The organism is Pseudomonas sp. F8002, from assembly GCF_013385495.1.
Lineage (GTDB): Bacteria > Pseudomonadota > Gammaproteobacteria > Pseudomonadales > Pseudomonadaceae > Aquipseudomonas.
Genome location: NZ_JACAPW010000038.1, coordinates 57,672 through 98,062, shown reverse-complemented (window position 1 = coordinate 98,062; position 40,391 = coordinate 57,672). Strand labels below are relative to the sequence as shown.

The window sequence follows — 40,391 nt, the reverse complement described above, 5'->3', positions numbered from 1 at the left end:
CTGTAAGAGCGGAACCAATAGCAGCCCTGACCGAAATAACGGATATGCACACACCACAAGCGAGCAAAAAAAAGCCCCGCGACCGAATGACGGCACGGGGCTAAAAATTGGCTGGATGCGACCAACCAAAGGAGCTCTTTAAGTCAAATCACTTGGCACTGGCAATCGTGGTACTCGGCTGCCACCCACCGCCCAACGCCTTGTAGATCGCGACGATCCCACGATACAGATCCACCTCGGCCTGAGCCTGGGAGTCCTCGGCGGCCAAACGCTCACGCTGCGCGTCCAGCAACACCAGGAAGTCCACCGTCCCTTCGCGGTAACGAATCTCCGCCAGATCCGCAGCAGCCCGGCTCGACTCACTCTGACGAATCAGCGAGACCAACCGCTGCTGGCGTTTGCCGTAATCACTGAAGGCATTCTCCGATTCTTCCAGCGCCAACAGCACCTGCTGCTCATAAGTCGCCAGGGCGCCATCCGCTTCGGCATCCGCACCACGCAACCGAGCCCGCACGCTACCCAGGTCAAACGCCGCCCAGGTAATGCTCGGACCCAGCGACCAGGCATTCGCCGCCGCCGACCCAATCTGCGAACCCCGCCCAGCGGTAAACCCGAGGAACCCACTGAGGCTCACCCGCGGAAACAGATCAGCCTTGGCCACCCCAATCCGCGCCGTGGCGGCTGCCAACTTACGCTCGGCACTGAGAATGTCCGGACGACGTTGCAGCAGTTGCCCCGGATCACCAATCGGCAACGCCTTGGCAATCGCCGGCAAATCTTTCGGGCTCAAATCCACGCTCAACTTGTCCGGCCGCTCACCGAGCAGGGTAGCGATACGATTACGCTCGCGAACTTCCTCGGCCTGCAGTTGCGGCACACTGGCTTCTACAGCCGCCAGCCGCGCATCGGCCCGCACCACATCGAGCTGATCGCCCACACCGGCGTCCCGCAGGCTGACGGTGATACCGCGCGAATCCTCCTGGTTCTTCAGGTTGGCCACCGCGATTTTCTCGCGCAGTTGCGCGCCCCGCAGTTGACCGTAAGCGTCCACCAGCTCGGCAATCATCGTGACTTGCAGTTGATACAGGTCTGCCTCGGCAACCTGTTGGTCAGCGTCGCTGGCCTCCAGGTTGCGGCGGATGCGGCCGAACAAGTCCACTTCCCAGGCCATGTCCAGGCCCAGGTCATAACGCTCACTGTTGACGCGTTTGGTGGTCTGGCCCGGAATCTGGCCTTTGCCCACGTCGCTGCTGGCGCGGCTGGTGATCACCGGCATCACGTCATTGGCAGCGTCGTCACGAATCGCCCGGGCTGCCCGCAGGCGGGCAAATGCCACCCGCAGGTCACGGTTACCGTTCAGGGACTGAGTCACCAACTGGTTAAGGGTCGGGTCCTCGAACTGTTGCCACCAGATGCCTTCGAACTTCGCGTGGTCGTACTGCTTGGCGTCGGCGGCGGCCGTTACGTTGGCCGCCTCCAGTGGCTGGGTTTTATAGTCCGGGCCCACGGCACAGGCGCTCAGCGCCAGTACCAGCAAGCTCGGCAAAAATACTTTCACGCTCATTGCTGTGTCTCCAGCTTCAAGGCCTTGGCCGCTTTGCGCGCTTCACCGCGTTCAACAAACCGGCGGATCAGTACATAGAACACTGGCGTCAGCAGCAGACCGAAGAAGGTCACGCCGATCATCCCGGAGAACACCGCCACACCCATGGCATGGCGCATCTCGGCACCGGCACCGCTGGACATCACCAGAGGCACTACACCCATGATGAAGGCGAACGAGGTCATCAGGATCGGCCGCAGACGCAGACGGCAGGCTTCCAGTACCGCAGCGAGCGGATCGAGGCCTTCCTGCTGTTTATCCTTGGCGAACTCGACGATCAGAATCGCGTTCTTACAGGCCAGGCCCACCAGGACGATCAGGCCGATCTGGGTAAAGATGTTGTTGTCGCCGCCAGAGATAATCACCCCGGTGATGGCCGACAACAGGGTCATCGGTACGATCAGGATCACCGCCAGTGGCAGGCTCCAGCTTTCGTATTGGGCGGCCAGTACCAGGAACGCCAGCAGTACGCAGAGCGGGAACACGAACAGCGCAGTGTTGCCCGAGAGGATTTGCTGATAGGTCAGGTCGGTCCACTCGTAGGTCATGCCGTTGGGCAGTTCGTCTTTCAACAGTTTCTCGATCGCCGCCTGGGCCTGGCCGGAGCTGTAGCCCGGTGCGGCGTTGCCGTTGATCTCGGCGGTGATGAAGCCGTTGTAGTGCATCACGCGGTCCGGGCCCGAGGTGTCGCTGACCTTGATGAAGGTCGCCAGGGGAATCATCTCGCCTTTGTTGTTGCGCACTTTCAGTTGGCCGATCTGGTCTTCATCCTGGCGGAACTGTTGCTCAGCCTGCACGTTGACCTGATAGGTGCGCCCGAAGCGGTTGAAGTCGTTGGCATACAACGAGCCCAGGTAGATCTGCAGGGTGTCGAAGATGTCGCTGATCGCCACGCCGTGGGTCTTGGCCTTTTCGCGGTCGATGGCAGCATCGACCTGGGGCACGTTGACCGTGTAGCTGGTGAACAGGCCGAACAACTCAGGCACGCCACGGCTCTTGGTAATGATGTTCTGCACTTCTTTGTACAGCTCGTCGTAACCCAGGTTGCCACGGTCTTCGACCTGCAGGCGGAACCCGCCGATCGTACCCAGGCCCTGTACCGGCGGCGGTGGGAAGATCGCCATGTAGGCTTCCTGGATGCTGCTGTACTTGCCATTCAGTGCACCGGCAATCGCACCGGCAGACAGGCTCGGGTCTTTACGCTCATCGAACGGCTTCAAGGTCACGAACACGATGCCGTTGTTCGGGCTGTTGGTAAAACCGTTGATCGACAAGCCGGGGAAGGCGATCGCACTTTCCACGCCGGGCTGTTTCATGGCGATGTCGGACATGCGCTTGATCACGTCTTCGGTACGGTCCAGGCTCGCGGCGTCCGGCAATTGCGCGAAGGCCACCAGGTATTGCTTGTCCTGGGCCGGTACGAAACCGGTCGGCGTGTGGGCAAAGCCCATCCAGGTCAGGACCATCAGGCCGGCGTACAGGAACAGCGCGATACCACTGCCGCGGATCACCCGGCGTACCGTGCCGACGTAACCATGGCTGGCCTTGTCGAAGAAGCGGTTGAACGGTTTGAACAACCAGCCACCCAGCATCCTGTCGAGGAACCTGGAGAACCCGTCTTTCGGAGCGTTGTGGCCTTTGAGCAATACCGCTGCCAGTGCGGGCGACAGGGTCAGCGAGTTGAACGCCGAGATCACGGTCGAGATCGCAATGGTCAAGGCGAACTGCTTGTAGAACTGGCCGGTCAAGCCGCTGATAAATGCCGCTGGAATGAACACCGCACACAGTACCAGCGCGGTCGCGATGATCGGGCCGGTTACTTCGCTCATGGCCTTTTCAGTGGCCGGGAACGGTTCCAGGCCCAATTCGATGTTCCGTTCGACGTTCTCCACCACCACGATGGCGTCGTCCACCACGATACCGATCGCCAACACCAGCCCGAACAGCGACAGCGCGTTGAGCGAGAAGCCAAACAGGTGCATCACCGCAAAGGTACCGATCAACGATACCGGCACCGCCACCAATGGAATGATCGACGCACGCCAGGTCTGCAGGAACAGGATCACCACCAGCACCACCAGGATCAGTGCTTCGAACAGGGTGTGAACCACGGCCTCGATGGAGCCACGTACGAAGACGGTAGGGTCATAGGCGATGCGGTAATCCATGCCCTCGGGGAAGCTCTGTTTCAGCTCCGCCATCTTGGCGCGCACTTCATTGGAGATGTCGATTGCGTTGGAGCCCGGGCGCTGGAAGATCGGGATCGCCACGGCCGGCTGGTTGTCGATCAACGAGCGCAGGGCGTACTGGCTGGAACCCAGCTCAACCCGTGCAATGTCCTTCAAACGCGTGATTTCGCCGTTGGCGCCGGCACGGATGACGATATTCTCGAACTCTTCCTCAGTGACCAGTCGGCCCTGGGTGTTGACCGATAGCTGGAAGCTGGTGTCATTCGGCGCAGGTTGCGCGCCCAAGGCACCGGCCGCCACCTGGCGGTTCTGTTCGCGAATGGCCGTGACCACGTCGGTGGCGGTCAGGTTGCGCGAGGCGGTCTTGTTCGGGTCCAGCCACACACGCAGGGAGTAATCGCCCATGCCGAACAGCTGCACATCACCCACGCCGCCCAGCCGTGCCAGCTCATCCTTGATATTGAGGATCGCGTAGTTGGACAGGTACAGCATGTTGTAGCGCTGGTCGGGGGAGGTGATGTGCACCACCATGGTCAGGTCGGGAGAGGCCTTGTCCACGGTAATACCGATGCGCGTCACTTCCTCGGGCAGTTTGGGCTGAGTCCGGGTTACCCGGTTCTGCACCTGCACCTGCGCGTTGTCCAGGTCGGTGCCCAGGGCGAAGGTGATGGTCAGGGTCAGCTTGCCGTCGGCGGTCGACTGCGAGGACATGTACAGCATGTTCTCGACGCCGGTGATGGCTTGCTCCAGGGGCGCGGCCACGGTTTCACCGATGACCTTGGGGTTGGCGCCCGGGAAGTTGGCACGGACCACGACGGTCGGCGGCACCACTTCCGGGTATTCACTGATCGGTAGCTGGAACAGTGAAATCGCGCCGGCGATCAGGATCAACAGCGACAGCACCGCTGCGAAGATCGGCCGCGAAATGAAGAACTTGGAAAAATTCATCTTGAGTCGTATCCCTTAACCGCGTGGAGTCGCTGTACTTGCGAGCTTGGGCGCGGCTTTATCCGGCGCCACTTGCTCCAGGTTGCTGGCTTCAAGCGCTTGTCGTTGTTGTGCCAAGGCGGCGAGGGTTTCCTTGCTGGCCATCGGGATGGTTTCCGGTGCAACCGGCGATCCCGGGCGAACGCGCTGCAAACCCTTGACGATGATCGTGTCGTCCTTGGTCAGGCCGCTGCGCACGATGCGCAAACCTTCGATCTTCGGACCCAGCTCCACCGCGCGGTAGGCAGGCTTGTCGCCGTCCATCACCAGTACGAACTTCTTGCCCAGGTCGGTGCCCACGGCTTCGTCGCTGATCAGCACGGCGGAGTAGGTGCCACTGCCTACCAGTTTCAGGCGCGCATACAGGCCTGGGGTGTATTCGCCCTTGCTGTTATCAAACACGGCGCGACCACGAATGGTGCCGGTGGCCGGGTTGACCTGGTTGTCGACGAAGTTCATCTGGCCCAGGTGCGGGTTGCCGTCTTCATTGGACAGGCCCAGGTACACCGGGGTAGTCGCGCCACGGCGACCCTGGCGCGCGAGTTCGGTGTACTTGAGGTACACACGTTCATCGGCGTCGAAGTAGGCGTAGACCTTGTCGGTGGACACCACGCTGGTCAGCGCGGTGACATCGGCGGTCACCAGGTTGCCGGCGGTGATCTCGGCACGGCTGACGCGGCCGCTGATGGGCGAACTGACACGGGTGAAGCTCAGGTTCAGCTTGGCCAGGTCCAACTGCGCCTGGATGCCGGCGACAGTCGCATGGGCTTCCTGGGCGGCGGTGGTGCGCGAGTCGGCCAGCTCGGCGGAGATCGCATTGCTCTGGCGCAGGCGTTCGCCGCGCTGGGCTTCGTTATCGCTGCGGGTGGCGGCGGCCTTGGTTTGTGCGAGTTGTGCTTCGAGGCGGCGCACTTCGGCCTGGAATGGGCGTGGGTCGATCTGGAACAACAGGTCGCCTTTCTTGACCAAGGCACCTTCGGTGAAGGCGACCTGATCGATCTGGCCCGACACGCGCGGACGGATCTGCACGGTTTCCGGCGCTTCGAGCCGGCCGGTGAATTCGTCCCACTCATTGACCGGTTGTTCCAGCACCTTGGCCACGCTGACGTGGCTTGGTGGCATGGCGGCTGCCTGTTCGGGCGCTTTGCCGCAGGCGCTCATCACCATCACGGCCAAAATGGCCAAGGGATAGCGCAAATGTTTGAGTGACTGTTCCATGAGGTGCATCCGCCAATGTATTTAAGATGGGCGGATCATGCTCGGCAGGGTGCTATCTCACGAATCGAATGAAACAAAGGTAACTATCATTCGGAATGATATAAGCGTAAAGCGAGCCCTCTAGCATGGGGCTTTCGTTAGGGAGCTATCAATGCTGTTGATGACAAAGGACTGTTGCGCAAGATGCAAGGAACAGCGCGCCGCATAAATTGTCGGGCGTGTCTGCTATTCAAATGTACAGAGTGCCGGGTTGGTTGCCGTGCATTCGTTGCCTGACCATGCGCTGCCCAGAGGCCTGGCATTGACCTGGTTTTTCAGGGTCATGCTTACCGGTTCATGGTTCTGATCCAGGTAGTGGCATGCCACAGACGACTGGCCCTGGCTGCTTTGGATCACCGCCTTTTCAAAGTGGACCTGGTGCAGGTCCTTCTGCTCTGTCATCGGGTTTTGCCCGGTCCATTGCCGACCGTCCGGGCCGGACGCGGTGTAGGCGACCACTTCCCCGGTCGGCGTCTTTTTGAACGCGTCTTTAAGGGCATGGGTGGGCGGGCAGGCGCCAGTGCCAGCGTAGACGTTGCCCATCAACGCCATCAGGGTAATCACGAGGGCTGAGGTTTTCCTGAGCTGCCTGTTCATCACGCGTGCTCCTGGTCTGGAGTAACTGTGAGGTAAAGACTAGCCCAAACAGGCAACGCCGGAAGGTGCTAAATCCACACGTCGTTGATTGCCGTGCGCTCGCCACCCTCGCTGCCGGTGTTCAGCACGCCGCAGGGTTCGATCAACAGCAACTTCACCTCACCCAATGCGTGCGGCTTGTGCTCGACGCCCTTGGGCACCACGTACATTTCCCCTTGGCCGATGGTCACTGCGCCGTCGCGGAAGTCGATGCGCAGGGTGCCTTCGAGGACGATAAAGGTTTCATCGGTGTCGGCATGGTCGTGCCAGATGAAGTCACCTTCGATCTTCACCACCTTGAACTGGTAGTCGTTCATCTGCGCGACGACCTTGGGCGCCCATTGCTCGCTGAACAGGGCGTATTTCTGGGCGAAGTTGATCGAGGCGTAATTCGTCGAAGCGTGGGAGGCGGGCATTGTAGGTTCCAGGGTTGCAGGACATTGGAGCCTTAAGTTAGGCCCAACGGCCGGCCGGATATTGAATGATCGTGCAGTGACAGCTCATCCACTATCCGCTCGATCAACACCCTGACACGGCGCGGTTGAACCCGTGTCGGCGGATAGACGATGTTCAGCGCGGTACTGCCCAAGTCATAGTCAGCCAGCAGCTCGACCAATCGCCCGGCCTCAAGGTCGGCGCGCACGTCCCACACCGATTTCAGGCAAATGCCATGGCCCGCCAGGCACCACTGGCGTACCAGCGCACCGTCGTTCGCCACCCGCCGGCCCTGGACCAGCACCCGATGGACGTGCCCGTGCCGCTTGAAGGTCCATTCCCGCGAAATATTGATGCCAAAGCGCATCACCAGGCACTCGTGGCGCGCCAGATCCTCGGGGTGTCCGGGCGTACCATTGAGCGCCAGGTAGTGGGGGGACGCACACAGCACGCGACGGTTTTCGCCAATCGGCCTGGCATGCAGGGTGCTGTCCGCCAGCTCGCCGTAGCGCACCGCGAAATCGATGCCCTGGCTCACCGGATCGGCGTAGCCGTCGCTCAGGTTCAGGTCAATGCTGATCTCGGGATGCTCCAGCATGAATGCGGCGAGGATCGGTTCGATGTATTGGCGCCCGAGGTCTTCCGGGGCGCTGAGGCGAATCGGCCCGGACAGGGTGTGGGTGCCATGGCGAATGCTGCTGTGCAGCTCGTTGGCCTCTGCCAGCAAGCGGCGGGCGCCTTCCACCAGCAAGCGGCCTTCGTCCGTCAGGTTGATCGCCCGGGTGGTGCGGTTGAGCAGGCTGGCGCCATAGAAACCCTCCAACTGCGCGAGCCTTTCCGAGACAGAGGCGGGTGACAGTCCCAGCTCTCTACCCGCTGCCGACAGCCCGCCTTTTTCCACAATCAGCAAAAACAACTCAAGGTTCTTCAGCAGCATTGTTCGGGATTTCCGAAAGTGGTTTTTGATTTCGACTCAATTATCAAATTAAGCCAAAAGAACTAGTTTTGCATCCATCGTTAACCATCGGAGTGACTGACATGTCATCCAATTCTTCAAAAATGCCCCTCCAGGTCTGGGTGCTGACCCTGGCGGCTTTCGCCATCGGCACCGCCGAGTTCGTGATTGCCGGATTACTGACCCAGGTCTCCCACAGCTTGAACATCAGCGAAGGGCAGGCTGGCAGCCTGATTACCGCCTACGCGCTGGCCATCGTGATCGGAGGCCCGGTGCTGACCATCTGGCTCTCGCGCTACGAAAAACGCACGGTGCTGTGGTTGTTGATGGCGGTGTTCGTCGGCGCCAACGTAATGACTGCTCTCAGCAGCGACTACAGCGTGTTGCTGGTCAGCCGGGCGATTGCCGGGCTGACCCAGGGGCCGTTCTACGGGATCGGCGCGGTGGTCGCGACGCGCCTGGTGGCCAGCGGCATGGAAGGCCGCGCCGTCGGCCAGATGTTTGCCGGGCTGACGTTGGCCAACGTGCTGGGCGTACCCGCCGGCTCGTGGATTGGCAATCAATATGGCTGGAGCACCGCATTCCTGATAGTCGCCGCGTTGGGCGTGCTCGCGTTGCTGGCAATCATTGTGTCGATCAAGCGCCAGGGCACCGAGCAGTCAGTGTCGTTGATCAACCAGTTGGCGGTGTTCCGTAACCGCAACCTGCTGGCCAGTCTGATGTTCACGGTGCTCGGCTGGGCCGGGTTCATGGCCTTTTATGGCTATATCGCGCCGATCGCCGAACAGGTGGCCGGGTTTGATTCGACGATGCTGACCGCTGTGCTGGTCGTGGTCGGCATTGGCCTGGTAGTCGGCAACAGTCTCGGGGCGCGTACCGCAGACGCCAACTTGCGCTTTTCGCTGATGTTCTGGCCGGCGGCGATGATCGTGACACTGATCGCCGCCGGCCTTGTGGCGCCCTACAAGTGGCCGTTCCTGGTGACCGTGTTCCTCTTCGGTATCGCCTCGTTCGCCAACGTGCCATCCATGCAAATGCGCGTGATGAAGCACGGCGGCAAGGCCCCGGAGCTGGCTGCCACGGCGAATATCTCGGCCTTCAACCTGGCCAACGCCCTGGGCGGCATCATCGGCGGCATCGTGGTGGACAGCCACTGGGGCGCGGCGGCGATTCCGTTTGCGGCTGCGGCGATTCCATTGCTCGGTGTGCTGTTCATTGTTTCCCAGGAAGGCGCGGGTAAAGCCACCCGGCCTGCCGCGATTGCCTGACCCCCTGAATTCAGTATGAGGTGAACCAACATGGACAAAACCGATAACCCGCATCGTCGTACTTTCCTCGCCCAGGCCGGCGCAGGTGCTGCTGTTCTGGCCGCAGGATCGCTGCTCGGCCCGGCCGCTGCCAAAGCTGCGGTGACAGGGCCGGGCAACGCTGCCCCCGCGGCGACTGCCGGCAAGGCAATCGGGCGTTTCTGGCCAGGGGACACCCGGCTGGTAGTGTCCATTTCCATGCAATTCGAGGCAGGCGGCCAACCGCTCAAGGGCACTGACAGTCCGTTTCCCCACGTGGATTTTCCCGACAGTGTTCCAGAGGATGTGGCCACCAATACCTGGTTTGCCTATGGCTACCGTGAAGGTATTCCGCGGATGCTTGATCTCTGGGACCGGCATGGGGTGAAAGTCACCTGCCACATGATCGGCGACGCCGTAAAGCGCAACCCGGCGCTGGCCCGGGAGATCGTCGCCCGTGGGCACGAAGCCTCGGGGCATGGCCCGCACTGGAGCTCGCAATTTGCCATGAGCCGCGATGAAGAGCGCACTTTCCTGCGCCAGGCCGCGAGCATGTTGCAGGACGTCACCGGCCAGCCGGTCACCGGCTACAACTGCAACTGGCTGCGGCGCGGGCCCAATACCTTGTCGTTGTTGCAGGAGCTGGCCTACGTCTATCACATTGATGATGTGAGTCGCGATGAGCCGTTTATCGAGCAGGTCAATGGCAAGGACTTTGTCGTGGTCCCGTATACCCTGCGCAACAACGACATCGTGTTGATTGAGGGGCGCAATTACTCGCCCTCGAAATTCCTCCAACAGGTCAAGCTGGAGTTCGACCAGCTCTACCTGGAAGCCGGAAGCCGACGCCGCATGATGGCGATCAGTGCCCACGACCGCATCAGCGGTACGCCGCAAATGGTCAGGGTCTGGGACGAGTTTCTGCGGTACGCCAACAGCCATCCCGGCGTGGCGTTCATGCGCAAGGACGCCATCGCTCAATACACCTTGAAAAGCCCCCTCAGCCTCAGGGAAAGCGAAACCATCTGAGTTCGTTCTCTTCGCCTTTAAAGGATGTGCCCTTATGCAACGTTCCATTCCCCTTATCGCCGCCGGATTCCTGGCCCTGACCCTCTCCGGCGTGGCGTTTGCCACCACCGAACTGGTGACGCCGGGTGTCTTGGTGGTGGACAAGAGCCTGACCGCCGCGCAACTGAAGATCATGGAAACTGTCGCCCGGCGTTACGACACTTTCTGGAATACCGGTGACGAGAGCCTGGCCCGTGAAGCGCTGGCGCTCAACTTCATCGATAAAACACCGCCCGCCGGGCGCAAACAAGGGCCGGAGGGACCGCTGCTGGCCTCCCGTGCGTTTCGCGGCGCGGTGCCGGACCTGAGCTGTGAAGTAGAGCAAATGATCATTGCCGGCGACCGCGTGGTGGCACATTTGCATTTTCGCGGGCACTTCACCGGTTCCTTTGGTCAGATCAAGGGCACTGGGCAGGTCGTAGACTTTATTGCCACCGACATTTACCAGATCGGCAAGGGCAAGATCGTCGCCAACTGGCACATCGAAGACAACCTGACGCTGATGAAGCAGTTGGGTGCGCTCTGACGGGAGGGCTCTGCACATGACCGTTCACTACCTTGATCACTTCACGCTCCGCACGGAGCATGTCGACGCGACGGTGAGTTTCTATCGTGACGCCCTCGGCCTGGAGGAGGGCTGGCGCCCGGCGTTTCCTTTTCCGGGCAGTTGGCTTTATTCAGCAGGTCGCCCGCTGCTGCATATCGCCAGCCTGCAGGGCAGCGCCGCGCAGCTTGAAACGTATCTTGGGGTGCGTGCTGCCGGCGACGGGTCAGGTGCGCTCGATCACATTGCATTGCGCTGCAATGACCTTGAAAGTCACCGGCAACGCCTGCACACGCTAGGGGTGCCTTTTACCGAGCGGGTGGTGCCGGAGCTGTTCGAGCACCAATTGTTTGTCGAAGACCCCAACGGGATCAGGGTCGAGCTGATCTTTGCTTACCCGGCGGCCTGAGGTGGCTGGCCGGATTTCCCGGCCAACTGTTGGCTGGGCAACAGCAGTCGGACAGTTGTGGTTTGGGCGGGACAGCGCAACGTCATCCAATGTTTACATCTAGTTGATTTTATTCGAAATAATTTATGGCATGGGCTCTGCAATGCACACAGGTGACCCCTTTCACCCGTTGCTCAGCGGAGCCCTGTATGCCTTGCACCTTTTTCTTGCGTTCACGTTACATCTTGCTCGGCGCAGCGTTGTTGCTGGGCCACGCCGCCGTGTCCCAGGCCGCCGAGGGCGATGACGCGGTGCCGTCCCTGGCCGGCAAGCGCATTGCCGTGAGCATGACCGGCACCAGTCACTACTTCGATATCAAGGCCTTCCAGGCCCAGGTCGACGAGATCAAGCGCCTCGGCGGCACGCCGATCACCCTGGATGCAGGGCGCAACGACAAGAACCTGGTGACCCAACTGCAAACCGTGGTCACCCAGAAACCCGATGCGGTGATCCAGACCCTCGGCACCCTGAGCGTGATCGACCCGTGGCTCAAGCGCATCAGCAAGGCCGGCATCCCGCTGTTCACCATCGACGCGCCGTCGCAGTACAGCCTTAACAACACCACCTCGGATAATGTCGCCACCGGCAAGGCCCTGGCCGATCAGTTGATCAAGGATGCCGGCGGCAAGGGCAAGATCCTGGTGTTCAACGGCTTCTACGGCGTGCCGGTGTGCGCGATTCGCTACGACCAGTTGAAGCTGGCGCTCAAGGATCACCCGCAACTGGAAATCATCGAGCCGCAGCTGCGGGATGTGATCCCCAACACCGTGCAGGATGCCTATTCCCAGGTGTCCGCGTTGCTCAACAAGTACCCGGCCGGCAGTGTCTCGGCGATCTGGGCGGCGTGGGACATTCCGCAACTGGGGGCAAGCAAGGCGTTGATCGACGCCAAGCGCACCGAGATCAAGACCTACGGCGTGGACGGTACGCCGGAGGTACTGGAGCTGCTCGGCCAGGCCAATTCGCCGGTGGGCGCGGTAGTCGCCCAGCAACCGGCGCTGATCGGCAAGACTGCTGTGCAGAACGTGGCCCGCTACCTGGCCGGGCAGCGTGACCTGCCCAAGGAAACCCATGTGCCGACGCTGCTGACCACCGCCGCCAACCTGGCGCAGGTCCAGCAACTGCGGGGTGATTGATGGCCGCGTTGCACTTGCAGCACCTACGCAAACGCTTCGGCGCCACCCTGGCGCTGGAGGATGCGAGCCTGAAAGTCGAGCGCGGCACCATTCACGGCCTAGTGGGCGAGAACGGTGCCGGCAAGTCGACCTTGATCAAGGTCCTGGCGGGGATCCACAAAGCGGACTCGGGGCAGGTGAGCATTGACGGCCAGCCGTATGCCGCACTGTCGCCGCGCCAGGTGGATGCGCTGGGCGTGCAGTTCATCCATCAGGAGCGGCTGTTGCCGGCGAGTTTTACCGTGGGCGAGGCGTTGTTTTTCGGCCATGAATTACGCCGTGGTCCGTTTGTCGACCGGCGCCGGCAGCAGCGCGAGGCAGAACGTTTGCTGGCGGAATATTTTGAGCTGCAACTGCCGGCCGGGGCACTGGTGGGCGAGTTGAACAGCGCCGAGCGCCAGGTGCTGCAAATCACCCGGGCGTTGATTCGCCAGCCGAAGATCCTGGTGTTCGACGAGCCCAGCGTGGCGCTGGTCAAGCGCGAAGTCGACCAGCTGCTGCGGATCGTCAAGCGCCTGCGGGACCAGGGTTTGTCGATCCTCTACATCTCCCATTACCTGCAGGAAATCGACAGCCTGTGCGATGAAGTGACGGTGTTGCGCAATGGTCGAGATGTGGCCGTGGTTGAGCCACGGCACACCTCCAGCGCGCAGATTGCGCGGTTGATGGTCAACCGCGAGGTCCAGGAGATGTACCCCAAGGCGCAGGTCGAGCGCGGCGAACCATTGCTGCAGGTGCGTGGGCTGAACCTGGCCCGGCGCTACCGGCAGATCGACCTGGAATTGCGTCGGGGCGAGATCGTCGGCCTCACCGGGCTGGTCGGCTCGGGCGCCAAGGACCTGCTCAAGACCCTGTTCGGTGTGGTGCGCGCCGACAGCGGCAGCATTCATCTGGAGGGGCGTTTGTTGCGCCTGCGTTCACCCGGAGAAGCCATTGCCCAAGGGATTGCACTGGTGCCGGAAGAACGCCGCAGCCAGGGGATTTCACCGCTGCTGTCGGTGCTGGAAAACCTCACGCTCGCCGGGCTTGGGCGTTTCAGTCGCTGGGGGTTACTGAGCCAGCGTAAGGAGCAGGCCGAAAGCCTGCGGCTGATCGACGAGTTGGCGATCAAGACGCCGGGCCCGCAGGCTGCCGTCAGCCAGCTCAGCGGCGGCAACCAGCAGAAAGTCGCCCTGGGCAAATGGCTGAGTCGCCGTTCGGCGGTGTACTTGTTGGACGAGCCGTGCGTAGGTGTGGACGTCGGCGCCAAGGTCGAGATTTATCGCGTGATCGGGCGGCTGGTGGAAGAGGGCGCAGCGGTGCTGGTGCTGTCTTCGGATTTGCCCGAGCTGTTGGGGATCTGCGACCGCATCCTGGTGTTGCATCGAGGCGAAATAGCCGGGGAGTTCCATGCCGGTGAGGCGGACAGTGATCAACTGTTGGCGTGTGCCACGGGTGCGGTGCAGTCCACAGTGGCTGTGCAGGTGAAACAGGAGGTGGTGCATGTCCCTGCTTGAAGCTGCTACTCCTGGCTTGTCCCAACGGTTATGGGTACTGCTGTTGCGGCGCGGCTCGGTGGGCGTATTCCTCGCGATTTTGCTGGGCTTTGCCGTCGCCGCGCCGAACTTCTTTTCAGTCGGCAATATCGCGAATGTGTTCAGCCAGTCGGCGATCCTCGGCGTACTTGCCTTCGGCCTGACCTGCGTGATTATCGGCGGCGGCTCCAACGTGGTGGCGGGCGGGCTTGATCTGTCGCTGGCGGCCAATTTGGGCTTGTGCGCGGCGGTGTTCAGTCGACTCAACAACGCAGGCCTCGACCTGTGGGCAAGCCTGCTGCTGACCTTGGGTTGCGGCCTGGCGGTGGGCCTGCTCAATGGCCTGGCCGTGGTGGTGCTGCGCTTGCCACCGTTGCTCGCAACGCTGGCAAGCATGAATGTACTGGCCGGGCTGGAGCTGGTCCTCACCGAAAACACCGTGGTCTCGACTGACTCACCGTTGCTCGACCTGCTCAGCGGCGGCGCATGGCTGGGCGTGCCGGCACTCGCCTGGGTGTTGCTGGTGACGGCCTTTGTGTTGACGCTGCTGATCCAGCACACCGCCTATGGGCTGCGCCTGCATGCCGTCGGCGAGTACCCGCACGCCGCCGAGGCCGCCGGGATTCGAGTGCCGGCCTACGTACTCTCCAGTTATTTGCTCTCTGGGCTGTGTGCCGCGGTGGCGGCGTTGTGTTCAGCGGCATTTTTCAGCGGCAGCACCACCGGCTCCGGCGACATGCTGTTGTCGGTGGTCGCCATAGCCTTTCTTGGCGTGGTGTTTTCCCGGCGACTGGTGGCAAGCATCCCCGGCACCTTGCTCGCGACGCTGTTGATCGGCTTTTTGATCAACGGGTTTCAGTTGCTCAACGTATCGAGCTTCTGGGTCAACGGTGTCCAGGGCGTGCTGATTCTGCTGGTGGTCGCTGCATCCAGCGCATTGAACCGGGGAGAGCAGTCATGAGTCGCGTATCAACCCTGCAACAGCAGGATGGCGCTTGGCGTTCGCTTTTGCCACTGACGTTACCGCTGGTATTTGTGGCGATTGTCGTAGTGTTTGCCTGGCAGGCGCCGGGGTTTCTCAGTGGCGGCAACCTGAAAAGCCTGGTGCTGAATAACTTCGTGCTGCTGGCGATTGTTGCGATCGGCATGACCTATGCGGTGGCGGCCGGTGGCATCGATCTGTCGGTAGGCACCGCGCTGGATTTCGCCAGCTTCAGCTTCGTGGTGCTGCTTAACGCCGGGCACGGGCTGGGTGTGGCGATTGCCGGTGCGTTGGCCGCCGGGCTGCTGGTAGGACTGTTCAATGCCGGCTTGATCGCGGGGCTGCGGATCAGCCCGTTCCTGGCCACCCTCGGCACCTTGTTTATCGGCACCAGTGCCCAGCAACTGCTCTCGGACGGCGGCCAGCCAATTTATATCGCCCAGAGTTTCAAGCCGGAACTGGCGAGCTTCAGCCCGTTGGACGTGCCCTTGCCGCTGTTGATCGTGCTGGTATTGGCCGTGGTCTACGGCCTGTTGCTGGCCCGTGGACGCCTGGGGCGCGAACTGCTGGCCCAGGGTACCCAGCCGCTGCTGGCGTATTACTCGGGGTTGTCGGTGCGGCGCATCGTCACCACCACGGTGCTGGCGGCGGCGCTGGCGTGCGCGGTGGCGGGGATCCTGCTCAGTTCGACGGTGAGCGCCTACGTGCCGCTGTCGGGCAATGCGTTCCTGCTGAATGCGATTGGTGCGGTGTTTATCGGCACCACATTGAACCGCCAGGGCCGGGCGAATATTCCGGGCACGTTGCTGGGGGTGCTGTTCATCAACGTCATCGCCAATGGCTTGCTGTTGATCGGCTGGAACTTCTACTGGCAGCAGGTGGCAACCGGCGTGCTGATTTTTATCGTGCTGGCCTTCAGTTTTGTCAGCCGCAGGATTGCGCAGAACACCTGAGGCGCGGCGCCCCAGGTGTGGGCCTCCCCTTTACTTTTCCCAGTCGGCCTTGGCAATCAACAGGCCATGGTTACCGTTATAGGCGGCGCGCTCGGGTTGTTTCCAGCCCTCCAGCAGCGCGTCGTCGAGGCGGTAGATTTCCACCCCCAGCGGACGGCAGACCTTCAACGGGTCTTCCGCATCCGGGCCCCACATCGGCAGCGACAGGTCGCCACCGGGGCAGGTGGAGAGGGCACACAGCAGGTCGATTTCGGCGAAGAACTCCAGATAGTCGCCCTGCTTGGCCGGGCAGGCTTTCATGAAGTACATGTCGTCGTGATTGAGGCCGGTGCACTGGAAAATGTTCAGCACGTCGTGCACGTCGAACTCGGTCAGGCCATGGGGCAGCACGGCGCGGGTCAGGTTGGAGTGGCAGTGGTGGTGGAAGTCTTCGCCCGTGAGCATCTTGTTCACGTAAGGGTCGCAGCGCGTGCCCAGCAAGTCATGCAGGCGCCCGCCGTGTTCGTCGATGCCATAGTCGGCCAGGCTGTCGTCGGTGATGGTGACCATCGGCCGCAAAAACGGCAGGTTCGACCACAGGCGGTCGTAGGTGGTGACGTGCGCGCCTTGCAGCTGGCGGGTGCGTGCCGCCCACATGCGTTCGCGGGGGTCGTTGGCGCTCCACACGTTGAAGTCGCCGACCTGCGGGCCAACCGGCGTGGTCACGCGGAACACATGGCCTGCCGGTACTTTCCAGGCGCGGCCGGTGCGGATCGGCACTTCGAATTGCTCGATCAGGGTGCGCCCGTCCCGGGACTCGCGTACGCGGTCATAAAAAGCTTTGTCGACCTGCAAGGCAGCGCCTTTGCTGACTTGGTAGGCCGCTGGGTAGTCCTTGTACATGGTGGGTCCTCGCTTCAGGGTTTTGGAATGCTGCTCAGGATGTCCAGCAGCAACGATTCGGAGTCATTGAGGTAGCTGGCCAGGGCTTCGCCGGCGGCTTGCTTGTGGCCGTCAACCAGCAAGTCGTGAATCTGCCGGTCGCGCTCCAGCCAGGGCTTCTGGAAGGTTTCCTCGCTGGGCGCGTTGGAAAACACCAGGCGCATCTGGGCTGCAATATGGGTAAAAAACTCGTCCAGCAACGGGCTGCGCATCAGCCCGACAATATGTTGGTGAAAGCGCAGGCTGTGGGTGCCGAAGGCTTGCCAGTTCTCGCGGTCCTGGGCCAGCTGCGCGGCCTCGATGGACTCCAGCATCAGGTCGGACTGGTATTCGCGCAGCGGCTTGCTGGCGGCGATGGCCTGCAGTTCCAGGGTGCGTCGCACCTTGAAGATGTCACGCACTTCCTCCACCCCCAGGCGGCGCACGATCACGCCTTTGTTGCGCACGTAGCTGGTCAGGCCTTCGCGGCCCAGGTGGTGCAAGGCTTCACGCACCGTGTTGCGCGAGGCGTTGTAGGCGTTCACCAGTTCGCTTTCCACCAGCGGCATGCCGGGCAGCAGGCGGCCGCCGATGATGTCTTCGCGCAGTTCGATGGCAACCTGGTCGGCCAGCGACAGGCTGGGTTCCTTGGCTTGGCTCACGTTGGGGCTCCTTGGGCTCACGCCAGTTGGACGTCTTTGAGGAACTTGGTCATGCGTTCACTGCGTTGCTCGAGCATGTCACGCGGTGCGGCGTCCTGGATAATCTCGCCGCCTTCCATGAACACCACACGATCGGAGAGCTTGAACGCGAAGTTCATTTCATGGGTGACGATGACCATGGTCATGCCCTCGCGAGCCAATTCCTCGATTACCGCCAGTACGTCGCCCACCAGTTCCGGGTCGAGGGCCGAGGTGGGTTCATCGAACAGCATCACCGAAGGCCGCATCGCCAGGGCGCGGGCAATCGCCACCCGTTGCTGTTGCCCGCCGGATAGCTGGTGCGGGTATTTGCCGGCGTGCTCCAGCATGCCGACCTTGCGCAACAGGGCCAGGCTCAACAGGCGCAGTTCTTCGGCGCCACCATGGGCATGGTAGACGGGCGCGAGCATCACGTTCTCAAGGGCAGTTTTATGGGGGAACAGGTTGAAACCCTGGAACACCATGCCTACATGGACGATACCGCGCATATGCACCTTGTGCCCCAGCGCGCCTTGTGGCTCCTGGCTGCCACGCAGGAACGGCTGGCCTTGCAGGGTGATTTCGCCACGGTCGAGGCTTTCGAGGCCGTTCATGGTACGAATCAGCGTGGTCTTGCCAGAGCCTGACGGGCCGATGATCGACACCACCTCGCCCCAGCGCACATTCAGTTCGACGCCCTTGAGCACTTCCAGCTCGCCATAGGCCTTGCGCACCCCGCGGGCCTGCAAGGCAAACTCGCCGGGCTCGGCCTGGCCGGGGGCACGACGCGTGGCCACCTGGTCGAGCACGGCGGGGGCGATGGCCTTGGGTTTGCGCCGGGTCACGTCCAGGTGATTCTCCAGCACCCGCAACAGCCAACTGAACACCGTCACGATGAACACGTAATAGAACGCCACGGCCAGCATGGTCTCCATCACCAGGAAGTTCTGGGTGTAGAGTTGTTGGCCCACCAGCAGAATTTCCGAAAGCGAAATCACCGACACCAGCGAGGTGAGCTTGACGATGGTGATGTATTCGTTGGCCAGTGTCGGCAACGCAACCCGCAGCGCCTGCGGCACCACAATCAACCGCTGCACGCCGCGATAACCCACGCCCAGCGCCTTGCCGGCTTCGCGCTGCCCCTTGACCACCGCCAGCAGGCCGCCCCGATGGATCTCGGCGATGTAGGCCGCCTCACTCAGCACCAGGGCGATCAGGCCCGCGGAGTAGGGGTTGGACAACACCACGCTGGTGGACGGAAACACCTGCGGCAGGTTGTAGACGAAGATCAACAGCACCAGCAACGGCAGGCTGCGGAAGAACCAGATGTAGACGCCGGCGGAGTCCCGCAGCCAGCGGCGCTCCGACTGCCGCGCCAGGGCCAGGAAAAACCCCAGCACAATGCCCAGCAGCCAGGTTTCCAGGCTCAGTTCGACCACGGTGCCGACGGCTCGCCAGAAGTCGCCGTTCCATAACAAGCCCAGGGTGTAGTGCCAATCGAATTGCATAAAGGTGCTCCGCGTTTCAGTTACCCAGTGCCGCACTGATCTCGGCGGCGTTCGGCTCGGCCAGGTTGTAGCGCGCCAGCAGCTTGCCGTAGCTGCCGTCCTGCCTGATCTGGCTCAGGGCGCCGGTCAGCGCCTGGAGCAGTGCCGGGTTTTCCTTGCGCACGGCCAGGCCGACCACCACCGGGTAGATCAACTCGCTGGAGCTGATCACGGTTTTGCCTTGCAGTTTTTCCACGGTGATCTTGGCGACCGCCGCGTCTTCCATCTGCACGTCCACCGCCTGGGCGAGCAGGGCCTGGGCGGCCTCCGGGGACGTCGGGAACTCACGCGACTCGATCGCCGGCTTGCCCGCAGGGAGGCAGTAGTCCGCCGAAACCTTGTTCAGCTTTGGCACCCACGACGCGCCCTTGATCGACCCGACGCGCTTGCCGCACAGGTCTTCCGGGCGCTGGGGCTTGAAGTCGCCGGTGCTGAGCACCATCAGCGAAGAACCGGTCTTCAGGTAGCTGAGGAAATCCACCTGTTTGGCGCGCTCGGGGGTGACGTACAGCGCCGAGGCCACCACGTCGAAACGCCGGGCGTTGACGCCGAGGATCAGGTTGGCGAAACGGGTGTCGAGAAAACGTGGTTTGAGCCCCAGTTGCTTGCCCATCAGTTGCATGAACTCCGGGTCGAAACCGGCCGGGGTCTTTTGCTCAAGGTAGGTGTAAGGCGGGTAGGTGAGGTCGGAGCCGATGGACAGCTCGCCCGGTTTCAGGGTGCCCTTGATTTCGGCAGCCGACAGCAGCGGCGTCACGCACGCCAGGGTGATCGCTAGCGCCAATGTGCGCAGGGTGTTCTTGCCCGTCAGACCTTTTTGCATGTTCGTCGCCTCGGTTGCTGGATTCAGGGGGTAGTCATGATTGTTCAACAATCCTGTATTAGTGGGTAAGCGTTAATCGTGCCAAGTAGTTTGATTAAGGGTTTTTTGATGAGTTTTGATGGGAGGTGAGGGCTTTTTTGTAGGCGCGCACACCAAATCGGGGCGATTCGTTACCAGGCGCTACGTTGTGGGGCGGGAATATTGCGGGGCATCACACGCGCACTTATTGATAAAGTGCCGCTACGAAACCCTGAGTGAACAGCAATGACGTCGATCTCCCAACGCCGCTCAACCTTGATTGCCTTGCTGGTCGCCGTCACCTTTTTCATGGAAAACCTGGACGCCACGGTGATCGCTACGGCGTTGCCGGACATCGCCAAAACCTTCGGCGTGGGCGCGGTGGACGTGAACATCGGTATGAGCGCCTACATGCTCGCCGTCGCGGTGTTCATTCCCATCAGCGGCTGGCTGGCCGACCGCTTTGGCTCGCGGCGGGTATTCGGTTGGGCAATCGTGCTGTTCAGCCTGTCGTCACTGCTGTGCGGGTGGAGCGACAGCCTGCAGACCTTCGTCGCCGCGCGCGTGTTGCAGGGCATCAGCGGCGCGATGATGGTGCCGGTGGGGCGCCTGGCGGTGCTGCGGGCCACCGAGAAAAAAGACCTGGTGCGGGCGATTTCATTCATCACCTGGCCCGGCCTGGTGGCGCCGATACTCGGGCCGCCGGTGGGCGGGTTTATCGTTACCCACGCGTCCTGGCCGTGGATTTTCTACCTCAACCTGCCGCTGGGCCTGCTGGCGCTGATCGCCACGCTGGTACTGATCCCCAAACACGACGAGGTGACGTCCCGCTCATTCGATTTCAGCGGCTTCCTGCTGGTGGGTGTCGCCAGCGCGGCGCTGTTGTACGGCGTGGAACTGCTCGGGCAAAGCCGTGGCAGCTTGTTGCAGGGCCTGTTACTCAGCGCTGCGGGCGTAATGCTCGGCGCCTTTGCCTGGCGCCATATGCGCCGGCATGCCCAACCATTGCTGGCGCTGGGTGTGGTGAGTGTGCGCACGTTCAGTGTGTGCCTTTGTGGCGGGTCGATTTTTCGGGTGGCCATCAGCACCTTGCCGTTCCTGCTGCCGCTGATGTTTCAACTGGCGTTCGGCCTTTCTGCATTCGATGCGGGGTTGCTGGTGCTCGCGGTATTTGCCGGCAACCTGGCGATGAAGCCGTTCACCACGGCGGTGATGCAGCGCTGGGGCTTTCGCTCGGTGCTGATGATCAACGGCATCCTTGGCGTGCTCGCGATTGCGGCCTGTGCGCTGCTGGACGAGCGCATGAGCTGGGCGCTGATCCTGTTCATTCTGTTCGTGGGTGGCCTGTCACGCTCCATGCAGTTCACCTTGTTCAACACCCTGGGGTTCGCTGATATACCCAAGGCGCAGATGAGCGACGCCTCAACCTTGTTCAGCATGTTCTTCCAGCTGAGCATGGCCATGGGCGTGGCGATTGGCGCGCTGTTGTTACGTTTTGCCATGAATTTTCACGGCAATACCGGGCAGGCCGCCACCGCCGATTTCCAGCTGACGTTTCTTCTAGTGGCGGTGATCGCCGGCGTGGCGCTGCTGGATAACCTGCGGCTGCCGCCCCAGGCCGGTGAGTCGGTTTTGCAGCGAAAGTGAACCCACGATACCTTCGGGGTATGACGCAACACCTATTGAATATTGGACGGTTTGCGTCCCCCGCATCACTCTGCGGTGAAGTACATACGCAGGGCCCATAACAATAAAAGGCGCAACCATGACCGTGCTATTGAGTGAGCGCAGCCAGATTTTCGACCGTGCAGATGCCTATGCCGTGTCCGACTACGTCAACCAGCATGTCGGCAGCCACTGCATCCGCCTGCCGCCCAAGGGCCGCCCGCAGGCGAGCATCAGCCACCGGACCTTTTCCAGCCTGGACCTGTGCCGCATCAGCTACGGCGCGCCGGTGCGGGTGACCTCGGTGGCGCTGGAAACCATCTACCACCTGCAGATCCTGCTGCACGGCCACTGCCGCTCGAGCTCCCGTGGCGAAGAGCAGGTGTTGGGCCCCGGCGAAGTGCTGCTGATCAACCCGGATGACCCGGTAGACCTGACCTATTCTGCCGACTGCGAAAAATTCATCGTCAAGGTGCCCGTGCGCCTGCTGGAAAACGCCTGCCTTGAGCAGCACTGGACGTTGCCGCAGCCGGGCATCCGTTTTGCGGCGCCGCGCCACGCACTTGCCGAAATGGGTGGGTTCCTGCAATTGCTGGGGCTGATCTGCCATGAGGCCGAAAACGCCGCCGAACCCGAAGTGCAGGGCCTGTACGAGCGCATTGTGGCGAACAAGCTGTTGGCGCTGCTGGCCAGCAACGTCCTGCGGGTGATTCCGCGACCGGATCAGGGTGGGGGCTTTGAAGCCGTGCGTCAGTTCATCGAGGAGCACCTGGCCGACGACATCAGCGTCGAACAACTGATGGCCATCGCCAGGGTCAGCGAGCGTTCGTTGTATACCTTGTTTGAACGCCAGGTCGGCCTGTCACCCCGTGACTACATGCGCCAGCGCAAGCTGGAGCGGGTGCACGCCATGCTGCAACTGGCCACGGCGCGCAGCGTGACGGAGGTGGCGCTGGATCATGGGTTTGTGCATTTGGGGCGGTTCTCCGAGGCCTATCGCAAACGCTTTGGCGAGCTGCCTTCGCAAACCTGGAAGCGCCGGCTCGCGCCAGGCGGATAACGAATTGCAGTCAGCGGATATTGAGGGGTAGGGCAAGCACATAAGGTGGGGGGGCCTGATACAAGAACAACCGAGGGCCTACCCCATGATCAGCACATTCGACCGACTCGCCCGACAATTGCGCGACTCCGTCCAGGAAGATCCCGCCACTGGGGTGTTCCGCTGCCGCCGCGACATCTTCACCGACCCCGACCTGTTTGCCCTGGAAATGAAGCACATTTTCGAAGGCGGTTGGGTCTACCTGGCACACGAAAGCCAGGTGCCGGAGATCAACGACTACTTCACCACCTGGATCGGCCGCCAGCCCGTGGTCATCACCCGCGACAAACACGGCACGCTGCACGGCCTGGTCAACGCCTGCGCCCACCGTGGCGCGATGCTCTGCCGCCGTAAACAAGGCAACAAAGGCTCGTTTACCTGCCCTTTCCACGGCTGGACCTTCAGCAACGCCGGCAAGCTGCTCAAAGTGAAGGACGCCAAGACCGGCGCCTACCCCGACAGCTTCGACTGTGACGGCTCCCACGACTTGAAACGCCTTGGCCGCTTCGAAAACTATCGCGGCTTCCTGTTCGGCAGCCTCAGCGAGACGGTGCCGGAGTTGAGCGACTACCTGGGTGAGACCCGGGTGATCATCGACCAGATGGTCGACCAGGCCCCGCTGGGGCTGGAGGTGCTGCGGGGCAGTTCGTCATATGTGTATGACGGCAACTGGAAGCTGCAGATCGAAAACGGCGCCGACGGTTATCACGTCAGCTCCGTGCACTGGAACTACTCGGCGACCATGGGCCGGCGCAATTACGAAGCCGAAGGCACGCGCACCGTGGATGCCAATGGCTGGTCGAAAAGCCTGGGCGGCGTGTACGCCTACGAGCATGGCCATATCCTGCTGTGGACGCGCCTGCTCAACCCCGAAGTGCGTCCGGTGCATGCCCATCGCGAGGCGCTGGCCGAGCGCCTGGGCCAGGAACGCGCCGATTTTATCGTCGACCAAACCCGCAACCTGTGCCTCTACCCGAATGTGTACCTGATGGACCAGTTCTCCACGCAGATCCGCGTGGTACGGCCAATCGCGGTCGACAAGACCGAAGTCACGATCTATTGCATGGCGCCCAAGGGCGAAAGTGCCGAGGAACGCACCACGCGCATCCGCCAGTACGAAGATTTCTTCAACGTCAGCGGCATGGGTACACCGGACGACCTGGAAGAATTCCGCGCCTGCCAGACCGGCTACCAGGGCGCGACCACCTTGTGGAATGACCTCAGTCGCGGCGCCAAACAGTGGGTCGAAGGCCCTGACGAAAACGCCCGGGCCATGGGCATGAATCCGCAGCTCAGTGGCGTCAAGACCGAGGACGAAGGCCTGTTCGTGCGCCAGCACGCCCACTGGGCCCAGAGCCTGCAACGCGCTATCGAACGGGAGCAGCAAGGCTTGATCGCGACGGACAAGGAGGTGCTGGCATGAGTGCTTCCCGTGACTGCCTGCTGGACTTTCTGTACCGCGAAGCCCGCCTGCTGGATGACCGCCAGTGGGATGAGTGGCTCGAATGCTATTCACCCAAGGTCGAGTACTGGATGCCGGCCTGGGACGACCACGACACGCTGACCGAAGACCCCCAGAGCGAAATCTCGCTGATCTATTACCCCAGCCGCGACGGCCTGGAAGACCGGGTGTTCCGGATCAAGACCGAGCGCTCCAGCGCCAGCACCCCGGAGCCGCGCACCGCGCACCTGATCACCAACCTCGAAGTGCTGGCCGACGACGGGCAGCACGTGGAGTTGCGTTTCAACTGGCAAACCCTCAGCCATCGCTACAAGACCACGGATACGTACTTCGGTACCTCGTTCTATCGCCTCGATATCCGCGCCGAACAGCCGCTGATCACGCGCAAGAAGGTGGTGCTGAAAAACGACTACATCCATCAGGTCATCGATATCTACCACATCTGAGGACACGCCCATGACGTACTCCATTGCCCTGAACTTCGAGGACGGGGTAACCCGTTTCATCGACTGCAAGGTGGGTGAAAAGGTGCTCGACGCGGCCTTTCGCCAACGTATCAACCTGCCCATGGACTGCTCCGACGGTGTGTGCGGCACCTGCAAATGTCGCTGTGAAACCGGCGCCTATGATTTGGGCGACGACTACATCGAAGACGCCCTGAGCGAGGATGAAGCCGCTGAGCGCCAGGTGCTCACCTGCCAGATGGTGCCGCAATCCGATTGCGTGATTGCCGTGCCGGTGCCTTCCGGTGCGTGCAAGACCGGTACTGCGCAGTTTGCCGCGACGGTGGCGAGCATTACCCGGCATGCCGACGCCGCCCTGGAGGTGAGTTTCGAGCTGGACCAGGCGCCGGTATTCCTGCCGGGCCAATACGTGAATATCGGCGTACCGGACAGCGGGCAGACTCGCTCGTATTCCTTCAGCAGCAAACCCGGCGAAAAACGCGCCAGCTTCCTGATCAAGCATGTGCCCGGCGGGTTGATGAGTGGCTGGCTGGAGCGTGCCCAGCCGGGCGACGGGGTGCCGATGACCGGGCCGCTGGGCAGTTTCTACCTGCGCGAAGTGGCGCGGCCACTGCTGTTGCTGGCAGGTGGTACGGGGCTGGCGCCGTTCCTGTCGATGCTTGAAGTGTTGGCCGAGCGCGAGGAAACCCGGCCGGTCACGCTGGTCTACGGCGTGACGCGGGACCAGGACCTGGTGATGGTCGAGGCGCTGGAGGCGTTCGCCCAACGCCTGCCCAACTTCGGTTTTGTCACCTGCGTGGCCGACCCCCAGACCGCGCACCCCCGGCAGGGGTATGTCACCCAGCACATGGCCGCTGACGTGCTGAACGATGGCGACGTGGATGTGTACCTGTGCGGGCCGCCACCGATGGTCGACGCGGTACGCCAGCACTTCAAGAACCAGGGCGTCACCCCTGCCAGCTTCCATTACGAGAAGTTCACCCCCAACGCCATCGTCACCGGCGACGCCGCCTGAGGAATCCCCCATGACTCCACGTTTCAACACCCAGGTTGCGCTGGTGACCGGCGCCGCCCAGGGCATCGGTCGGCGGGTTGCCGAGCGTTTGCTGGAAGAGGGCGCCTGGCTGGTGGCCGTCGATCGCTCGGAACTCGTGCATGAATTGCAGCATGAGCGGGCGCTGATCCTCACCGCCGATCTGGAGCAGCATGCCGAATGTGCCCGTGTGATGGCCGCTGCCAAGGCACGGTTCGGGCGTATCGACATCCTGGTCAACAACGTCGGCGGGACCATCTGGGCCAAGCCCTTCGAGCACTACGCCGAGAACGAAATCGAAGCCGAGGTGCGCCGCTCGCTGTTCCCGACCCTGTGGTGCTGCCATTGCGTATTGCCCTACATGCTGGAGCAGGGCAGCGGTGCCATCGTCAATGTCTCGTCCGTGGCCACGCGCGGAGTGAACCGTGTGCCGTATGGCGCGGCCAAGGGCGGCGTCAACGCCTTGACCGCGTGCCTGGCCCTGGAGACCGCCGGCAGCGGCATTCGGGTCAACGCCACCGCACCCGGTGGCACCGAGGCGCCACCGCGGCGGATCCCGCGCAACAGCCAGCCCCAGAGCGACCAGGAGCGCGTCTGGTACCAGCAGATCGTCGACCAGACCCTCGACAGCAGCCCGATGAAGCGCTACGGCAGCATCGACGAACAAGCCGGCGCGATTCTGTTTCTGGCCTCTGATGAGGCCTCCTACATCACGGGCGTCACCTTGCCGGTAGGAGGCGGCGACCTCGGCTGACCCAGCGCCGTACCTGCAGACACTGACTCACAACAACAATAATGAGAGCACTGCCATGCGTACCCATGACGTCAATTCGATTATCGATAATGCCCATTTCAATCGTTTCCACTGGCTGGTGGTCAGCCTGTGTGCTGTGCTGTTGATCTTTGACGGTTATGACTTGTTCATCTACGGCGTGGTCTTGCCGTCGATCATGAAGGAATGGGGACTATCGCCCCTGCAGGCCGGCGCTCTGGGCAGTTATGCGCTGTTCGGGATGATGTTCGGCGCGCTGGTCTTCGGCAGCCTGGCCGACAAGTTCGGTCGCCGCAAAGGCATCGCCATCTGCTTTGCCTTGTTCAGCGTCGCCACGGTGATTAACGGTTTTGCCAGCAACCCGACTGAGTTCGGAATCTGCCGGTTTATTGCCGGGCTCGGCTGTGGCGGCCTGATGCCCAATGCGGCCGCACTGATTACCGAATACGCACCGAAGAAAATGCGCAGCATCCTGATGGCGGTGATGTTTGGCGGGTACTCGCTGGGCGGCATGCTGTCGGCCGGCGTGGGGATTTTCATGCTGCCGCGTTTTGGCTGGTCGTCCATGTTCTTCGCCGCGGCGATCCCGCTGCTGCTGATGCCGTTGATTGTGTACTGGCTGCCTGAGTCCATCGGGTTCCTGATTCGCCAGGGCCGCAAGGAACAGGCGCGTGAGTTGCTCAAGCGCCTGTCGCCGCAGACCCGGATCGACCCGCAAGACCAACTGCTCGTCAGCGCCGGTAAAGGCAAGGGCGCTTCGGTGCTGGAGTTGTTCCGACACGGCCTGGCCTTGAGGACGGCGGCGATCTGGGTCGCGTTTTTCTGCTGCCTGTTGATGGTCTACGCCCTGAGTTCCTGGCTGCCCAAACTGATGGCGGGTGCCGGTTACAGCCTGGGATCGAGCCTGTCGTTCCTGCTGGCGCTGAATTTTGGCGGCATCGCCGGGGCGCTTGTCGGTGGCTGGCTGTGTGACCGGCTTAACCTGGTGAAGGTGGTGATCGGTTTCTTTATCGCCGCGCTGCTCTCCATCAGCCTGCTGGGTATCAAGAGCCCGATGCCGGTCCTGTACCTGCTGATCTTTTTTGCCGGCGCCACCACCATCGGCACGCAAATCCTGCTGTACGCCGGCGCCGCACAACTCTATGGCTTGAACATTCGAGCCACCGGCCTGGGCTGGGCTTCCGGTATCGGTCGTACCGGCGCCATCGTCGGCCCGCTGCTGGGCGGCGCGCTGATGGGGATTGAACTGCCGCTGCACCTGAACTTCATGGCCTTTGCCATCCCCGGGGCCATCGCCGTGCTGGCAATGACGGCGTATGCGCTGAATGAACGTCGGGGCCGGCAGGAGGTGATCGCCGCCCCGGCGCAGTAACTGTCGATAACAATAACCAAGAGCAACGACATGAACACACAACGTATCTGGCTATCCCTGTTGGGCGTGCCCCTTGCGGCGACGGCGGCCGAGGGCGGGTTTTTCGAGGACTCCACCGCCACCTTGCAGGCGCGCAACTATTACTTCAGCCGCGATTTCTCGGACATCGTCGGCGCCAACAAGCAATCAAAGGCAGAGGAGTGGGGCCAGGGTTTTATCCTGACCTATAAATCCGGCTACACGCCGGGGCCCGTGGGCTTTGGCCTGGATGCCCTGGGCACCCTCGGCCTCAAGCTCGACAGCAGCCCGGACCGCACCAATACCGGCCTGCTCCCGGTCAAGGGCGACGGCAGCGCCCCGAATGATTACAGCCGTTTGGGCCTGACCTTCAAGGCCAGGTTTTCCAGGACCGAATTGAAGGTCGGCGAACTGCAACCGAACCTGCCGGTGCTGGCCTTCAGCGATATCCGCTTGCTGCCGCCGAGCTATCAGGGCGTGAGTGTCAGCTCCGGCGAAATCGCCGGCCTTGCGCTACAGGCCGGGCACTTGACCACCACCAGCCTGCGCAACGAAGCCGGCGACGAGAAAATGATCGCCATGCTCGGCCATGTGCCGCAACGCGGCGCTGAAAGTGATGGGTTCAACTACGTCGGCGGCGACTACGCCTTCAACACCAACCGCACCAGCGTCAGCTACTGGCATGGCCAGCTCAAGGACATCTACCGCCAGGACTTTGTCGGCCTCAAGCACAGCCAGCCAATGGGTGAGTGGACGCTCGGCGCCAACCTCGGCTACTACGATGCCCGGGAAGACGGCGACAAACTGCTCGGCAAGATCGACAACCAGGCGTTTTTCTCGCTGCTGTCGGCCAAGCATGGCGGCCATATCTTCTATGTCGGTTATCAAGCCATGTATGGCGACAGTGCCTTCCCGCGAGTCTTCGCCAACATCACGCCGCTGGGCAACGAAGTACCCACCTACGAGTTTGCCTACACCGACGAGCGCTCCTGGCAAGTGCGGTACGACTATGACTTCGTGGCGCTGGGCATTCCGGGGCTGACCACCACCGTGCGTTATATCACCGGTAACAACGTGACCACCGGCGCGGGCTATGAAGGCAAGGATCGCGAGCGCGACCTGGATATCGGCTATGTGGTGCAAAGCGGCACATTGAGCGGTCTGGGCATTCGGGTGCGCAATGTCATGGCCCGTTCAAACTACCGCAGCGACATCGACGAGAACCGGCTGATCCTCAGTTACACCTGGAAGCTGCTTTAAACCCCGCCCTGGCACGTGCCCATGACCTGGTAGTGGACGGTATGGCCGGCGCCCTGGCTGTCGAGATACACCATGGTCGCCGGTTCTACCTGGCAACTGCCCGGCACGGGCGTGATTGAAACAACGTGTTGGATATCCAGCGCTTCATTGCTGCCGGCCGCCATGGCGCCGGCGGCGGTGAAAAACAGGAGCAGGCTGAGCCATTTGATATTCATGATGAGTTCCTCTGTGAGTAGGGTTCATTTTAGTGATTGCCGCAGCGGGATAAAGACAGGAACAGGTGAATGACTCGTACGTATCACGTAGCAATCGAGGGGCAATGTTGATGGATTTGCTCAATGGCATGCGGGTGTTTGCCCGGGTTGTCGACACTGGCAGCTTTGCCGCAGCGGCCGAGGCGCTGGACCTGTCCGGGGCACACGTATCACGGTTGATCTGCGAGCTGGAAAAACACCTGCAGACCCGCCTGTTGCAACGCACCACCCGACGCCTGGGCCTTACCGATTCGGGCGAGCGCTTTCTGTTGCGCTGTCGCGACATTCTTGAAGACGTCAGGGAGGCCACGGCAGAAGCCAGCGGCGCGCACCTCAACCCGCGCGGGCGATTGCGGGTGCATTGCATGAGCGGGTTGGGGGTGCTGATCACGCCGCTGATTGCCCGCTACAGCGAGCAATACCCGGACGTGTCCATTGAGTTGACCCTGTCCCAGCACAACCCGGACCCGCTTGAAGAGGGTCACGACGTGGTGATCTCCATCGCCCATTCGTTGCCGGATTCGGCGCTGGTCAGTCAGACGATCGGGCAGTTGTTCAGTGTGCCCTGTGCGGCACCGGGGTATCTGGCCCGGTACGGCGTGCCCGAGCATCCGCAGCAGTTGATGCAGCATCGACGGTTGCATCTGCAGGATTTCCAGGAGGATGCGTGGTTGTTCAAGGAGCAAGAGGGCGAGATTGCGATTTCGCCGGGTGACACCTTCAGGACCAATGTCGCGGATGCGATGGTCAAGGCGACGCAGGAAGGAATGGGCATCAGCTTGTTGCCGTTCTTCAGCGCCAACCCGGCGCTGCGCGAGGGCTCGCTGGTGCGGCTGTTGCCCGGATATCGGCTACGGGAGCGGAGCATTTTCGCGGTGTATCCATCAAGGCGCTTTCTGGATGCCAAGGTGCGGACGTGGGTCGGGTTTTTGCAGGCGCGATTGCCGGGGTTGTTGGCGGAGCAGTTGGCAGTGATTGAGGCACCTTGAGGCTAGCGCGTTGCCGTACGGCGAATGTAGCGCGCCGGCGACGAGCCCAGTGTCTTGCGAAACATGCTGATGAACGAACTGACCGACTCGTACCCCAGCGCCTCGGCGGTTCGTTGCACCGACTCGCCCTCGGCCAGGCTCTGCAAGGCCACGATGATTTGCCATTGTTTGCGCCATTGGCCAAAAGTCAGGCCTGTTTCGCTCTTGACCAGGCGGGCCAGGGAGCGCTCGCTCATGGCCACCTGGCGTGCCCACTGGGCCATGGTGCAACGGTTTGACGGGGCCTGGGCCAGGCCGCGGGCGATGAAGCGCAACTGCGTAGCAGCGGGGAGCGGCAGGTACAACTGCTCCGAAGGAGCCAGTTCCAGTTGTTCAAGGAGCACGCTCGCCACGCGCGAATTGGCAGAGGCAGGCGGATAATCCTGGGGCTGGGCGCTCAGGTGCAGGATCAACGCCAGGACTAGCGGCGAAAGCACCAGCGTGCAGCATTTCTCCGGTAGCGCGGCGGCGCCGGGCTCGACAAACAGATAGCCGATCCTGCCGTTGGCGGTCACCCGGTTGCTGTGGGCGATACCGCCCGGAATCCACACGCCGAAGCCCGACGGCACCATCCACACGCCATCCTCTACGGTACACACGATACCGCCGTGATACGCCACCACCAGTTGGCCTTTGCGGTGGCTGTGCACGGGGAATTCGGTGTCGTTGCGCTGGCTGCCGAGCATCAACGCGACGGCGGGCTGATCAAAACTGTCCAGTTCGAATTGATCAACGCCCTGGAGCTTCATCTCGCCCATGTTGCACCGCCTCGATTGTCTGAAATTGATTATATCCTGGCAGCATACTCAATATCGGCACGACCTTGCAGTCCCTACCATCTTCATCAAGGCGATCAAGGTGATTGCCGACTGCGAGATTCAACCGATGCTCAGCGAAATCACGATTGCCCACCTCTACATTCCTCCGTTCTTGCTCTACGTCGGCGTTGCAGCCCTGGTGTACGGGCTACTGGAGCGGGCCCTGCGGCGCTGGCTGGATTGGGCCTGGCACCCCAGCCTGGCGCGTTTCTTTGTGTCGCTGATCGTGCTCTCGACCTTGGTTCTGAGCTTTTGAGGGCAGCGCGATGATCATCAAACACATCCTCAAGACCCTCGTCACCCTGGTGCTCGGGCTGGCCGCATTGCTGTTCTGCACGCAACTGTGGCGTGCCTATGAGTTGGCCCCCTGGACGCGGGACGGGCGTGTCAGCGCACAAGTTATCCGTATTGCCCCCGAGGTGTCCGGCCAGGTCGAACACCTGCTGGTGGGCGACAACCAGTGGGTCGCCAAGGGCGCGTTGCTGTACCAGATCGATCGCAGCAGCTACTTGCTTGCCCAGCAACAGCGCACGGCCGAGCTTGCCGAGGCGCGCAGTGTTTTCGAGCAGCGCAGTGCACAGCTCAAACGCCGCAACCAGCTCGGCGATGCGATTGCGCGGGAGGAAACCGACAACGCAGCCCGGGACCTGGCGGTGGCCAGGGCGCGCCTGGATGCGGCCCGCAGCCAACTGGCCCATGCGCGGCTGGATCTGGACCGCACGACGATTCGTTCGCCGGTCGACGGCTATGTGACCCAGTTGCGGCTGCAGCCGGGTGACTACGCGGCAGCGGGCGAGACCAATATCTTTGTGGTCGATAGCCATAGCTTCTGGGTCACCGGTTACTTCGAGGAGACCAAGCTGGCTGGTGTTCGGGTGGGGGCTGTGACGTCCATCAAGCTGATGGGTTTTTCACCGCTGCTCGAAGGGCATGTGGCGAGCATTGGTCGGGGCATTGCCGACGGTAACGAGCTGCGCAGTAACAGTGGTTTGCCCCAGGTGGCGCCTACGTTCAGCTGGATACGCCTGGCCCAGCGCGTGCCCGTGCGGATTGAACTGGACAAGGTGCCGCCCGGTGTGGAGTTGGCGGCGGGGATGACCGCCAGCATCGAGGTTGCCGAGGAGGGCACGGCGCCGCGCTGGAGGCTGGTGCAATGGCTTCAGGCGTTCATGTGATGCTCCGTGCACTGCGCATGCTGGGGGCATGGGAAGCTGCTACCTCGGGCTATGTGCTGCGTAGTCTTTTGGCGGCCTCATTGGCCCTGTGGCTGGGGTTCCAATTACACCTGGATTCGCCGTTCTCGGCCGCCTCAACCGTGTTGTTGCTGATCCATCCGCTGCAGGGGGCAGTGGTTGGCAAGGGCTTCCACCGGGCACTGGGCACCCTGGTGGGGTTGGCTGTGGCATTGGTCCTGACCAGCCTGTTCGCCCAGCAAATGCTGCTGTTTATCCTCGGGATCGGGGTATGGCTGGGCCTTTGTGTCGGCGCCATGACCGTGTTTCGGCACTACCAGGCCACGGCGGCGGTGGTCGCCGGCTACACCGTTTGCCTGGCCCTGGGGCCCGCCATCGTCGCGCCGCAGCAAGGTTTCGAACATATCGTCGGACGGGGCACGACCGTTGTTCTGGGGGTGTTGAGCCTGAGCCTGGTGGCCACATTATTCAGCCGCAAGACCGTCGAGCGCACACTGACCATGGCACTTCGCGACGTCTCGTCGCGCACCCTGCGGTTATTGGCCGTGCGGTTTGACGGCGGGCCGGCGCGTGCGCAGGACCCGCTGGCCATCGATATCAGCAAAGTGGACGACCTTCTCGGGATTGGTCGGGGCGAGTCGGTGCTGATCCGCGCCAGGCTGGCGACCCTGCAGGCAGGACTTGCGTATCTGCATGCCGTGGTGCTCGACGAATGCGCGATACCTTCGCACGCTGGAATCGGCGCACAGTTGCGCCAGCTGGCTGAAGCCATGCCCGGGTTTTGCGTGGCGGCCGATCGTGTCCGGGAGCTGCAAGCCAGCCTTGAACCAGGCGCGAGCCAGCGGCGTCTGAATGAACCATTGGCCGAACTGGCCAGCGCCTTGTCGAGTTTTGCCTGCCTTGAGCGCGCGCCCCTGCCGCCGGCCCGCGCCGTGGGGTTTCACCGACACTACGGCGCTGCACTGCGTAACGGTGTGCGAGCGTTGCTGGCCACGCTGGCGACCGGTGCTGTCTGGTACCTCACCGGCTGGGACCAGGGGCCAACCTTGCTGGCCGTACTGGGTCCGTTCTGCACCTTGCTGGCCACCAGCGCGGCGCCCGAGCAAGGCATTGCGAGCCTTGCCAGGGGAACCTTCTACGCAATCCTGGCAGCGGCGGGGTGCAAGTTCCTGCTGTTGCCGCACATCAGCGGGTTCGGGTTGCTCACGGTGGTGCTGGTTGCGTTCTGGGCGGTCGGGATTCATGCCACGACCCGGCCGCGCCATGCCCTGCAAGGCGTCGCCTACCTGATTACGTTCAACACCCTGGTCGGTACTGCCGGGACCGCCCAATACGACTTCGCTGACTTCGCGAATCAAGCCCTGGCCTGGATGGTGACGCTTGCTATCTGCCTGCTGGCCTTCCAGTTGCTGCCGGGGAAACCCGCCAGCCACGCCGACGTCCTGAGGACCGCGCTGCACAAGGACACACGCCGGTTACTGCGTCACGGGCACCGCATGGATCTTCTGAAGTGGCAGGCCACGCAACAGCACCGGATGGTTGCCCTGCAAGCGCTGTCGGGCGCCGATGAGGCCGGTGCCGTCTCGCTTCAACTGGGTCGACAGTTAAGGTTGCTGCACCGCAAGACACGCGACCTGGAGCCTGATTCGTCAATCGCCAGGTGTGTGCAAGCGGGCGATCGGCGTATTGCCAGATATGCCTTCGATTCAGCGATCAGCGCGGCCCAGGCCCGGCGTACGTCGAGATCACTGTTCCGCCTTGGTGCCCGCGACCTGGCTGCTTGTTACCGGGATTTGGCGGGGTTGCTCGACCAATACCAGCGTGCCGATATCCGAACCAGTTTCAGCTAAAACAACGAAGGTGAGATGAAATGAAGCAACTCCTTATCTGGACGCTTTTCGGGATGATCGTGTCTGTGCCAATGGCGGTGCAGGCATCGGACGGGGCTGAGGCGCTGGCCCGCTGGCAACAGCAATTCAAGCAAGAGCAAAAAACGCTCGCCGAGCACCGGGCGCCTGGCCGTGATTCAAGGCCCAAGGCAGATCCCCAGCGATGAGCCGGTTCCCGGTCGATTGCAATCTATTCGGAGCGAAGTGACGAGTTCGGTGTGATGCCCGGCAGTGCTGTTGCTTTATAGGCTGTCCGGGTCGCCAAAGAACATCTGAATCCGCGACCTTAACCACCGTTCCCCCGGATCATTGTCCTGTGACCCACGCCACGCCATGTGCAATTCAAATGTGCGCACCGGCAGTGGCGGCTCCTCAGCCCGCAAGCCACCCGCTGAAGTCAACGCTTCAGCGGCATAGTCCGGCACGGTCGCGACAATATCGGTGCCCGCCAGCAACGTCCCCAGCCCATTGAACTGCGGCACAGCCAGCACGACATGGCGCTTGCGGCCCAGTTTTTCCAGTTCTTCATCCAGAAACCCGCTCAAATCCCCGGCGAATGACACCAGGGCATGGGGCCGCGCGCAGAAGTCATCCAGGCTCATGGAGCCCGGCATGCTGTCGGCTCGCAACAGCATCGGCTTGCTGCGGCGCAGGACTTTGCGTTTGGCGTTGGCCGGCAAATCGGTGGTGTAGCTCACGCCGATGGAGATTTCGCCGGAGGCCAGCAGGCCGGGCATCAGGATGTAGTTGACGCGGCGCACTACCAGCACGATGCCGGGAGCTTCGGCCCGCAGGCGCTTGAGCAGCAGCGGCAGCAGGGCGAATTCGACGTCGTCCGACAGGCCGATGCGGAATACCGCGGTGCTGGTGGCCGGGTCGAATTCGGAGGCGCGGCTGACGGCCGTGGAGATCGAGTCCAGGGCCGGGGAGAGCAGGGCGAAGATTTCTACCGCACGGGCCGAGGGCTCCATGCTGCGTCCGGTACGCACGAACAACGGGTCGTCGAACAGGCCGCGCAGGCGTGACAGGGCTGCGCTGATGGCCGGCTGGCCGAGGAACAGTTTCTCGGCAGCGCGGGTCACACTGCGCTCATGCATCAAGGTTTCGAATACGATCAACAGGTTGAGGTCGACACGACGCAGGTCGTTACGGTTCATCTTGTGTCCCAGGCGGCGTCAGTAAACTTGACGGGAGCGGTCATATAAGAACAATGACCGGCATGAATCTTACGGGGAAAGGCTGGTACTCTGCACCGGCTAATTCAGTTTTCCTACATGGTTCGGCACCTTTTCCGTATGTGCGGAATCAATGACAGGCATGTCGACTATTAACGGCGACCGGTGGTCTTGCCCCGAAAGCCCAGATAGAGTTCATGGCAATAGAGGTTACTTTGACGAGGTTTGCGATGTCCCGCACGATCCGTTTTCACAAGTTTGGTCCGGCCGAGGTGCTCAAATGCGAAGAGCATGCAGCCGCTAAGCCCGCACCGGGCGAAGTGCAGGTGCGCGTCGAGGCGATTGGCATCAGCTGGTACGACATTCTGTGGCGCCAGAACCTGGCGTCGTCCCATGCCCGCTTGCCTTCCGGCCTTGGCCATGAAATGGCCGGCGTGGTTGTGGCCGTTGGCGAGGGTGTCGACGACCTGGCGGTGGGTGACAAGGTCGCCAGCTTCCCGGCCGAGAGCCCGAATGACTACCCGGTGTACGGCGAACAGATCGTCCTGCCGCGCTCTGCCCTGACCCGCTACCCGGATGTCCTGAGCCCGATCGAAGCCAGCGTGCACTACACGCCGTTGCTGATTGCCTACTTTGCGTACATGGACCTGGCGCGGGTCAAACCCGGGCAATTCGCCCTGGTAACGGACGCCAGCCACTGTGCCGGCCCATCGTTTGTGCAGCTGGGCAAAGCCCTGGGGGTGCGGGTGATTGCCGCCACCAAGACCAGTGATGAGCGCGAATACCTGCTGTCCCTCGGGGCGGAAAAGGTGATCGTCACCGAAGAGCAGGACCTGCTGATGCAAGTCAACAAGTTCACCGACAACCGTGGCGTAGACGTGGTGTTCGATGGCTTGGGTGGCCCGCAGATGTCGTTGCTGGGTGATGTGCTGGCGCCCCGTGGCAGCCTGGTGCTGTACGGCCTGCAAGGTGGCAACCAGACGCCATTTCCGGCCTGTGCGGCGTTCCAGAAGAACATTCAGTTCTTTGTGCACTGCATCGGCAACTTCACCGGCAAACCGGAACTGGGCATCATCCAGGACCAGGTGGCCTTGCAGCGAGCCTTGCGTGACATCAACCAACTGACCGCCGACAAGGTGCTGGTACCGCTGAAAACCACGGTATTTCCGTTCAGCCAGTTCGTTGAAGCGCACCGCTATATGGACGAATGTCCGTGCCGTGAACGGGTTGCCTTGCAGGTAGAAACTGTTTGATCTGTGGGAATATTCTCAAGCGAGTATTCCTGCCCCCGGGCGCATGGGGCAAATGCGCCATTTGACAGGACTTAACCTGCCCACCGCTTGAATCGGGATTTCAGCACTTCAGCCCGATAAACCAGATGTATGCCCCTGACGCCGCCCTGAATCCCAGCGCGGCGTTGTCGTGTCTGCACACTCGATACCCCATGCAAGCCCCCATCTGAACCGGTTTTAGCCGGCGTTCTGTATCTGTTAATCATTATTCAAGTGCCGATAATTGCCCCGTCACTTTATCTCAAGGATTGAGCAATGATTGAATATATGAAATCACCCCGTACATCCGTCAAGCCCAATAGTGTTTCCCATGGCTGTTTTGCCGGAACATCAATATTGAAGTGGGTTATGTCGGATGCTTCTCTAGTTTGTAAGTTAAAACAGCGTAGGAAGTTGTCAGAGCGTTCCTAAGACTTTCGGTTTGGGCTGCGTGCCCCTTGGCTTGGCGCCTTTTCGGGACTGGAAGCCCCCAAAGGCAGGCTTGGCAGGTAGGGCCCGGTGCTAATCTCCATTGAATGTCACATGTTGTAACGCCCCTACAGAAACAACAGGTCAGGCAAATGCCGTCAACGATTGCCCGAAACTGATATTTCAACTCAGGTAGTAGAACTATGAGCGCTATTCACGAACAAGCCATGAACTATGTCTATCAACAAGTATTGCAACGCTTGATAGGGCATTTCTCTCGAACAGAACGTACCTCGCTCCAGTTATTGATTCAACGAATCGTGGTAGCGGCAGGCGGCATGGAGCGGATCGGTGAATACAAGGTGCTGGTAGCTCACGGCGCAGGCGCCGGCAGCAGCTATGTCCTGGCGTTGTTGCGCGCAGCCCAGCTGACGCTTGCAGGCCGGGCGCCGCGGACGTTTCAACTGCGGGTCGCGACCTTGCGCCATGCCGGCATGTCGCAAAATGCCCTGGACACGCTGCACCGCGGCTACAGCGCACTGTTCCTGCATGACGATGCGCGTGTCGAATTGCTGATGGTCGAGAATCAGGAAGTCTTGCCGTTCAACCACCTGCGGCCGGCCTCCAGTGCGGCGCGCGATACCAGCCGGCGCAATATGCTGATGGTGGGGCACCTGACTTCGGGAGATCTTCGCCAAACCCTGTGCAACGACGCCTACCTGGCCCTCGGTGACTTTTACCAGCGCGTCACCACCTGCAATGGCGGCGTGCACGCGCTGGTCAGCGGTGACTCCGCGCGCAAGCAGCGGGAGTACCTGGCGTGGCTGAAGAAGGCTGCGCTGGCGAGCGGTGCAGAGATCCCGCCGCGCCAGCCCCTGGTGCTCAGCGGGCTGTTCGCGCGCATGGATGAGTGGAGCAACGCCTATTACTGCGACCTTTACGGCGAGCGTTACGCCGTCGCCGATAAGTCCGACACGGACAACCATCGCCACTTGGCCTATATCGGCGCTGCCGACCTTAAGGACGCGGCCGAATACTCCTCCGGGCCGCTGTTGCGTCAGTTCATGGGCTATGAACCGGACGAGTTTGGCTTTCATTTCAGCCACGCGAGCTATGCGAACCCGTTGCTGATGGCCCATCTGCGGGGCCTGCAGGCCGAGTGCCTGCGGGAACTGGATTACGAGGAGGGCGCACAGGGCTTCATGCAGCAGGCCGCGCTGTTCATGCGGCGCAAGCAGATTCCCGAACACCTGATTGCCCAGGCAGCGACCCAGGATGGCCGAGCGCTGGCGGCCGACTACGCCCAGGCGCTGTTCGGATTGGATGAAAGCCAGCTGAACTGCCTGATGTTTTCGCCGTTTATCCGTCACGGCGAGCGCCTCGAAAGCTTTTTGCGCCAATGCCACCCCGGCATGCTGGTGGCACTTCCCGAGCTGCACAAGGCGCTGCAAGGCAAGCCGGTGGCCGAGATGCTGGTGCAATGGGCCATCGACATCAGCGGGTTGCCGATCGACCTGCTGCAACATCTCTATCGCAAGCGGCCCGCCACCGGCGTGCCGGGCATGGCCGAGACGCCACAGCAAGATGCTCCCGCCCTGGCAGCCTACCAACTGGCGGGGCGTTAAGCGGGTGGCGGCGGGTGACCAGCGATGAACCTCAAGGACGACCGGCAAACCGACTTCGCCTACCAGGCGGTGTATCGCTACATGATCAATCTCATCGGCGAGGTGGGCACGGATGCCCGGGTAAAACTGCCATCATTGCGCCAATTGGCGGAGCGCCTGAATGTGTCGATCTCGACCATTCAATACGCTTACTCGTTGCTCGAGAAGGAGGGCCGGGTGTACTCGGTGCCCAAGTCGGGCTACTACGCCTGGCCGGTGTTGAATAAACCGCCAGGCAGCAGCGGTGGCGACCTGCTGGAGCGCCTCTATGCCAGTGCGCGACGTCCGGGAATGCGCGTACTCAGCGCCGATGAGCCGGCACTTGCGGCGTCACTGGACGCAGCGCTGTTGCTGCTCGAGCGCGAACTGTTGCGGCATTACCCGCATCATCTGCAGCCATGGTCGCAGCCCTGTGGCGTGTGGGAACTGCGGGCGACGCTCGCGGCGCGCTATACCTCGTCGCCGACCCGTTGCTGGCAGGCGGACGAGGTATACATCGGCGCCGACTTGCGCGGGGTACTGGAAATCCTGATCGAGGTGCTGGGTCTCAAGGGCGCTGCGATCATCGTCGAATCCCCGTGTGACTGGCTGATCCTGCGGTTGTTGCAGGGGGCAGGCGTGAGGATTCTCGAATTGCCATTCACGGCGGACGACGGCCTGGACCTGGCGTTGTTCGAGCACTTGCTCAGCACCGAGCCGGTGCAGCTGGCGTTGCTGTCATCCGGTGTCAGCCTGCCGTCCGGCGTAGTCCTGTCCACCCATGATCGCCTGCAGCTAGTACGATTGCTGGACCAGCATGGCTGTTGGTTGTTAGAAAATGACAGCCATGGTGACCTCGGCTTCGGGCAGCCAATCACCGCGCTACGGGACCTGGCCAATCCCGAGCGGCTGATGGTGTTTTCCACGTTCGAGAAGATGCTCGGGCCGGAAGCGCCGTTTGGCTATTTGCTGTCGCGCCACCTCAGCGGCGAGCTGCAGCGCCAGTTCCTGTTGCGCGCATTCCGGTTGTCCTCTATCCGCCAGCGCGCGATTGCGCGGCTCTATCAAAGCGGGCGTATCGACCAGCATCTGCGGGAGTTGCGCCCGCAACTCAAAGAGCAGGCCCGGCTCATGGGCCTGCGGCTGGACACGCATCTGGGCAACCAGGTGAGCTACCGAATGCCCGCCGCTGGCGCGACCTTCTGGTTGCGCTCAGAGGCCCCGGTGGATATGCGCCAGGTGTTCCAGCGCCTGCTCACCCGGCAGGTGGTGATTGCGCCGGGGGAGTTGTTCAGCCTCAGTGGCCTGCACTGCCAGCATCTGCGGCTGAGCCATGCCGTTGACGGCGCCCATAACCTGGAGAACGCCCTGGATGAACTGGCTCTGGCGCTCAGGCAGGCACAGACCGGCGCTGAATGAAATTTCGCTGATTGCTGTAGGATTTATAACGTCGCGGAGCAGTCCAAGTCCCAGTAAACTGCACTTTTTTCCGAATCCTTCTCTATTCAGAGGTTTATGCATGACTCTCAGTCCTTTTGCGGGCAAG

At 61.9% G+C, this 40,391-nt stretch carries 38 protein-coding genes (1 of these 38 only partly in view); 25 read left to right on the top strand and 13 right to left on the bottom strand.

Annotated features, from left to right (window positions below; translation table 11 throughout):
* Positions 1-148: 148 nt before the first annotated feature.
* The 6 genes from HX811_RS25930 to HX811_RS25905 form a co-directional block, all read right to left on the bottom strand.
* Entirely contained in the window at positions 149-1,564 is a 1,416-nt protein-coding gene (locus tag HX811_RS25930; protein WP_102604616.1) for an efflux transporter outer membrane subunit, read from the bottom strand.
* Entirely contained in the window at positions 1,561-4,740 is a 3,180-nt protein-coding gene (locus HX811_RS25925; protein ID WP_003210869.1) for an efflux RND transporter permease subunit, read from the bottom strand. Before HX811_RS25925 ends, HX811_RS25930 begins: the two co-directional genes overlap by 4 nt.
* Positions 4,741-4,755: 15 nt before the next feature.
* Entirely contained in the window at positions 4,756-5,997 is a 1,242-nt protein-coding gene (mexE, locus tag HX811_RS25920) for a multidrug efflux RND transporter periplasmic adaptor subunit MexE (RefSeq protein ID WP_008433857.1), read from the bottom strand.
* 225 nt (positions 5,998-6,222) lie between these two features.
* Positions 6,223-6,633, bottom strand: coding sequence for a DUF3757 domain-containing protein (locus HX811_RS25915; RefSeq protein ID WP_177036687.1), 411 nt, complete (start codon positions 6,631-6,633; stop codon positions 6,223-6,225).
* Between the two features lie 68 nt (positions 6,634-6,701).
* A complete protein-coding gene (locus HX811_RS25910; protein ID WP_177009926.1) occupies positions 6,702-7,088 on the bottom strand; it encodes a cupin domain-containing protein in 387 nt (128 codons plus the stop codon).
* 32 nt (positions 7,089-7,120) lie between these two features.
* Positions 7,121-8,044, bottom strand: coding sequence for a LysR family transcriptional regulator (locus HX811_RS25905; protein ID WP_177048025.1), 924 nt, complete (start codon positions 8,042-8,044; stop codon positions 7,121-7,123).
* 101 nt (positions 8,045-8,145) lie between these two features.
* On the opposite strand from HX811_RS25905, the gene HX811_RS25900 reads away from it, so the two are divergent.
* From HX811_RS25900 to HX811_RS25865, 8 genes are all read left to right on the top strand, one after another.
* Complete coding sequence (locus HX811_RS25900; protein ID WP_177048023.1) at positions 8,146-9,330, top strand: MFS transporter; 1,185 nt, start codon at positions 8,146-8,148, stop codon at positions 9,328-9,330.
* A gap of 30 nt (positions 9,331-9,360) precedes the next feature.
* Positions 9,361-10,377, top strand: coding sequence for a polysaccharide deacetylase family protein (locus tag HX811_RS25895; RefSeq protein ID WP_177048021.1), 1,017 nt, complete (start codon positions 9,361-9,363; stop codon positions 10,375-10,377).
* 34 nt (positions 10,378-10,411) lie between these two features.
* Positions 10,412-10,942, top strand: coding sequence for an ester cyclase (locus tag HX811_RS25890; protein WP_177021732.1), 531 nt, complete (start codon positions 10,412-10,414; stop codon positions 10,940-10,942).
* A 16-nt stretch (positions 10,943-10,958) separates the two neighbouring features.
* Complete coding sequence (locus HX811_RS25885; RefSeq protein ID WP_177048014.1) at positions 10,959-11,369, top strand: VOC family protein; 411 nt, start codon at positions 10,959-10,961, stop codon at positions 11,367-11,369.
* A gap of 188 nt (positions 11,370-11,557) precedes the next feature.
* On the top strand, positions 11,558-12,544 hold the full coding sequence (locus HX811_RS25880) for a sugar ABC transporter substrate-binding protein (RefSeq protein WP_177048004.1): 987 nt from the start codon (positions 11,558-11,560) through the stop codon (positions 12,542-12,544).
* On the top strand, positions 12,544-14,079 hold the full coding sequence (locus HX811_RS25875; RefSeq protein WP_177048001.1) for a sugar ABC transporter ATP-binding protein: 1,536 nt from the start codon (positions 12,544-12,546) through the stop codon (positions 14,077-14,079). The genes HX811_RS25880 and HX811_RS25875 overlap by 1 nt, the downstream gene beginning before the upstream one ends.
* Positions 14,066-15,058 carry an ABC transporter permease gene (locus HX811_RS25870; RefSeq protein WP_177047999.1) on the top strand — a complete coding sequence of 331 codons (993 nt, stop codon included), beginning with the start codon at positions 14,066-14,068 and terminating at the stop codon, positions 15,056-15,058. Before HX811_RS25875 ends, HX811_RS25870 begins: the two co-directional genes overlap by 14 nt.
* Positions 15,055-16,032: an ABC transporter permease gene (locus HX811_RS25865; protein WP_177047991.1), complete on the top strand. Its 978-nt coding sequence runs from the start codon at positions 15,055-15,057 to the stop codon at positions 16,030-16,032. Before HX811_RS25870 ends, HX811_RS25865 begins: the two co-directional genes overlap by 4 nt.
* A 30-nt stretch (positions 16,033-16,062) precedes the next feature.
* Here HX811_RS25865 and HX811_RS25860 read toward each other — a convergent pair whose 3' ends face one another.
* From HX811_RS25860 to HX811_RS25845, 4 genes are read right to left on the bottom strand one after another with little or no spacing between them, the layout of a single operon-like run.
* A complete protein-coding gene (locus HX811_RS25860) occupies positions 16,063-16,914 on the bottom strand; it encodes a DUF1989 domain-containing protein (protein WP_008433843.1) in 852 nt (283 codons plus the stop codon).
* A gap of 14 nt (positions 16,915-16,928) precedes the next feature.
* Positions 16,929-17,594: a GntR family transcriptional regulator gene (locus tag HX811_RS25855; RefSeq protein ID WP_003210850.1), complete on the bottom strand. Its 666-nt coding sequence runs from the start codon at positions 17,592-17,594 to the stop codon at positions 16,929-16,931.
* Positions 17,595-17,611: 17 nt separating this feature from the next.
* Positions 17,612-19,120 (bottom strand): amino acid ABC transporter permease/ATP-binding protein, encoded by a 1,509-nt coding sequence (locus tag HX811_RS25850; RefSeq protein WP_102604623.1) that lies wholly within the window; start codon positions 19,118-19,120, stop codon positions 17,612-17,614.
* 16 nt (positions 19,121-19,136) lie between these two features.
* The gene (locus tag HX811_RS25845) at positions 19,137-19,982 is read right to left on the bottom strand and encodes an ABC transporter substrate-binding protein (RefSeq protein WP_177047988.1); all 846 of its coding nucleotides are present in this window, start codon (positions 19,980-19,982) and stop codon (positions 19,137-19,139) included.
* Positions 19,983-20,246: 264 nt separating this feature from the next.
* Here HX811_RS25845 and HX811_RS25840 point away from each other — a divergent pair, with 264 nt between their 5' ends.
* The 8 genes from HX811_RS25840 (at position 20,247) to HX811_RS25805 (ending at position 29,145) form a co-directional block, all read left to right on the top strand.
* Entirely contained in the window at positions 20,247-21,647 is a 1,401-nt protein-coding gene (locus tag HX811_RS25840; protein WP_177047986.1) for a DHA2 family efflux MFS transporter permease subunit, read from the top strand.
* Positions 21,648-21,765: 118 nt separating this feature from the next.
* Positions 21,766-22,725, top strand: coding sequence for an AraC family transcriptional regulator (locus HX811_RS25835; RefSeq protein WP_008433834.1), 960 nt, complete (start codon positions 21,766-21,768; stop codon positions 22,723-22,725).
* 85 nt (positions 22,726-22,810) lie between these two features.
* Positions 22,811-24,187 carry a Rieske 2Fe-2S domain-containing protein gene (locus HX811_RS25830; RefSeq protein WP_003210841.1) on the top strand — a complete coding sequence of 459 codons (1,377 nt, stop codon included), beginning with the start codon at positions 22,811-22,813 and terminating at the stop codon, positions 24,185-24,187.
* Positions 24,184-24,672: a benzoate 1,2-dioxygenase small subunit gene (gene benB, locus HX811_RS25825; protein WP_177047984.1), complete on the top strand. Its 489-nt coding sequence runs from the start codon at positions 24,184-24,186 to the stop codon at positions 24,670-24,672. Before HX811_RS25830 ends, benB begins: the two co-directional genes overlap by 4 nt.
* 10 nt (positions 24,673-24,682) lie before the next feature.
* On the top strand, positions 24,683-25,705 hold the full coding sequence (gene benC / locus HX811_RS25820; protein WP_177047982.1) for a benzoate 1,2-dioxygenase electron transfer component BenC: 1,023 nt from the start codon (positions 24,683-24,685) through the stop codon (positions 25,703-25,705).
* 10 nt (positions 25,706-25,715) lie between these two features.
* Positions 25,716-26,477: a 1,6-dihydroxycyclohexa-2,4-diene-1-carboxylate dehydrogenase gene (locus HX811_RS25815; protein ID WP_008433831.1), complete on the top strand. Its 762-nt coding sequence runs from the start codon at positions 25,716-25,718 to the stop codon at positions 26,475-26,477.
* 55 nt (positions 26,478-26,532) lie between these two features.
* Entirely contained in the window at positions 26,533-27,867 is a 1,335-nt protein-coding gene (locus HX811_RS25810; RefSeq protein ID WP_008433830.1) for an MFS transporter, read from the top strand.
* Between the two features lie 30 nt (positions 27,868-27,897).
* On the top strand, positions 27,898-29,145 hold the full coding sequence (locus HX811_RS25805; protein ID WP_177047980.1) for an OprD family porin: 1,248 nt from the start codon (positions 27,898-27,900) through the stop codon (positions 29,143-29,145).
* Here HX811_RS25805 and HX811_RS25800 read toward each other — a convergent pair.
* Positions 29,142-29,360: a DUF2790 domain-containing protein gene (locus HX811_RS25800; protein ID WP_177047978.1), complete on the bottom strand. Its 219-nt coding sequence runs from the start codon at positions 29,358-29,360 to the stop codon at positions 29,142-29,144. The genes HX811_RS25805 and HX811_RS25800 overlap by 4 nt on opposite strands.
* Before the next feature lie 110 nt (positions 29,361-29,470).
* On the opposite strand from HX811_RS25800, the gene HX811_RS25795 reads away from it, so the two are divergent.
* The gene (locus HX811_RS25795) at positions 29,471-30,388 is read left to right on the top strand and encodes a LysR family transcriptional regulator (RefSeq protein WP_177047976.1); all 918 of its coding nucleotides are present in this window, start codon (positions 29,471-29,473) and stop codon (positions 30,386-30,388) included.
* A 2-nt stretch (positions 30,389-30,390) separates the two neighbouring features.
* Here the strand turns inward: HX811_RS25795 and HX811_RS25790 are convergent, their stop codons facing one another.
* Positions 30,391-31,185 carry a helix-turn-helix domain-containing protein gene (locus tag HX811_RS25790; protein ID WP_008433826.1) on the bottom strand — a complete coding sequence of 265 codons (795 nt, stop codon included), beginning with the start codon at positions 31,183-31,185 and terminating at the stop codon, positions 30,391-30,393.
* A gap of 127 nt (positions 31,186-31,312) precedes the next feature.
* On the opposite strand from HX811_RS25790, the gene HX811_RS32310 reads away from it, so the two are divergent.
* From HX811_RS32310 to HX811_RS25770, 4 genes are read left to right on the top strand one after another with little or no spacing between them, the layout of a single operon-like run.
* Entirely contained in the window at positions 31,313-31,501 is a 189-nt protein-coding gene (locus HX811_RS32310) for a DUF1656 domain-containing protein (protein ID WP_032899212.1), read from the top strand.
* Between the two features lie 10 nt (positions 31,502-31,511).
* A complete protein-coding gene (locus HX811_RS25780) occupies positions 31,512-32,420 on the top strand; it encodes an HlyD family secretion protein (protein WP_177020820.1) in 909 nt (302 codons plus the stop codon).
* Positions 32,420-34,288, top strand: coding sequence for an FUSC family protein (locus tag HX811_RS25775; RefSeq protein ID WP_177047975.1), 1,869 nt, complete (start codon positions 32,420-32,422; stop codon positions 34,286-34,288). Before HX811_RS25780 ends, HX811_RS25775 begins: the two co-directional genes overlap by 1 nt.
* A 20-nt stretch (positions 34,289-34,308) precedes the next feature.
* A complete protein-coding gene (locus HX811_RS25770) occupies positions 34,309-34,494 on the top strand; it encodes a hypothetical protein (protein WP_177047973.1) in 186 nt (61 codons plus the stop codon).
* A 75-nt stretch (positions 34,495-34,569) separates the two neighbouring features.
* On the opposite strand, the gene HX811_RS25765 is transcribed toward HX811_RS25770, so the two are convergent.
* Positions 34,570-35,484 (bottom strand): LysR family transcriptional regulator, encoded by a 915-nt coding sequence (locus HX811_RS25765; RefSeq protein ID WP_003217142.1) that lies wholly within the window; start codon positions 35,482-35,484, stop codon positions 34,570-34,572.
* A gap of 248 nt (positions 35,485-35,732) precedes the next feature.
* Here HX811_RS25765 and HX811_RS25760 point away from each other — a divergent pair, with 248 nt between their 5' ends.
* The 4 genes from HX811_RS25760 to pgm all read left to right on the top strand — a co-directional run.
* The gene (locus tag HX811_RS25760) at positions 35,733-36,755 is read left to right on the top strand and encodes a zinc-dependent alcohol dehydrogenase family protein (protein WP_003217140.1); all 1,023 of its coding nucleotides are present in this window, start codon (positions 35,733-35,735) and stop codon (positions 36,753-36,755) included.
* 650 nt (positions 36,756-37,405) lie between these two features.
* The gene (locus tag HX811_RS25755; RefSeq protein WP_177047971.1) at positions 37,406-38,827 is read left to right on the top strand and encodes a hypothetical protein; all 1,422 of its coding nucleotides are present in this window, start codon (positions 37,406-37,408) and stop codon (positions 38,825-38,827) included.
* 24 nt (positions 38,828-38,851) lie between these two features.
* Positions 38,852-40,264 carry a PLP-dependent aminotransferase family protein gene (locus tag HX811_RS25750; RefSeq protein WP_177047970.1) on the top strand — a complete coding sequence of 471 codons (1,413 nt, stop codon included), beginning with the start codon at positions 38,852-38,854 and terminating at the stop codon, positions 40,262-40,264.
* Between the two features lie 100 nt (positions 40,265-40,364).
* Positions 40,365-40,391, top strand: the 5' portion of a protein-coding gene (gene pgm, locus HX811_RS25745) for a phosphoglucomutase (alpha-D-glucose-1,6-bisphosphate-dependent) (RefSeq protein ID WP_177047969.1). 1,620 nt of this gene lie beyond the right edge of the window; the window shows 27 of its 1,647 coding nt (coding positions 1-27); its start codon is at positions 40,365-40,367; the stop codon falls past the right edge of the window.

Coding starts and splice junctions, on each gene's coding strand:
- HX811_RS25890 (WP_177021732.1), top strand. CDS start 10,412: ATGCAACGTTCCATTCCCCTTATCGCCGCCGGATTCCTGGCCCTGACC.
- HX811_RS25925 (WP_003210869.1), bottom strand. CDS start 4,740: ATGAATTTTTCCAAGTTCTTCATTTCGCGGCCGATCTTCGCAGCGGTG.
- HX811_RS25895 (WP_177048021.1), top strand. CDS start 9,361: ATGGACAAAACCGATAACCCGCATCGTCGTACTTTCCTCGCCCAGGCC.
- HX811_RS25900 (WP_177048023.1), top strand. CDS start 8,146: ATGTCATCCAATTCTTCAAAAATGCCCCTCCAGGTCTGGGTGCTGACC.
- HX811_RS25885 (WP_177048014.1), top strand. CDS start 10,959: ATGACCGTTCACTACCTTGATCACTTCACGCTCCGCACGGAGCATGTC.
- HX811_RS25845 (WP_177047988.1), bottom strand. CDS start 19,982: ATGCAAAAAGGTCTGACGGGCAAGAACACCCTGCGCACATTGGCGCTA.
- HX811_RS25880 (WP_177048004.1), top strand. CDS start 11,558: ATGCCTTGCACCTTTTTCTTGCGTTCACGTTACATCTTGCTCGGCGCA.
- HX811_RS25790 (WP_008433826.1), bottom strand. CDS start 31,185: ATGGGCGAGATGAAGCTCCAGGGCGTTGATCAATTCGAACTGGACAGT.
- HX811_RS25850 (WP_102604623.1), bottom strand. CDS start 19,120: ATGCAATTCGATTGGCACTACACCCTGGGCTTGTTATGGAACGGCGAC.
- HX811_RS25905 (WP_177048025.1), bottom strand. CDS start 8,044: ATGCTGCTGAAGAACCTTGAGTTGTTTTTGCTGATTGTGGAAAAAGGC.
- benB (WP_177047984.1), top strand. CDS start 24,184: ATGAGTGCTTCCCGTGACTGCCTGCTGGACTTTCTGTACCGCGAAGCC.
- HX811_RS25910 (WP_177009926.1), bottom strand. CDS start 7,088: ATGCCCGCCTCCCACGCTTCGACGAATTACGCCTCGATCAACTTCGCC.
- HX811_RS25765 (WP_003217142.1), bottom strand. CDS start 35,484: ATGAACCGTAACGACCTGCGTCGTGTCGACCTCAACCTGTTGATCGTA.
- HX811_RS25755 (WP_177047971.1), top strand. CDS start 37,406: ATGAGCGCTATTCACGAACAAGCCATGAACTATGTCTATCAACAAGTA.
- HX811_RS25840 (WP_177047986.1), top strand. CDS start 20,247: ATGACGTCGATCTCCCAACGCCGCTCAACCTTGATTGCCTTGCTGGTC.
- HX811_RS25815 (WP_008433831.1), top strand. CDS start 25,716: ATGACTCCACGTTTCAACACCCAGGTTGCGCTGGTGACCGGCGCCGCC.
- HX811_RS25865 (WP_177047991.1), top strand. CDS start 15,055: ATGAGTCGCGTATCAACCCTGCAACAGCAGGATGGCGCTTGGCGTTCG.
- HX811_RS25775 (WP_177047975.1), top strand. CDS start 32,420: ATGCTCCGTGCACTGCGCATGCTGGGGGCATGGGAAGCTGCTACCTCG.
- HX811_RS25860 (WP_008433843.1), bottom strand. CDS start 16,914: ATGTACAAGGACTACCCAGCGGCCTACCAAGTCAGCAAAGGCGCTGCC.
- HX811_RS25750 (WP_177047970.1), top strand. CDS start 38,852: ATGAACCTCAAGGACGACCGGCAAACCGACTTCGCCTACCAGGCGGTG.
- HX811_RS25830 (WP_003210841.1), top strand. CDS start 22,811: ATGATCAGCACATTCGACCGACTCGCCCGACAATTGCGCGACTCCGTC.
- HX811_RS25915 (WP_177036687.1), bottom strand. CDS start 6,633: ATGAACAGGCAGCTCAGGAAAACCTCAGCCCTCGTGATTACCCTGATG.
- HX811_RS25795 (WP_177047976.1), top strand. CDS start 29,471: ATGGATTTGCTCAATGGCATGCGGGTGTTTGCCCGGGTTGTCGACACT.
- HX811_RS25875 (WP_177048001.1), top strand. CDS start 12,544: ATGGCCGCGTTGCACTTGCAGCACCTACGCAAACGCTTCGGCGCCACC.
- HX811_RS25835 (WP_008433834.1), top strand. CDS start 21,766: ATGACCGTGCTATTGAGTGAGCGCAGCCAGATTTTCGACCGTGCAGAT.
- HX811_RS25780 (WP_177020820.1), top strand. CDS start 31,512: ATGATCATCAAACACATCCTCAAGACCCTCGTCACCCTGGTGCTCGGG.
- HX811_RS25930 (WP_102604616.1), bottom strand. CDS start 1,564: ATGAGCGTGAAAGTATTTTTGCCGAGCTTGCTGGTACTGGCGCTGAGC.
- benC (WP_177047982.1), top strand. CDS start 24,683: ATGACGTACTCCATTGCCCTGAACTTCGAGGACGGGGTAACCCGTTTC.
- HX811_RS25760 (WP_003217140.1), top strand. CDS start 35,733: ATGTCCCGCACGATCCGTTTTCACAAGTTTGGTCCGGCCGAGGTGCTC.
- mexE (WP_008433857.1), bottom strand. CDS start 5,997: ATGGAACAGTCACTCAAACATTTGCGCTATCCCTTGGCCATTTTGGCC.
- HX811_RS25810 (WP_008433830.1), top strand. CDS start 26,533: ATGCGTACCCATGACGTCAATTCGATTATCGATAATGCCCATTTCAAT.
- HX811_RS32310 (WP_032899212.1), top strand. CDS start 31,313: ATGCTCAGCGAAATCACGATTGCCCACCTCTACATTCCTCCGTTCTTG.
- HX811_RS25870 (WP_177047999.1), top strand. CDS start 14,066: ATGTCCCTGCTTGAAGCTGCTACTCCTGGCTTGTCCCAACGGTTATGG.
- HX811_RS25805 (WP_177047980.1), top strand. CDS start 27,898: ATGAACACACAACGTATCTGGCTATCCCTGTTGGGCGTGCCCCTTGCG.
- HX811_RS25770 (WP_177047973.1), top strand. CDS start 34,309: ATGAAGCAACTCCTTATCTGGACGCTTTTCGGGATGATCGTGTCTGTG.
- HX811_RS25800 (WP_177047978.1), bottom strand. CDS start 29,360: ATGAATATCAAATGGCTCAGCCTGCTCCTGTTTTTCACCGCCGCCGGC.